The 54,788-nt window shown below is 60.7% G+C and carries 62 protein-coding genes, 3 tRNA genes and 1 other RNA gene (1 of these 66 running past the window's edge); 38 read left to right on the plus strand and 28 right to left on the minus strand.

Features of this window, described 5'->3' with window-relative positions:
- Window position 1: 1 nt before the first annotated feature.
- The 14 genes from CHB73_RS00005 to rimI form a co-directional block, all read right to left on the minus strand.
- Window positions 2-706: a glycosyltransferase family 2 protein gene (locus CHB73_RS00005; RefSeq protein ID WP_179216819.1), complete on the minus strand. Its 705-nt coding sequence runs from the start codon at window positions 704-706 to the stop codon at window positions 2-4.
- 46 nt (window positions 707-752) lie between these two features.
- Window positions 753-2,228 (minus strand): B12-binding domain-containing radical SAM protein, encoded by a 1,476-nt coding sequence (locus CHB73_RS00010; RefSeq protein WP_089270806.1) that lies wholly within the window; start codon window positions 2,226-2,228, stop codon window positions 753-755.
- A 15-nt stretch (window positions 2,229-2,243) separates the two neighbouring features.
- Window positions 2,244-3,419: a DegT/DnrJ/EryC1/StrS family aminotransferase gene (locus CHB73_RS00015; protein ID WP_089270808.1), complete on the minus strand. Its 1,176-nt coding sequence runs from the start codon at window positions 3,417-3,419 to the stop codon at window positions 2,244-2,246.
- 22 nt (window positions 3,420-3,441) lie between these two features.
- Window positions 3,442-4,365, minus strand: coding sequence for a GDP-L-fucose synthase family protein (locus CHB73_RS00020; protein ID WP_089270810.1), 924 nt, complete (start codon window positions 4,363-4,365; stop codon window positions 3,442-3,444).
- Window positions 4,362-5,414, minus strand: coding sequence for an alpha-ketoacid dehydrogenase subunit beta (locus tag CHB73_RS00025; protein ID WP_089270812.1), 1,053 nt, complete (start codon window positions 5,412-5,414; stop codon window positions 4,362-4,364). Before CHB73_RS00025 ends, CHB73_RS00020 begins: the two co-directional genes overlap by 4 nt.
- A 5-nt stretch (window positions 5,415-5,419) precedes the next feature.
- Entirely contained in the window at window positions 5,420-6,397 is a 978-nt protein-coding gene (locus CHB73_RS00030; RefSeq protein WP_089270814.1) for a thiamine pyrophosphate-dependent dehydrogenase E1 component subunit alpha, read from the minus strand.
- 4 nt (window positions 6,398-6,401) lie between these two features.
- Window positions 6,402-7,469, minus strand: coding sequence for a GHMP family kinase ATP-binding protein (locus CHB73_RS00035; protein WP_089270816.1), 1,068 nt, complete (start codon window positions 7,467-7,469; stop codon window positions 6,402-6,404).
- Complete coding sequence (locus CHB73_RS00040; RefSeq protein WP_089270818.1) at window positions 7,466-8,758, minus strand: HAD-IIIA family hydrolase; 1,293 nt, start codon at window positions 8,756-8,758, stop codon at window positions 7,466-7,468. Before CHB73_RS00040 ends, CHB73_RS00035 begins: the two co-directional genes overlap by 4 nt.
- 2 nt (window positions 8,759-8,760) lie before the next feature.
- Entirely contained in the window at window positions 8,761-9,699 is a 939-nt protein-coding gene (locus CHB73_RS00045; RefSeq protein WP_089270820.1) for an NAD-dependent epimerase/dehydratase family protein, read from the minus strand.
- Between the two features lie 43 nt (window positions 9,700-9,742).
- Window positions 9,743-10,843: an SGNH/GDSL hydrolase family protein gene (locus CHB73_RS00050; protein WP_089270822.1), complete on the minus strand. Its 1,101-nt coding sequence runs from the start codon at window positions 10,841-10,843 to the stop codon at window positions 9,743-9,745.
- A gap of 90 nt (window positions 10,844-10,933) precedes the next feature.
- Window positions 10,934-11,020 (minus strand) — tRNA-Leu (locus tag CHB73_RS00055).
- Window positions 11,021-11,027: 7 nt separating this feature from the next.
- Complete coding sequence (secG, locus tag CHB73_RS00060) at window positions 11,028-11,396, minus strand: preprotein translocase subunit SecG (RefSeq protein ID WP_089270824.1); 369 nt, start codon at window positions 11,394-11,396, stop codon at window positions 11,028-11,030.
- 32 nt (window positions 11,397-11,428) lie between these two features.
- Window positions 11,429-12,181, minus strand: coding sequence for a triose-phosphate isomerase (tpiA, locus tag CHB73_RS00065; protein WP_089270826.1), 753 nt, complete (start codon window positions 12,179-12,181; stop codon window positions 11,429-11,431).
- Window positions 12,182-12,217: 36 nt separating this feature from the next.
- Complete coding sequence (gene rimI, locus CHB73_RS00070; protein WP_089270828.1) at window positions 12,218-12,703, minus strand: ribosomal protein S18-alanine N-acetyltransferase; 486 nt, start codon at window positions 12,701-12,703, stop codon at window positions 12,218-12,220.
- A gap of 122 nt (window positions 12,704-12,825) precedes the next feature.
- On the opposite strand from rimI, the gene CHB73_RS00075 reads away from it, so the two are divergent.
- On the plus strand, window positions 12,826-13,314 hold the full coding sequence (locus tag CHB73_RS00075) for an NUDIX domain-containing protein (RefSeq protein ID WP_179216820.1): 489 nt from the start codon (window positions 12,826-12,828) through the stop codon (window positions 13,312-13,314).
- Here CHB73_RS00075 and CHB73_RS00080 read toward each other — a convergent pair.
- From CHB73_RS00080 to CHB73_RS17025, 3 genes are read right to left on the minus strand one after another with little or no spacing between them, the layout of a single operon-like run.
- Window positions 13,286-14,098, minus strand: a complete 813-nt coding sequence (locus CHB73_RS00080) for an inositol monophosphatase family protein (protein ID WP_235641444.1) — start codon at window positions 14,096-14,098, stop codon at window positions 13,286-13,288. The two genes, CHB73_RS00075 and CHB73_RS00080, sit on opposite strands and share 29 nt — an antisense overlap.
- Window positions 14,095-15,129: a rod shape-determining protein gene (locus tag CHB73_RS00085; RefSeq protein ID WP_089270834.1), complete on the minus strand. Its 1,035-nt coding sequence runs from the start codon at window positions 15,127-15,129 to the stop codon at window positions 14,095-14,097. The genes CHB73_RS00080 and CHB73_RS00085 overlap by 4 nt, the downstream gene beginning before the upstream one ends.
- Before the next feature lie 6 nt (window positions 15,130-15,135).
- On the minus strand, window positions 15,136-15,681 hold the full coding sequence (locus CHB73_RS17025) for a DUF6485 family protein (RefSeq protein WP_235641445.1): 546 nt from the start codon (window positions 15,679-15,681) through the stop codon (window positions 15,136-15,138).
- Here CHB73_RS17025 and gcvT point away from each other — a divergent pair.
- The gene (gcvT, locus tag CHB73_RS00095) at window positions 15,580-16,608 is read left to right on the plus strand and encodes a glycine cleavage system aminomethyltransferase GcvT (protein ID WP_235641446.1); all 1,029 of its coding nucleotides are present in this window, start codon (window positions 15,580-15,582) and stop codon (window positions 16,606-16,608) included. The genes CHB73_RS17025 and gcvT overlap by 102 nt on opposite strands.
- Before the next feature lie 167 nt (window positions 16,609-16,775).
- Here gcvT and CHB73_RS00100 read toward each other — a convergent pair whose 3' ends face one another.
- The 4 genes from CHB73_RS00100 to CHB73_RS00115 form a co-directional block, all read right to left on the minus strand.
- Window positions 16,776-17,309, minus strand: a complete 534-nt coding sequence (locus CHB73_RS00100) for a helix-turn-helix transcriptional regulator (RefSeq protein ID WP_089270840.1) — start codon at window positions 17,307-17,309, stop codon at window positions 16,776-16,778.
- Between the two features lie 142 nt (window positions 17,310-17,451).
- Entirely contained in the window at window positions 17,452-17,799 is a 348-nt protein-coding gene (locus tag CHB73_RS00105; RefSeq protein ID WP_089270842.1) for a tlde1 domain-containing protein, read from the minus strand.
- A gap of 288 nt (window positions 17,800-18,087) precedes the next feature.
- The gene (locus tag CHB73_RS00110; protein ID WP_089270844.1) at window positions 18,088-18,732 is read right to left on the minus strand and encodes a lysophospholipid acyltransferase family protein; all 645 of its coding nucleotides are present in this window, start codon (window positions 18,730-18,732) and stop codon (window positions 18,088-18,090) included.
- A 20-nt stretch (window positions 18,733-18,752) separates the two neighbouring features.
- Window positions 18,753-20,525 (minus strand): ABC transporter ATP-binding protein, encoded by a 1,773-nt coding sequence (locus tag CHB73_RS00115; protein WP_235641447.1) that lies wholly within the window; start codon window positions 20,523-20,525, stop codon window positions 18,753-18,755.
- A gap of 199 nt (window positions 20,526-20,724) precedes the next feature.
- Here CHB73_RS00115 and CHB73_RS00120 point away from each other — a divergent pair, with 199 nt between their 5' ends.
- The gene (locus tag CHB73_RS00120; protein ID WP_179216821.1) at window positions 20,725-21,489 is read left to right on the plus strand and encodes a pseudouridine synthase; all 765 of its coding nucleotides are present in this window, start codon (window positions 20,725-20,727) and stop codon (window positions 21,487-21,489) included.
- Between the two features lie 6 nt (window positions 21,490-21,495).
- On the opposite strand, the gene CHB73_RS00125 is transcribed toward CHB73_RS00120, so the two are convergent.
- On the minus strand, window positions 21,496-22,140 hold the full coding sequence (locus CHB73_RS00125) for a LolA family protein (protein WP_089270848.1): 645 nt from the start codon (window positions 22,138-22,140) through the stop codon (window positions 21,496-21,498).
- Window positions 22,141-22,224: 84 nt separating this feature from the next.
- On the opposite strand from CHB73_RS00125, the gene CHB73_RS00130 reads away from it, so the two are divergent.
- Window positions 22,225-22,707 (plus strand): L-2-amino-thiazoline-4-carboxylic acid hydrolase, encoded by a 483-nt coding sequence (locus CHB73_RS00130; protein ID WP_089270850.1) that lies wholly within the window; start codon window positions 22,225-22,227, stop codon window positions 22,705-22,707.
- Between the two features lie 165 nt (window positions 22,708-22,872).
- The gene (locus CHB73_RS00135; protein ID WP_179216822.1) at window positions 22,873-24,651 is read left to right on the plus strand and encodes an aldehyde dehydrogenase family protein; all 1,779 of its coding nucleotides are present in this window, start codon (window positions 22,873-22,875) and stop codon (window positions 24,649-24,651) included.
- Window positions 24,652-24,865: 214 nt separating this feature from the next.
- On the opposite strand, the gene CHB73_RS00140 is transcribed toward CHB73_RS00135, so the two are convergent.
- On the minus strand, window positions 24,866-25,168 hold the full coding sequence (locus CHB73_RS00140; protein WP_089270854.1) for a BON domain-containing protein: 303 nt from the start codon (window positions 25,166-25,168) through the stop codon (window positions 24,866-24,868).
- Window positions 25,169-25,514: 346 nt separating this feature from the next.
- A complete protein-coding gene (locus CHB73_RS00145; protein ID WP_089270856.1) occupies window positions 25,515-26,315 on the minus strand; it encodes a LexA family transcriptional regulator in 801 nt (266 codons plus the stop codon).
- 164 nt (window positions 26,316-26,479) lie between these two features.
- Here CHB73_RS00145 and CHB73_RS00150 point away from each other — a divergent pair, with 164 nt between their 5' ends.
- From CHB73_RS00150 to CHB73_RS00230, 18 genes are all read left to right on the plus strand, one after another.
- A complete protein-coding gene (locus CHB73_RS00150) occupies window positions 26,480-26,917 on the plus strand; it encodes a hypothetical protein (RefSeq protein WP_089270858.1) in 438 nt (145 codons plus the stop codon).
- Entirely contained in the window at window positions 26,914-27,150 is a 237-nt protein-coding gene (locus CHB73_RS00155; protein WP_089270860.1) for a hypothetical protein, read from the plus strand. The genes CHB73_RS00150 and CHB73_RS00155 overlap by 4 nt, the downstream gene beginning before the upstream one ends.
- A gap of 1 nt (window position 27,151) precedes the next feature.
- A complete protein-coding gene (locus tag CHB73_RS00160; RefSeq protein ID WP_089270862.1) occupies window positions 27,152-29,260 on the plus strand; it encodes a Mu transposase C-terminal domain-containing protein in 2,109 nt (702 codons plus the stop codon).
- A 12-nt stretch (window positions 29,261-29,272) separates the two neighbouring features.
- Entirely contained in the window at window positions 29,273-30,028 is a 756-nt protein-coding gene (locus tag CHB73_RS00165) for an AAA family ATPase (protein ID WP_089270864.1), read from the plus strand.
- The gene (locus CHB73_RS00170) at window positions 30,029-30,694 is read left to right on the plus strand and encodes a hypothetical protein (protein WP_089270866.1); all 666 of its coding nucleotides are present in this window, start codon (window positions 30,029-30,031) and stop codon (window positions 30,692-30,694) included.
- The gene (locus tag CHB73_RS00175; protein WP_089270868.1) at window positions 30,691-30,879 is read left to right on the plus strand and encodes a hypothetical protein; all 189 of its coding nucleotides are present in this window, start codon (window positions 30,691-30,693) and stop codon (window positions 30,877-30,879) included. The genes CHB73_RS00170 and CHB73_RS00175 overlap by 4 nt, the downstream gene beginning before the upstream one ends.
- A gap of 11 nt (window positions 30,880-30,890) precedes the next feature.
- Window positions 30,891-31,106, plus strand: a complete 216-nt coding sequence (locus tag CHB73_RS00180; RefSeq protein WP_089270870.1) for a hypothetical protein — start codon at window positions 30,891-30,893, stop codon at window positions 31,104-31,106.
- Window positions 31,107-31,127: 21 nt separating this feature from the next.
- Window positions 31,128-31,406 carry an HU family DNA-binding protein gene (locus CHB73_RS00185; RefSeq protein WP_089270872.1) on the plus strand — a complete coding sequence of 93 codons (279 nt, stop codon included), beginning with the start codon at window positions 31,128-31,130 and terminating at the stop codon, window positions 31,404-31,406.
- A gap of 5 nt (window positions 31,407-31,411) precedes the next feature.
- Window positions 31,412-31,597 (plus strand): hypothetical protein, encoded by a 186-nt coding sequence (locus tag CHB73_RS00190; RefSeq protein WP_089270874.1) that lies wholly within the window; start codon window positions 31,412-31,414, stop codon window positions 31,595-31,597.
- Between the two features lie 4 nt (window positions 31,598-31,601).
- Window positions 31,602-31,666: hammerhead ribozyme type II (locus CHB73_RS00195), an RNA gene on the plus strand.
- Between the two features lie 13 nt (window positions 31,667-31,679).
- A complete protein-coding gene (locus CHB73_RS00200) occupies window positions 31,680-32,138 on the plus strand; it encodes a gp16 family protein (RefSeq protein ID WP_089270876.1) in 459 nt (152 codons plus the stop codon).
- Between the two features lie 29 nt (window positions 32,139-32,167).
- Window positions 32,168-32,446, plus strand: coding sequence for a hypothetical protein (locus tag CHB73_RS00205; RefSeq protein ID WP_089270878.1), 279 nt, complete (start codon window positions 32,168-32,170; stop codon window positions 32,444-32,446).
- Window positions 32,447-32,526: 80 nt separating this feature from the next.
- Complete coding sequence (locus tag CHB73_RS00210; RefSeq protein WP_089270880.1) at window positions 32,527-32,841, plus strand: Mor transcription activator family protein; 315 nt, start codon at window positions 32,527-32,529, stop codon at window positions 32,839-32,841.
- Window positions 32,842-32,912: 71 nt separating this feature from the next.
- The gene (locus CHB73_RS16650) at window positions 32,913-33,491 is read left to right on the plus strand and encodes a hypothetical protein (protein WP_179216823.1); all 579 of its coding nucleotides are present in this window, start codon (window positions 32,913-32,915) and stop codon (window positions 33,489-33,491) included.
- Between the two features lie 13 nt (window positions 33,492-33,504).
- Entirely contained in the window at window positions 33,505-34,170 is a 666-nt protein-coding gene (locus CHB73_RS00215) for a phage protease (protein WP_179216824.1), read from the plus strand.
- A complete protein-coding gene (locus CHB73_RS00220; protein WP_089270884.1) occupies window positions 34,163-34,522 on the plus strand; it encodes a phage tail assembly protein in 360 nt (119 codons plus the stop codon). Before CHB73_RS00215 ends, CHB73_RS00220 begins: the two co-directional genes overlap by 8 nt.
- Before the next feature lie 154 nt (window positions 34,523-34,676).
- Window positions 34,677-36,566 (plus strand): phage tail tape measure protein, encoded by a 1,890-nt coding sequence (locus CHB73_RS00225; protein WP_089270886.1) that lies wholly within the window; start codon window positions 34,677-34,679, stop codon window positions 36,564-36,566.
- A gap of 221 nt (window positions 36,567-36,787) precedes the next feature.
- Complete coding sequence (locus CHB73_RS00230) at window positions 36,788-37,090, plus strand: hypothetical protein (RefSeq protein WP_089270888.1); 303 nt, start codon at window positions 36,788-36,790, stop codon at window positions 37,088-37,090.
- Between the two features lie 246 nt (window positions 37,091-37,336).
- Here the strand turns inward: CHB73_RS00230 and CHB73_RS00235 are convergent.
- Window positions 37,337-37,413: transfer RNA gene (locus CHB73_RS00235), tRNA-Arg, on the minus strand.
- A gap of 156 nt (window positions 37,414-37,569) precedes the next feature.
- Here CHB73_RS00235 and CHB73_RS00240 point away from each other — a divergent pair.
- The 14 genes from CHB73_RS00240 (at window position 37,570) to CHB73_RS00305 (ending at window position 50,242) form a co-directional block, all read left to right on the plus strand.
- Complete coding sequence (locus CHB73_RS00240; protein WP_089270890.1) at window positions 37,570-39,000, plus strand: Do family serine endopeptidase; 1,431 nt, start codon at window positions 37,570-37,572, stop codon at window positions 38,998-39,000.
- A gap of 61 nt (window positions 39,001-39,061) precedes the next feature.
- Entirely contained in the window at window positions 39,062-39,958 is an 897-nt protein-coding gene (ispE, locus tag CHB73_RS00245) for a 4-(cytidine 5'-diphospho)-2-C-methyl-D-erythritol kinase (RefSeq protein ID WP_089272203.1), read from the plus strand.
- Window positions 39,938-40,012: transfer RNA gene (locus CHB73_RS00250), tRNA-Gln, on the plus strand. Before ispE ends, CHB73_RS00250 begins: the two co-directional genes overlap by 21 nt.
- Window positions 40,013-40,034: 22 nt before the next feature.
- Window positions 40,035-40,979 carry a ribose-phosphate diphosphokinase gene (locus tag CHB73_RS00255; RefSeq protein ID WP_089270892.1) on the plus strand — a complete coding sequence of 315 codons (945 nt, stop codon included), beginning with the start codon at window positions 40,035-40,037 and terminating at the stop codon, window positions 40,977-40,979.
- A 51-nt stretch (window positions 40,980-41,030) separates the two neighbouring features.
- The gene (locus CHB73_RS00260) at window positions 41,031-41,630 is read left to right on the plus strand and encodes a 50S ribosomal protein L25/general stress protein Ctc (RefSeq protein ID WP_089270894.1); all 600 of its coding nucleotides are present in this window, start codon (window positions 41,031-41,033) and stop codon (window positions 41,628-41,630) included.
- 104 nt (window positions 41,631-41,734) lie between these two features.
- Window positions 41,735-42,382 (plus strand): aminoacyl-tRNA hydrolase, encoded by a 648-nt coding sequence (gene pth / locus CHB73_RS00265; RefSeq protein WP_089272205.1) that lies wholly within the window; start codon window positions 41,735-41,737, stop codon window positions 42,380-42,382.
- A 48-nt stretch (window positions 42,383-42,430) separates the two neighbouring features.
- A complete protein-coding gene (locus tag CHB73_RS00270; RefSeq protein ID WP_089270896.1) occupies window positions 42,431-42,958 on the plus strand; it encodes a CarD family transcriptional regulator in 528 nt (175 codons plus the stop codon).
- A gap of 408 nt (window positions 42,959-43,366) precedes the next feature.
- Entirely contained in the window at window positions 43,367-44,662 is a 1,296-nt protein-coding gene (rho, locus tag CHB73_RS00275) for a transcription termination factor Rho (RefSeq protein ID WP_218819319.1), read from the plus strand.
- Window positions 44,663-44,795: 133 nt separating this feature from the next.
- Window positions 44,796-46,280, plus strand: coding sequence for a beta-barrel assembly-enhancing protease (locus tag CHB73_RS00280; RefSeq protein ID WP_089270900.1), 1,485 nt, complete (start codon window positions 44,796-44,798; stop codon window positions 46,278-46,280).
- 40 nt (window positions 46,281-46,320) lie between these two features.
- Entirely contained in the window at window positions 46,321-47,295 is a 975-nt protein-coding gene (locus CHB73_RS00285; RefSeq protein ID WP_089270902.1) for a bifunctional riboflavin kinase/FAD synthetase, read from the plus strand.
- Window positions 47,249-47,869 carry a macro domain-containing protein gene (locus CHB73_RS00290; RefSeq protein WP_327438352.1) on the plus strand — a complete coding sequence of 207 codons (621 nt, stop codon included), beginning with the start codon at window positions 47,249-47,251 and terminating at the stop codon, window positions 47,867-47,869. The genes CHB73_RS00285 and CHB73_RS00290 overlap by 47 nt, the downstream gene beginning before the upstream one ends.
- A 17-nt stretch (window positions 47,870-47,886) precedes the next feature.
- The gene (gene hslV, locus CHB73_RS00295) at window positions 47,887-48,438 is read left to right on the plus strand and encodes an ATP-dependent protease subunit HslV (RefSeq protein ID WP_089270906.1); all 552 of its coding nucleotides are present in this window, start codon (window positions 47,887-47,889) and stop codon (window positions 48,436-48,438) included.
- On the plus strand, window positions 48,435-49,814 hold the full coding sequence (gene hslU / locus CHB73_RS00300) for an ATP-dependent protease ATPase subunit HslU (protein WP_089270908.1): 1,380 nt from the start codon (window positions 48,435-48,437) through the stop codon (window positions 49,812-49,814). Before hslV ends, hslU begins: the two co-directional genes overlap by 4 nt.
- An 8-nt stretch (window positions 49,815-49,822) precedes the next feature.
- Window positions 49,823-50,242: a PaaI family thioesterase gene (locus CHB73_RS00305; protein ID WP_089270910.1), complete on the plus strand. Its 420-nt coding sequence runs from the start codon at window positions 49,823-49,825 to the stop codon at window positions 50,240-50,242.
- A gap of 49 nt (window positions 50,243-50,291) precedes the next feature.
- Here CHB73_RS00305 and CHB73_RS00310 read toward each other — a convergent pair whose 3' ends face one another.
- The 3 genes from CHB73_RS00310 to CHB73_RS00320 all read right to left on the minus strand — a co-directional run bounded on the left by CHB73_RS00310 (window position 50,292) and on the right by CHB73_RS00320 (window position 54,071).
- A complete protein-coding gene (locus CHB73_RS00310) occupies window positions 50,292-50,759 on the minus strand; it encodes a cytochrome c3 family protein (protein WP_089270912.1) in 468 nt (155 codons plus the stop codon).
- Between the two features lie 95 nt (window positions 50,760-50,854).
- Window positions 50,855-51,922 carry a phosphotransacetylase family protein gene (locus CHB73_RS00315; protein ID WP_089270914.1) on the minus strand — a complete coding sequence of 356 codons (1,068 nt, stop codon included), beginning with the start codon at window positions 51,920-51,922 and terminating at the stop codon, window positions 50,855-50,857.
- Window positions 51,923-51,968: 46 nt separating this feature from the next.
- Window positions 51,969-54,071 (minus strand): acetate--CoA ligase family protein, encoded by a 2,103-nt coding sequence (locus tag CHB73_RS00320; RefSeq protein WP_089270916.1) that lies wholly within the window; start codon window positions 54,069-54,071, stop codon window positions 51,969-51,971.
- A gap of 192 nt (window positions 54,072-54,263) precedes the next feature.
- Here CHB73_RS00320 and mobA point away from each other — a divergent pair, with 192 nt between their 5' ends.
- Window positions 54,264-54,788: the 5' portion of a molybdenum cofactor guanylyltransferase gene (gene mobA / locus CHB73_RS00325; RefSeq protein WP_089270918.1), read on the plus strand. Its footprint extends 147 nt past the window's final position; 525 of the gene's 672 nt are visible here — the first part of the coding sequence; its start codon is at window positions 54,264-54,266; the stop codon falls past the right edge of the window.

A 54,788-nucleotide genomic window follows, 5' to 3' on the forward strand; every position in this document is an offset into this window, starting at 1 on the left:
CCTATTTCCACCACACCACTTCGCGCAGGAACTGGAAGTAGTATGCGGCGCCCCAGCGCAGGACCTGCAGCTTGCGCTCGCCGCCGATGCGTGGTGGCTCATCGCCGGGGATCTCCGCGATTTTGAGCTTGCGCTTGGCCGCCCGGCAGGAGAGCAGCGGCTCCCAGCTGATCTTGGTGCCGAAGAGTTTTTCCGGCAGGGCGAAAGCCGAATCGCCCATCAGCTCCAGGTCGTAGGCCAGCTGTTTCTTATAGGCGCGGTAGATGACCATGACATCGGTGTATTTGCCGCCGTGCAGCAGGTTGACCGTCTTGGTGAAGAGCCAGTTGCCGAAGCCGGTGACGATGTCGTCGTCCGCGCTCTTGGCCGGGCCAAGGTAGCGTGAGGCGATGACCATGTCGTAGCCTTCGCGCATCTTGGCGATGAGGTCGGGCAGGATTTCGGCCACGGAGTTGCCGTCCGGGCTGAAGGTGACGATCACGTCGCCTTCGATAAGCGGCATGACTTCCTCGTAGGCGTGGCGAAAACCGCGCTTCTTCTGCACGTACACCTGATAGCCCTGCTCCTTGGCCCACTCAATGGTGCCATCTGTGGAGCCGCCATCGACCACGATGATCTGGTCCACCCACTCGCGCTTGATGCGCGGCATGATGGCCTTCATGCCATCGATTTCATTAAGCGTCATGACCAGAAGCGTTGTCTTCATCTGTACTCGCCGGGCAGTGGTTGAGGGACGTCGAAGCGGTGGGAACCTAAATGACGGCGTTATCCCTGTCCAGTGTCTTTTCTGCCATTTGCCGTATATGTCGCATGGTTTCCTCGCCGAATTTGGCGCGGATCATGGAGAGGTAACGCGGGCTCTTGTAGTAGGCGTCGAAGGCATAGTCTCGGAAGGCCAGCACCTGCCCGCCGGTGAGATATTTCGTGGGCAGAGGCAGGCTGTCGCGGCTGTACTGGGAGTACCCGTTCCAGCTAGCCGGAAGCGGCAGCCCCTGGGCCACGGCGTCGTCGTACAGCTTGGAGCCGGGATAGGCCATGGCCGAATAGATGTTGGCCCACTCGGCGTTGATCTCCTGCATGAGGGCGTTGGTCTCCTGCATGGAGTCGTAGTCGTCCTCCGGTAGGCCGAAGATGAAGTTGGCGCAAATGTGCTGGTCCTGCGCATAGGTCATCTCCACCACGCGCATTACCTGATCCAGCTTGTAGCCTTTGGTCACGTCTTCGATGACCCGCTTGCTGCCGGACTCGAAGCCATAGGCGATCCAGTTGACCCCGGCGCGTTTCATGGCTTCAAGCATCCGCTCGTTTACGGTGTTCACACGGGCGTAGGCCCAGAAGTTCAGGTCGTAGCCTCGTCCGGCGATGGCGTCGCACATCTCAAGCACACGCTTTTCATTCACCCCGAAGAGTTCGTCCATGATCTTGATGTTGCGAACACCATAGTTCTGCACCAGAAAATCAATCTCCGCGACAACGGAATCGACACTGCGCGTACGCAGGCGGTGTTCACCGAACAATGCGTTGATGCAGCAGAATGAGCAGTGGTACGGGCAGCCAAGGCTGGTGTACAGCGTGGCGTAGGGTTGGCGGCGGGAGACATCGTCGAAGCAGTGCCAGTTGTGGGCGCGATAGCGTTCCATGGGGAGCAGATCCCAGGAGGGCATGGGCAGCGTGTCCAGGTCCTTCCACATCTCCGGCATTGTGCCTGGCACGATGCCACCGTCCGCGCGCCACCACAATCCGGGGATGCCTTGGAATGTGTCCGCCCCGGCCTTGAGCGCGTCCAGAAGCGGCGGCAGCGTGAGCAGGCCCTCGCCCTGAATGGCGAAGTCACAGGCTTCCTCGCGCATGGTCTGCTCGGGCAGGGCGCTTACGTGAAGCCCGTTGAGCGCCAGGGGCATTTGCGGGGCAAGTTCCTTGATGCGACGAGCTATGGCTCCCACGCCAACCATGTTCATGGTGGAAGCGGAGGGGTTGTGCCCAGAGGCCATGACCACTGTGAGCCGCGCGGCGCGGTCCACGGCCTCCCTGGCCGTCTCCTCCCAGCCAAGTCCTTGGGTCTCGGCATCCAGAATTTCGACAAGGTACCCCTGCTGGCGCAGGTATCCGCCCAGGATTGCGCCCCACAAGGGGGGCTCGATGGCCGTAAGGGAATAGTCGGAGAGTTCGCCGTAAAGCTGTCTTTGGCTTCCAGGCTTGATGAACAGGATATCTGGCGTACGGGTCATGCCCCTCTGCCCTCCCTAGCCCTGCACCGAGTTCAGCACTTGGCAGAGCTCGATGATGCGTTCGGCCGCAAGGCTCGGATAGTTGCCGATATAGTACCCAAAAAAGTGGATGTGCTCGACTTCCGGGTAGTTGGCCCATTCGCCGTCAGGCACGATGCCTTTCAAGTAGGGTTGGCGCAACTGGTTGCCCCCCCCGGCAGATCCCCGGCGGAACTCGATGCCCGCCTCGCGCATGGTCTTTTCCAGGCGTTCGCGCAGGGCGACATCAGGCGCGTTCAAGACCAGGTTGAAGGCATAATTGCAGCTGCCCTCAAGGTCGAAATCCGTGCGGTATTTGCCCGGATCGATATGCTTCAAGAACAACTCGAAGTTTTCCCGGCGGCGTTCGTTGCAGGAATCCAGGCGTTTCAACTGGCTTCTGCCCAGCACGGCGTTGATTTCGGTGGAACGCACGTTGAAAGCCGGGAAGGCGAAAATGAAGTCTGGGGACAGTTCAGGATTCTCGGCCGCAAAGCGCGTGCGCAGCTGGGCGCTTTCAGCCTCGCGCACCATGCCGTGGGACCGGTACATGCGGATGGCGTCATAAAAGGCGTCGTCGTTGGTGCAGACCATGCCGCCTTCCACCGTGCTCATGTGGTGGGCGAAATAGAAGGAGAAGTTCGACGCCAGACCATAAGAGCCGAGTTTCCTGCCCTTGAAGTTGGCCTCGTGGGACTCGCACACGTCCTCGATGAGCGGAATGCCTCGTTTCTCAAGCTCGGAAAGCAAACGCTCGGACAGGCCATTGAAGCCCTGCACGTAGGTCAAAAACACCGCGCGGGTCTTATCGGTAAGCTTGGCGATGACCTGGTCTTCATCCATGCAGAGGTTGCGTGGGTTGATGTCCACGAACACAGGCGTAAATCCGTGCAGCAACACGGAGGAGATGTCCGAAACCCAGGTGAGCGTGGGGACGATGACCTCTCCCCCACCGTAAAGCTGCTTGATGGCGCCCATGGTGATGAGGTTGGCCGAGGCGCCGGAGTTCACGAACACGCTGTGTTTAACGCCGAGCCACTGAGACCATTCCTGCTCAAGCGCCTGCACGTTTGCGGATTGGGTGAGCCGCGGCATTCCCTTCAGGAATTCGATGAGCGCGTCCAAATCCTGCCGGGTCACGTTGTCTTCCATCAAAGGCCACTTGAAGCCCATGTCAACCTCTCAAATCTGTTCGTTATTTTTGTTCAAGATACCAGTCGTAGGTGCGGCCCAGGCCCAAGCCGAAGTCCACCTTGGCCGACCAACCCAGGGCGGCCAGTTTGGAGGAGTCCAGCACCTTCACCGGCATTCCGTCAGGTTTGGTCGTATCGAAAGCAAGAGTTCCTGTGAACCCTGTGATCTCCTTGAGCATTTTGGCGAGCTCCGCGATGGAGACGGCCACGCCGGAGCCGATGTTCAGCGGCCCCTCCCAGCTGTGCCCACGCATGAGGAACACGGCCGCATCGGCCACATCGTCCACGTAGAGGAATTCGCGCCGGGCGCGGCCCGTGCCCCAGATGGCAAGCGAGGCGTCGCCCGCCGCCTTGGCGGCGCGCATCCGCGCCATGAGCGCTCCCACAACGTGGGAATTTTCGGGGCTGAAGTCGTCGCCAGGGCCGAAATAGTTGGTAGGCACCGCAATGTTGAAATCCAGCCCGAACTGCTGCCGCATGGCGCGGCACAATTCCAGGCCTGCCAGCTTGGCCGAGGCGTAGGCCAGATTGGTGGGCTCCAGCGGCCCGCTGTACAGACTGTCCTCTCGGATGGGCTGGGGGGCTTGCTTGGGGTACACGCAGGAACTGGCGAGGTACAGCAGCTTGGCGGCTCCGAAACGTTGCGCCGCGTGCAGCACATGGGTTGCACAAAGCAGGTTGTCCAGAATCAGGTCCGCCGGCGCACGGCGGTTCAGACCGATGCCCCCGGCCTTGCCAGCGGCGTACACCACCCAATCCGGACGCTCCGTCTCGAAGAATGCATCCACGGCGCGCTGGTCGCGCAGGTCCGGTTCGGCAGCGCCGCAGCCGATGCAATTCCCCTGCCCTGCCGCCTGGAACGCCCGGACAACAGCCGCGCCAAGCGCTTTGCCGCTTCCGGCGACGAATATCCTGCGAGAATTCATCCCCGCACCGCCTTCACGACGCCCGCCTTGATGTCGTCCTTGCCGATGTAGTAGGCGCGCTCAAGTGTATAGCCGCTGGGCGTGGGCAGGTCCGGTGCGCATACGCGGACAATGGGCGCCTTGAGGGAACGGAAGCCCTTTTCCGCGACCATGGCGGAGATTTCCGCCGCAGTTCCTCCGGTTTTCCAGCCGGTGTCCGTCACCACAAGTCGCCCGGTGCGCGAAACGGATTCAAGGATGAGTTCTTCATCCAAGGGGCGCAGGGTGCGCGGATCGATGACCTCGGCCTCGATGCCTTCCTCGGCAAGCTCCTGAGCGGCGGCGAAGGCCTCGACCATCAGGTGGGATATGGCCACAATGGTGACGTCGCGTCCTTTTCTGCGGATGACGCCCTTGCCGATTGGCAGGGTGTACGGCCCCTCCGGGACGATGCCTCTCTGCTTGAAGTTCATGCGGTGGTCGATGATGAGCACAGGGTTGTTGTCCGCGATGGCCGAAAGCATGAGTCCCTTGGCGTCGTAGCAGGTTGCGGGCATGATGAGCTTGAGGCCCGGAACATGATTGAACAGACCCTGCAACGCCTGGGAATGCTGTGCTGCCGATCCCCAGCCCCGGCCGATACAAGCCCAGAACACCAGCGGCACGCAGGCCGCGCCGCCAAACATGAAATGCCATTTGGCCGCGTGGTTTACCAACTGGTCCATGGCCAAAAGCAGGAAGTCCGGCCTGTTGTGGAAATAGACGGGGCGCATTCCGCCAAGGGCCGCGCCAACGGCCACGCCGGAGAGCGCGGTTTCGGCAAGCGGCGTGTCGAACACGCGGTCATGGCCGAAAGTGAGGTGCAGGCCGCGCGTCGCCCCGAACATGCCCTGTGGGTCGTCCACGCCCTGCCCCATGACGAAGACGCGGGGATCGAGGGAAAGCGCCTGGGAAAGGGCCTCGTTGGTGGCTTCGGCGTAGGTGATGCGGCGGCAGTCCGCGGCATCCTGCAGGGGGGCGGAGTGAAAAACGGGTTCGTTTGTGTCCGGTTTGATGCGTGACCAGGGCATGGCGTCTACTCGCAGAAAAGATTGTTGTGCAGATCCTCCGCCGTGGGCAGCGGGCTCCTGCGGGCGAAATCGAACGCCGCATCAATCTCGGCGGCGATGTCGGCCTCCATTGCGGCCAAGGACGTCTCGCTGACAAGTCCCTGCGCCTTCAGACGGTCACGGTAGCCGCACACGGGGCAGCGTTCCTGCCAGGCCTTGATCTCCTCCGCGTCTCGGTAGCCATTCGGATCCTGCTTCCAGCATCCCGCGTGGCCCAAAATGCGGTAGGTTACGGCTTCGATGAACGAGGGCCCTTTTCCCGCGCGCGCGCGCGCAACAGCTGTCTCCACGGCCGCGTACACCGCTTCGGGATCGTTGCCGTCCACCTTGGCGGTGAAGAGCAGTTCCGGGTCGGCGCCTTTGTGGAACACGTTGTCCCACTTCTGCCGGGTCGATGTGGGGGAGCACACCGCCCAGCCGTTGTTTTCCAGCATGTAGATTACGGGCAGGCGCTTGAGCATGGCGAAGTTGACCGACTCGTAGAGCGTGCCTTCATCCGCTGCTCCATCGCCGAAAAAGACCACACTCACGCGGTCCAGTCCCTGCATCTTGAAGGCCAACGCCTGTCCGGTGCCGATGGGAATGCCGCCGCCCACGATGGCGGAAGTGCCCATGTTGCCGTGGGACACGTCCACCAGATGCATGGAGCCGCCATAGCCCTTGGAGCAACCTGTGGATTTGCAGAACAGTTCGGCCATCATGGCCGACAAGTCCCCGCCCTTGGCAAGATAGTGCCCGTGACTCCTGTGGTTGCTGTTTACGGCGTCATCGTCGCGCAGGTGCGCACACACGGCTGTGGCGATGGCCTCTTGCCCGATGTACAGGTGCACCGGGGTTTTCATTTCATCTTGCATGTACTCGGACTCGATGCGTTCCTGCACGCGGCGAATGCGCAGCATGGAGCGGAACAGCGCAAGCTGTCTATCTGGTGTCAGGGGCGGCATAGGTCTAGTCCTTCAATGTTCCGAGTTCCCGGAATGACTGGATGGAACGGATCGTGCGGTCGCGTTCACTGTGACGGTAGTCCGTCTGCGGCGGCTCGTAGAAGATGATCTGGCTGCCATTGCGGCAGAAGGTGAACGGCACATGCAACAGTTCGGACAATTCCTCGCGCACACGTTCCCGTGCCGAGGGGGGAACGAAGAGCAGCAGGAAGCCGCCTCCGCCCGCGCCGATCAGCTTGCCGCCTATGGCGCCGTTCTCTCTTGCGCGCGCATACAGGTTGTCCACAACGCCGTTGGAGATGTTGGGGCTCAGCGAACGCTTGGCCAGCCAAGCCTCGTGCAGCAACTCTCCGAAGCCGCAAATGCAGCGGTTGCTCTGCACGATTCGAATCCCCTCGTCCACCATGCCGTGCATGGTGCGCAACAACGCTTCCTTGGCACCCAGGTTCTCCACGTAGGTTTCCGCCACTTCCGAAGCAGTGCGCATGATGCCGGTGTAGAAGAGCATCAAGTGGTCGGATAGTTCGCCCAGACGCGAGCGCGACAGGGTCAGCGGACGCACCTCAATCTCCCCGTCGCGATGGAAGATGATGTGGTTGAAGCCGCCGTAAGCCGCGGCGCACTGGTCTTGCGAACCGACGGTTTCCTTGATCATGTCCTGTTCGATGTGGATGGCCTCACGAGCGAGCTGTTCCTTGTTGGGCATCTTGCCGCGCAGGGCGTACAGGGCGTGCAGCAGCCCAACCGTGAACGAGGAACTGGAGCCCATGCCGCTGCGCGCGGGCAGATCGCCGTCGTGATGAATCTCCACGTTGCGCTCGAAGTTCATGAAGCGCAGGGTTTCGCGGATCGCCGGATGTTTGATTTCGTCGATTGTCAGGCACTGCTCTATCTTGGAGTACACCGCGCGGATCTTGTGCTCGAAGAATGGAGGCAAATAGCGCAGGGTGATGTAGCAGTACTTGTCTATGGCCGTGGAGAGCACCTGACCGCCGTGCTCCCGGTACCAGCCGGGGTAGTCGGTGCCGCCTCCGAAGAACGAAACGCGAAAAGGGGTTCTGCAGATGATCATGGGTTCTCCGCTCCGCCCGAAGCGCGGGCGGCCAGGATGGATTCGATGATGTCAGCGGCCTCGACAAGGCCGGAAACCACGTAATGGGGTCGGCAGTCACCGGCCGATGCATGCGCAGCACCGTAGCCCGTGGTCACCAGAAACGTCGTGGCGTTCACTACCAGCCCCAGATTGATATCGCAAGGTTTATCGCCGATGACAAAGCTTGTGCGTGGATCCAGAGCGAGTTCGGTCCGTGCCCGTTCGATCATTCCGGAAAAGGGTTTGCGGCAGGCGCATCCCTGGTCCGGTGCATGGGGGCAGACGTACATGGCGTCCAACCTTGCCCCCTGGGCTTCAAGCAGGTCAAGCAGGCGGCCATGCACGCGCTCCACATCGCCTCGGCCGAAATAGCCGCGCCCCACGCCGGATTGGTTGCTCACCAGCACCAGCGGCAGGCCAAGAAGCGCCATTCGGCGCAGTCCTTCGGCGACGCCGGGCAGCAGTTCAACCCCATCCGGTTCGTGCAGGTAATGTCTTTCTGCTATGAGCGTGCCGTCCCGGTCCAGGAATACGGCAGGCCGCTCTTCGACACCATTCGGCAGACCCAGCAGGAACCGTCCGGCGGCCGCGTATGATTCCGGTGTCCCAATGTCCAGAAAGCGGGCCTTGGCTCGATAGGCACACAGAACGCCTCGCTCTGCGAGTGCTGGGAACACATCGCGCTCCAGCGAGGCCCGTTGTCCCGCCTCAACGGTGTCGAGGCAGTCCGGTCGCAGCAGATACACTCCAGCGCTGATCCACCCGGCCCCTCCCTGCCCCTTTTCTGAAAAGCCGCGCACGACGCCATTGACATCCGTAGTCACGCTGCCATATCGGGCAGCGTCTTCCACCGGGACCAGCAAGAGTGTGGCGGCTTCAGTCCGTGACTGGAACCAGTCCAGATAATCGCTCAGGTCCGCATCCGTCAGGGAGTCACCGTTTATACACAGGGCGAGTTCGGCGGGGTGGCGGGAGAACGCAAGACGCAAGGCCCCGGCGGTGTCCAACGGAGCCTCTTCCCTCGAGTAAAGCAGCTCCACCCCACGGTATGAGGTGCCCAAAACGTCTTCAAGCACTTGCGCCATGTGGCCCGTGCACAAGACCGCGCGCCGGACGCCATGCCGAACCAGGACATCCAACAAATGGTATATGTACGGACGGCCCAGTATTTCAGCCAGCGCCTTGGGGCGGTCGGCGACAACCTGGCGAAGGCGGGTGCCGAACCCGCCCGCCAGGATGAATGCCGTCGCGTTCGTCAGGCCTGACATGCCTAGACGTTGGCGAAGCGGTTGGGCTTGAGGATCTTGTAGCCCTTCAAGAGCTCCACGATGCCGTCGTCCAGGCTGTGCGCTGGACGCCAGCCCATGCCTTCGATCTTGTCATTGCTCACCAAGTAGTCGCGCTTGTCCGGATCCTCGCCTATGGCGGCGGAGTGGATGTAGAACTCCGGCACGTACTGCTTGATCTTCTCCGCCAGCTGACGCTTGGTGAGATTCGCGGTGGACAGGCCCACATTGTACGGCTGTCCCTTCATTTTGTCATAGTTGTCCATGCCGAACATGAAGGCGCTGGCCACATCGCGCACATGGATGTAATTGCGACGGAAGTGGTCCTCGAACAGGATGACGCTGCGGTCCTTGAAGGCGCGATAGGTGAAGTCGTTCACCAGCAGGTCCATGCGCATACGCGGGCTCATGCCGAATACGGTGGCCAAACGGAAGGTGGTGGCGTTGCCCTTGTCCAGAAACGCCTTTTCAATCTCGACCTTGGTCACGCCGTAGGAGGAAATGGGCCTGAGCGGCGATTCCTCGGTGCAGTAGGCGTCCTTCTCACCGATGCCGTAGCCGGAGTTGGTGGTGGGGAAGATCACCAGTTGGTCGTGACTGGTGGCCTTGACCATGTTCAGGTGCGCCTCACGGTTCACCATGTCCGTCAGCGTGGGGTTCAGCTTGCACGCAGGGGCACCAACTATGGCCGCCAAAGGGATGATGATGTCGTGCTTGGCGATGAGGGAGTTGATAAGCGCATGGTCGCAGATATCGCCCTTGACGAACTCAAAGCCCTTGTTGGCGCAGCATTCCAGCAGCACATGCTGGCCGTGCATGAGGTTGTCCAGGGCGGTGACCTCGTAGCCCTTGTCCAGCAGCAGGGGGACCAGTGTGGAGCCAAGGTAGCCGGCCGCGCCGGTGACGAAAACTTTCTGTGCCATGTTCTCTCCGTTTGTGTTTTATGCCGTGGACGAGGCTCGACTGCTAGGAGCGCAGGGAGGCAGTGAGGGCCTTGGTCACGATGTCGGCCACCTGGCGCGAGCCTTCCGCATTCAGATGGACGACATCATACATGGTGAGACGGGTTTTGGGAACCATGCGGTCGAGATCGATGAGCAGGACGTCCTGCTCGGCAGCGACCTTGCGCACAGTCTCGTTCAGGGTGTCATAACAGACCTTGTATTGTTCATAGCTCAGTCCCCAACTTTGAAATATGGGCTGTATTTGGCGCTCAAGGTTCTCTGCCAGCTTTGGAGTAAAGCGGTTGCATTGGGTCATAAGCACGGGGGTGATGTCGTGCTGACGACACAGGAAGACGAACAGGTCAAGATTCTTCTTGTACTCTTTAGACATGCGTTCAGGAACCACATTGCGGGCCATGGTGCGCTGTCCAGCGAATTCGTCCTTGGCGTCAACTTTGCTCTGTTTGTGCCCAATGAGGTTGTCGATGATCCAGCGCTTGGCGAAGTTGTATTCCTTGTCCTGAATGATGCCCCGCGTGGCGTTTTGACTCCAGTAGTCACCAAGCATCGCCATGAATGTCAGGTCGTTGATGCATTCCATGAGCACAGCGAACTGCGGTCGCATAGGCAGCACTTTGGCTTGTAGAATCAGGTCGCAATGCAAGGTGTTGTTTCCGGCGTGCCCTGTGTTGTAGGCATTCACCTTTTTCCCGATGGCGGCCTCAAGGTTGCGCCCGACAAGATATGGGAAGCGCTCCTTCTCATCCATGAAGTGGCACTCCGTTGTGGAGCCGCCTAGAAAGACAATGGATATGTCGGGAGACTCGTGGATGCGCGACGGCAGAATGAACCCATTGTCATCCGTGCGCAGCCGATATGGCTTGTCCTCAAGACCGTCAGCCACTTGCAATAGTCCACGCGGCGGGGATTGTGACAGATCCGAACTGACCCGCGGCTCCCGAAGGATGATGCTGCGTTCGTAGCCTCGCTTGACCTCGTCACGCACGATCTTGACGGCAAAAAGCGCTGCGCCAAGCAGTACGAGACCAAGCAGGCTGTAGAACACTGCGAAGACGGTCCTGCCGCGACCTTCAAACCTGTTTTCGCGTGGCGCTTTCGTCATGCTGGATGGCCTTTTGCGTTTGGGAGCTGTCTTGAAAACGGAAGAACGTAAAAAGGAGATCGCTGGGGCCGATCTCCTTTTGATTGTTTTTGGTGCCGAAGGGGGGACTCGAACCCCCACAGGATTTCTCCCACTACCACCTCAAAGTAGCGTGTCTACCAGTTCCACCACCTCGGCAAAAAACCTATTTGCTCTCCCCCGTCGTCTGTTCAGACTTGGGCTGCGTCTTTTCCTCAAAAGAGACGCCGCCGGGGACAGGGGTTGGCGCTGGGGCTGGAGTGGCGATTCCAGCCGCCCCCTGCGTCATCAAAGTACTATCACCCAAAGCACTAGGCTTTGTCAAGACATTGTATGCAAGAGAAGTGACGAGAAAAACAGCGGCCAATCCGGCGGTGATGCGCACAAGGAGACCACCTGCGCCAGTGCTTCCGAACACGGAACCGGAACCGCCGCCGAAAATAACCCCCATCCCCTCTTGTCCGGACTGAAGCAGGACGAAGAGGATCAAAAAAACGCAGGCAAGAATATGGATCGTCAGCACAATTGTTTGCAACGCTTTCTCCTCTCATGGACCTGTGCGGCTGACTAGGCCAGAACAATGCGGCTGAAGTCGTCAGCCTTCAGGCTCGCGCCTCCTACCAGGACACCCTCGACATTGTCAAGGGCAATGATTTCCGAGGCGTTGTCCGGCTTCACGCTCCCGCCATAGAGAATGCGAACCGAGCGCGCTCCGCTCCCCAGAATCCCTTCGAGCAGACGGCGCACCAGCGCGTGCGCCTCGAGAATCTCTTCCGGTCCGGCGACCAGCCCGGTGCCGATGGCCCAGACCGGTTCATAGGCCAGGCAAAGGCGTTCCGGCGAAATATCCTGCGGAACATTCTGAAGTCCCTGCTCCATTTGCCGGATCAGCACATCCTTAAGCTGCCCGGCTTTCCGCTCTTCCATGGTCTCGCCGACGCACAGGATGACGCCAAGCCCCTGAGCCAGTCCAAAAGCCGTTTTTTGCCCAACGAAGGCGTCGCTTTCACCGATCACGTGCCTGCGCTCCGAATGCCCGGTCAAGGCCCAGCGGGCTCCGGCATCGAGCAGCATGGCCGGGGAAACCTCACCCGTAAAGGCGCCATGGGCGGCGGGATAGAAATCCTGAGCCCCGACTTGAAATCCAGACGCTCCTCCAAGGCCATGAAGTGTGGCGTCAATGGCGGTGAAGGGCGGGATGAGCAACGCCTCACGACCGGCAGGCAGGGCGGAAACCAGTCGGACAAGGTCGCGCGCGGTCTGGTTTGCCTCTGCGCGGGTTTTGTGCATTTTCCAATTGGCGGCGAAAAGCGTGTTCATGCTAGATGCTCCGGCGTCGGGGCGCGTGGCTCCGGCTCAAGTTGGCTGGTCGGCGCGGCTGGTCAAAGGCAAAAAATCCAGTCGAAACAGCAGCGCATCCTCGTGGTTGTCGGGGTAATAGTTCTTCCGGACGCCCACCTCGATAAACCCGAATTTACGGTAAAGGTCAATGGCCGGGATGTTTGAACGCCGGACCTCGAGAAAGCCTTCCCCGGCCCCGCGTCTTTGGCAACAGTCAATGGCCGCGCCAAGCAGGCGGGTCGCCAGGCCTTTCCGCCTATGAAAAGGGTGCGTGGCGATGTTCAGAATTTCCATTTCCCCGGCGATGAGCGAATATGCCACATAGCCCAGCAGGGCACCGCGTTCACGGGTTCCAAGGATCTGGAACGCCCCCCGTTCAAGCCCCAGGAGGAACTGCTCGCGCGTCCAGCGTGTGCGGAAGCACATGCGCTCCAAAGCCATGACATCCGCGATGTCGGCCACGCCGAGCGGCCAGCAGTTCCAGGCTTGCAACGTGTCCATGTCTTGCCCTATCCTTTGGGTGTCAGCGCCAAGCTGTCGGCAGCAGATCAATTCTCCACGAGGTCCCGATGCCCCAGGCCGTTTCCATGCCAACCTTCCCCCAATTGGTGGAGATTCTTGATATGGAACAACGTGTGGTGGCCGTTATGCCCGCCCAGGAGGCCGCCCGACAGAAATTGTGTCACCGCACCGTGGCCGTGCTGCTCTTCGATGAACAAGGGCGGGTGCTTTTGCGGCGCAACGACCTGGGGGCGCGCAGGCAACTCGGAACCTGGGATGTACCTGTCTGCGGCGCTGTTCTTGCGGGCGAGTCGGTGTTCGATGCCGCTGTTCGGTTCCTGCGGTCCGGCCTGGGCATCCATGCGGAACGCCTCCGCCCGTTGTTGGAACTCCCGCCCCTGCCAGAAAACAGCAACGAGGTTTTGCAGGTTTTCGGGCTTACCCGTTCCGACAACGCCACTTTTTCGTCGGGGCGCGAGGGCTCGGAATACAGTTTCACGCCCGAAGAACTGGCCTGCCTACTGCGCGATTTCCGCGAAATGGCCGCGCCACGCGTGCATCTGCTTGCCGAAGCCATGAGCCTCAAAGGGTTGTGGCGGAAGCGGCCTTGAGCATACGCTGCAGTGGTTCAAAAAGGTCGCCATTGGTGGCGAGAATGTCCGGTCCGCCAAGCCTGTACGGGAGGGAGCCCATCATTGTGCCGACGCGCCCCCCGGCCTCGGCGACAAGCAGCACGCCCGCCGCAGTGTCCCACGGGTTCAGCGCGAACTCAAAAAAGCCATCGTAGCGGCCACAGGCCACATAGGCCAAATCCAACGCGGCGGAACCAGCCCGGCGCACGCCCTGCGTCTCTGGCAGCGCCTTGGACAGCTGCCGCAAAATGGCTTCTTTGTGATCCTCTATGCGATAGGGAAACCCCGTGGACACAAGGGCCGCCTCCATGGCCGAAACTCCGGAGACGCGCATGGGACTGCCGTTCAGGCTGGCGCCCGCGTCTTTGACTGCGCTGAACAACTCGCCGAGCAGGGGCAGGTTCACCACACCCAGAAGAGGCCCGCCCTCAAGGCACAACGCCACTGATGTGGCGACGAACGGGACGCCATGGGCGAAATTCGTTGTCCCGTCAAGGGGGTCCACAACCCACGCAAGGCCGCCGAGCCCGGCGTCCGGACTGCCCTCCTCGCCAAGAAAGCGCGCCTCGGGCACAATGGAGGAAAGGCTTCTGCGCAACAGGGACTCAACCGCTCCGTCCGTCTCGGTGACGAGGTCTTTCATGCTCGATTTGCAACGGATGCGGCGAGGGCGCTTGTCGTGCTCGCGCACCAGTTCCCCGGCGGCGCGCACGGCCGATTCTACGGCAGGCAGGAGTGCATGGAGTGAGCTGTGCATCTTCATTTCCGCAACAGGATTTTGCGGAACCCCAAATCCGGCCGTAGAGCGGCGGCCGCGCCCTGTACGGCGGCGTATTGCGGTTCCTCGGCACGGGCAACGCGCAGGCCGAGCCGTTGCGACAGGCGTGACGTAAGCCCCGGCAGCCGCGCAGCTCCGCCGTACAGCACCAGGCCTGTTTCGCCGATGTCGGCCACGAGTTCGGCCGGTGCGCGCTCCATGACGCTGCGGACAAGCGCCTCTATTTCAGCTAACGGCTGGTCGAGTGCGCCATCGAGATCCTGATGCAGGAGCTCCAGGGAACACGGAGAGCCTGTGGTGACGTTTTTCCCCGTCAGGGTGGCGGCGCGTGTTTCGGAAGAGGGCGCAGCGCTGGCCAGGCCCAGCGTGGCTTGTTCGGCCATGTTTTCGCCTATGGCAACCTGCCTTGTTGCGGCCAAGTGCCGGGCCACGGCCGCGTGGAAGGCGTTGCCGCCGCATGGGATCGTCTCGCTGTGGACAATGTCTGAAAGGCTGACCATGGTGGCCTCGGTCACCCCTGCGCCGATTCCCAGGAGCAGACGGCCCTTGGGCTGCGTGATGTCCAGTCCCGCCGCAACCGCGGCGGCAAGAGGCGCGCTCACCATGTCGGCTTTGGCGATGCCGACGGCCTTGCAGCAATCGAGAATCGTGCGTTTTTCGAGTTCCGTAAGCCCGTGCGGCGTAACAACGCAGACCTTGATGCGTTTTCCGTCGTTCACAAAAACCTGGGACAACAGATTGCGGAGCAGCAGCTTCGCGGCATTGAAATGCACAATGGCGCCGGCTTCAAGCGGTTTGACTACCCGGATGCGGTCCGGGGTCTTGCCGAGGTAGCCCTTGGCCTGCACGCCGGTGACGATGACGGTGTCGTCGTACTGCTCCAAGGCGATGACGGTCGGCTCATCAAGGAGGATGCGCCCATCGGGGCTCGCTATGACAGTTTGGGCGGAACCGATGTCAAGGGCGATGGTATTGCTGCGCAGCATCGTGAGTGGATTGCGCAGACGCAGCGACATGGTGGACTACTTGCCTGTCCGGCGCTGGATGAAGAATTCAATGCTGCGATTGAATGTCTTCTCTTCTTCCGGAGTGAAATAACAGGCGGGAAGTTCGTTGCGAAGCCTATGGTAGTGCAGGCACTCGCAGCACAGACCGTGTTTGCTGCACGAAGTGTTTGTGCAGGTGCAGTATTTTGAGTTGATGGCCACCCGTGGACACTGATCAATCTTTCGCATGTAACCCCTCCAGGCGTTGCCGCCAGAGGGATTTCTAAAGAACTTCTCTCCTTGCGTCAACAATCCGCCCGCAGACATGCCGCGGCCGACGCAGAGTTCGAAAGACCATTGAGAATCCAGGCGTCTTGTGTCATGTTGGCACGGACCAGAAGACAGCACGACAAGGAGACGATCGTGGAGAACTTGAAGCAGACGCCGCTCACAGCTTGGCACCGGGCCAGAGGGGCAAAAATGGCCGCCTTTGCCGGTTTTGATATGCCAATCCAATACGAAGGCATCATCGCGGAACACGCCCACACACGCCAATTCGCCGGGATATTCGACATCTGCCACATGGGCGAGTTTTCGCTTCGGGGCACCGGGGCCAAGGACGCGTTGAACGCCGTTGTGACCCAAGACCTGGACACGCTCGCCCCTGGCAAATGCCGCTACGGCTTTCTGCTCAACGCCGATGGCGGCGTGCAGGACGACCTCATCATCTATTGCCTGGCCGATGACGAATACATGCTTGTGGTCAATGGCGCGTGCGAAGCCGGAGACTTTGCGCATATCAAGTCCCAGCTGCCCGCCGCACTCGCCTTCACCAACATTTCCGAAGAAACGGGCAAGATCGACCTGCAGGGCCCCAAGGCTTTCGACGTGCTCAAGCATCTTCTGGGACAGGATTGTGTTTCTCCAGGATACTTCAACTTCACGCGTACGCGCTGGCAGGGATGTGATCTCATCGTGAGCCGAACCGGGTATACCGGAGAGCTGGGCTACGAATTCTACATTGATGCGGCAAAGGCCGCAGCGCTTTGGGAGGCACTGATCGCCGATCCGCTGGTCAAGCCCGTGGGCCTTGGCGCGCGCGACACGTTGCGCCTGGAGATGGGCTACCCTCTTTACGGGCAAGATCTTGATACGGCGCACACCCCTGTCGAGGCAGGCTTTGGCGCGTTGATCACCAAGCAGAAGCCGTTCACGGGCAAGAACGCCCTCGACACGGTGCGGGAGCGGCTGACCCCCCTCGTCCTTGAGGGACGCCGCAGCGCGCGCCATTACGATGCCGTGCATCTGCCCGATGGAACCAAGGTCGGCATGGTCACCAGCGGTTCCTTCGCGCCCTCCCTCGGCCATTGCGTCGCCTTGGCCTATGTGGAAGCGAACTATGCCGAGGCTGACGAATTTCTTGTGCGCACCCAGCGCGGAGATTTGGCGGCCAGGCGCTCTGCCCTCCCCTTCAACCCCAACGGAACGGCACGCAGGAAGCTGGCCTAGGGGATGCGGGAAGCAGACAGGAAGGAAGGGGAGCTTCGGCTCCCCTTTTTTATTGCATCGTCGGCGGTCTTATTTAGGAAACTCAATACTATTTTATTTCAGACTATTATAGTACTGCGTCCGTGAGGTCGCAACCGTATCGGCGTCAGCTTGTTTGCCCTGCGGCTCTAGTCAATATCGTTGGCCAGAATGAAAAAACCGTTCACACGGCCATCCTCACCGAGATATATCTCAATCCAGCGCTGGACCCGGCTGACGACAAAGCCCGGCGGGAACTCCCCCGGCCGCACGAGACGGTACGAGGCGTAGCCGATGGTACGCCGACCGATCACCCGGTGTGGCTCACCGAACATGGCCACCACCTCCTCGCGGGTCATGCCTAGGCGCAGGCCACCCGGAGTGCGCACGGCTGAACTCACCCCAGGCGTCGCCCGGCAGCGTTTACCGGCTTGGATGATGGCGGATTTGTCCGCGTGTACAGACACGCCCCAAAGGGCGTCCGGGTCGAGCGTGAATATCACGGCGGTTCTGTCCCCTGGACGGGAGGAGACGTAGCAGTACATCACATTGTGCTCATTGAAGACCGTGCGCGGAGCAGGGCCGAACAGCGCCAGCATGTCCTTGGCCGCCTTGTGTAACTGGAAACGCTGGTCCTGGCGTTCGTCCAATCCGTCAAGAACGTAGTTGGCGTCGTCGAGCACGGGCGAATATGGCGGCGTTTCAAGCCGTGGCTCCAGAAAGCACGACTCGTTTTCACCCACGAGCACGAGAGAACTGCCGCGCTTCGCATCCACCTGGGCGGGAAGCACGAGGACTATGCGCAGAGCGAGAGCAGCCGTCAGTTTACTTCGTGACACGGATCAATCTCCCCTCGTAGTATCTGAGTTGTTCCCTGGTCGGCCTATTCAGGATGATGCAGCCTTTGGAGGCGTCGTTCTCTTTATTGTTGCCATGAATGAGGAAGGTGTTCGGTTTGCGCTCCATGCCGTCTTTGCCAACCCGGTTCTTGGTGTCGTCGTCGGGCTCCAAACGAAAGACAGGGGGCGTCAGGTGGTGCTTTATGCAATAATCCTGGTCCGTGACTTCCTCCACCCGCCAGTTGCCTTCTGGAATTGGCCCGAAGTCCTCGACATCCTGGCTCGCCGCTTTGTTCCTGTGCTGGCCCTTTCCACTGTAGGCTTCGTCTGTCATGACCCCGCCTTCGAAATTGCGCAGGGTGTGGCTCTCGATGCCGTAAACCAGGTGGGGCTCCTTGGGTGCAGGCGGCGGTGGCGGACACTTCGGTTTCTGCGGCGGCGCTTTTATGCACAGGACAAAAATCACCTGTCTTTGGCCGCTAAAATGACAAAAATACCCACTTGACAGGGGTGCGCGGGACTCCCCGGCCGCAGGAAAGCAAACAGGTGGACGCCGTGCTGGCAACCACCTGTTTCGATTCGGTTTTGAGTTTCTTACATAAGGGCTTCGTCGGCGTAAGGCTTAGATTGGCGGCAAGGTGTCGTGCAGGGCCTGCTCCAGCCTGCGCCTTCCGCTGACGAGCAGGTCCGCATCGGGCCTGTCTCCTTCAAATTCGAGCGGCGGTCCGAAAAAGACCGGACAACGGCTGAAAGGCATGGGCAGTTCGAAACGGTCCCAGGAACGCTGAAACACATGCTTGCGCGCCGGACGGCAGCGCACCGGAACAAGCAGCGCCCCGGTCTTGTGGGCCAGGTACACGGCACCGTCCTTTGCCTTGTGGCGCGGCCCGCGCGGGCCATCCACGGTGATGACGCCGATGCGCCCCTGGTCCATATGGCGTTTGAGTGCGATGATGGCCTTGAGTCCGCCGCGTGTGCTGGAGCCCCGAGCGGTCCCGTAGCCAATGCTCGTGAGCACCTGGGCGATGATCTCTCCGTCGCGGCTGTCGCTGACGACGGTCGCCAGGCGTCCGTCCAGCTTGGTCATGCCGTATCCGGTCAGCGTGAACAGCTCGGAATGCCAGATGGCGAGCAGCACCGGGCGGCCTGCGTCTGCCGGATTCTTGATGACGCCCAGTGCGCCGCCGTCCTCGAAGCGCAGGCTCGCGATCCAGGCCCTGTAAAGGAGTGTGAGGGCGGGGCTGATGAGGCTTGGCGAAATGCGCATGGGCCGTTCCTTACGCGGCCTTAAGCCACGCTGGTGCCGTCGGCGAACTGCATCTGGTACAGCCTGGCGTACAGCGGGCAGGTTTCCAACAGCTTGGCGTGCTTGCCCTGAGCAACGACCCTGCCCTCCTCCATCACCACGATGAGATGGGCCGAAAGGATGGTGGACAGCCTGTGGGCGATGACGATGCTGGTGCGTTCGCGCATGAGATTTTCCAGCGCCAATTGCACAATGCGTTCGCTTTCGGTGTCCAGGGCGCTTGTGGCTTCGTCGAGGATGAGCAGGGGCGGATTCTTCAACAGCGCGCGCGCGATGGTGAGCCGCTGTTTCTGGCCTCCTGAAAGCCGCGCCCCGCGTTCGCCGATGACGGTGTCGTAGCCATCGGGCAGTTCCATGATGAAGTCATGGGCGAACGCGGCCTTGGCCGCGGACTCAATCTGTTCCTGGCTGTAGCCGTCTTGGCCGTAGCAGATGTTGTCACGCACGGAAGCGTTGAACAGGAACGCATCCTGGGAGACGATGCCCTGGGTGAGGCGCAGGCTCTTCAGCGAATAATCCTGCACCGGCGCGCCGTTCAAGAGCACCTGTCCGGAGTCCGCGTCGTAAAAGCGGGGAATCAAATGCACCAGCGTCGTCTTGCCGGAGCCGCTCGGCCCGACGATGGCCACGCGCTCTCCCGCGCGCACCACAAGGTTGATGCCGTCCAGAGCCGGGCGGCCGGCTGTGGGATATTGGAAGCGCACATCGCGGAATTCGACGCTCTTGAAGGGCGCCTCCACGTCCCGTGTCCCCCCGCTCTCGCGGTTGATGTTTGGGGAATCGAGGATGTCGAACACGCGCTCGGCCCCGGCCAGGGCGCGCTGGATGTCGATGTTGCAGGCGTCGATCTTTTTGATCGGCTCATATAGCATGATGAGCGAAGCCATGAAGGAGAAAAAGGTGCCTGCGGTGGTGGTGCCGTCAATGACGCGCATACCGCCGTAGAAGATGACCAGGCCGATACCCACCGAACTCAGCATGTCGATGACGCGTGAGGACAGCTCGCTGTTGAGCACCTGCTTGATGGCTAGGCCCATGAGCTTGTGGTTTTCCACGGCGAAACGGCCGGACTCCTGCTTTTCGGTCGCAAAGGCCTTGATCACCTTGATGCCGCTGAAGCTTTCCTGCAAGTGGACGTTGATGTTCGCCACCCCCGCCTGGGACTTGCGGCCAAGATTGCGCAGTTTCTTTCCGAAATAGACCAGAGGGTAGCCCGCAATGGGCACTACGATGACAGCGTAGAAGGCCAGTTCCGCGTCCTGGTAGAACACCACGCCGATGAGCCCCATAATCTCAAAAATTTCTCGTATGAGCATGACCATTGAGGGCACGCTGTTGCGTATCTCGACGACATCGTTGAGGATGCGCGACATAAGCATTCCGACTTGGCTTTCCTCGAAAAAACGCATGGGCAAGACGACGATTTTTTTGTAGAGATCGTTTCGCAGCGCCTCGATGACGCGCATTCCCACGCTGTTCATGTAATAGGTCTGAATGAAGCGGAAGCTGCATTTCGTCACCATGACGCCCATTATCAAGAAGGGCAGCAACTTGAGGGCATTCATGTCCTTGTTCACAAATATCTGGTCTATGGCCGGCTTGACCAGATAGGCCATAGCGGCCGAGCAGCCTGCCACCACGAACATGGACAGAAACGCGATCACCACCTTGAACTTGTAGGGCAAGAAATAGCTCAGGCAGCGCGTAATGAGGTGGCGATTGCCGAAATAGTAAAGCGATTTGTCTCTGGCCAATACTGTGCTCCTGATTCGTTTGGAAGGCTCCGTGCCCGACCAGACGTTTACTGACTGCAGGGCTGACTGGCAATGGAAATCCGTCCAGATGCCGTTCGCGTGCTCCTGATTTTCGCCCGTTACTTGTATCGAAGGCCAGGGAACAGCACTCTAAATATTTCCTCGATATTGTCTAGACTTTTAACAACTGGTCGGAATAATGGCTCAAAACGAAAAGCTGTTGCGGATAAACAAGTTTCTGTCAGAGTGCGGCGTGGCATCGCGCCGTGGGGCGGACGAACTGGTTTTGGCAGGCCGCGTGCGCCTGAATGGGCAAGTTGTGTGCGAGCCCGGCGTGCGCGTGGACCTGTTTTCGGACCAGGTCCAGGTGGATGGCAGTCCTGTGTCGCATCCCGCGGCTGGAGGAAGCCCCGGCCTCGACCTCACCGTTGTGCTCCACAAACCCGTACAGGTGGTGACCACTCGCAGCGATCCTCAGGGAAGGCAGACGGTGTTCGATCTCTTGCCCGAGGAGTATCGCCACGAGCGGCTGCTGCATGTGGGGAGGTTGGACTACTTTTCCGAAGGGCTGTTGTTGCTCACCACGGACGGCAGCCTCATGAATCGGCTCATCCACCCTCGCTGGCACTTGCCCAAAGTCTATCATGTGCTTGTGCGGGGCCAGGTTTCGGAGATCAAGCTCGGCATCATGCGTGACGGCATGGTGCTCAAGGAGGGGGAGAGGCTGGCCCCGGTGCAGACCTCGATTCTTCGGCGGGACCCAGGCGGCGTCTGGCTCGAGATGACCCTGCTGCAGGGGCTCAATCGTCAGATACGGCGCATGTGCCGCGATCTGGGGCTGACCGTGTTGCGGCTCATCCGCGTGCGGCAAGGCCCAATAGCGCTGGGAACGCTGAACCCCGGCCAGTGCAGACCGCTCACCCCGGATGAAGCGCGCGGTCTGCGCCGGGCCGTTGGGCTCTAACCTGGCCTACTGTTTTGAATTGTCCTTCACTTGCGTCCCTTGGGGCGGCGTGAATTCGAAGAGTTTGCTTTCGGCACGCTTGTTCAGTTGCAGGTTCTGCATGTTCACCATGTTGCCATTGCCGTAGAAGTCCACAATGAGCACGCGCCCGAGCATGTTGGTTTTGGTGTTCACCCAAATATAGGCCAGCACCATGGTGGGTTCGGGCTCCTTGGGGATGAGCCGCAGCTTGACCATGCCATTTTCCGTGCCCTGCTCTTCAACCTTGAAGTCTTCCTTGAGGTTCGCCTTGCCGCTCAAAAAGCGGATCATGGTCTTGGAGTTGAAGACTTGGCTTGGCCGGTATTTAATCGCCAGCTTCTCGGCCTCGAAGTAGTTCCACACGGCGCTCTGTCCCACAACCAGCAATTCTTTTTCCGGCTTGTGGGTCTCCCATCGCACCAGGGACTGCTTGAACCAGATTTTTCCGCTGCGCTTTTCAACGCTGCCGCTTGCCGCGTTGGTCAGCTCCTGCTGGAAATCCGTATGGAAGGAGTGTAAGGATTCGTACCGTTTCTGAATGGCGTCGGTAATGCTTTCGGCCCGGGCCACGCCAGCCAGCAGGATTGAAAGCATGACCGTGAACAAAATGAGACTTTTGCCAATGCGCATTGGATTCTCCATGATTGTACGGCGTTGGGCTTTGCGCCCGGAGCGAAGATAGGTGAAGACGACTGCAAATGCAACGGAGGCCGCATGGGAGTTGACTTGGCTTCAATACCACTGAGAAGCCGCAGGGCTATCGAAGCGGAGATGCTTGCCCGCGTGTACAGGAGCACTGCCGCCCGCTACGGCGAGGAGTCTGCGCTTTCGGTTCTGAGCGCAGCCATCGACGAGGCGGCTTTTGAGTCCGGACGCGCCTTTGCAGCCAGCTCCACGGACGGAATGCCGAGTCTGGACCACTTCGCCCAGGTGCTGGAGCTCTGGAAATCTGGCGGCGCGCTCGACATTACGGACATCCAATGTGATGCGCAGGCGCTGTCCTTCCGGGTCACGCGCTGCGGCTATATGGAACTGTACCGCGAAATGGAGCTTCCTGTTGAATTGCATGCCACGCTCTCCTGTCGGCGCGATGCCGCCTTTGCCCGCGGGTATTCGTCCTGTCTCACGATGCAGCGGCCACAGACGATCTCCCAGGGCGCGGACTGCTGTCTGTTCCTGTTCCGCTGGATTCCATGATCGGCCGCTTTCGCTTCCATCGGATTTCTGGCACAAGCCTTTGTGCGGCGTTGTGATTGCCACCATGGAACATGGGCATTTGTGGAATCGCTTTGTCGCATCGGAGCGTTGCGGGAAGTCAGTGGCTGATATGTCGAGCCCTGAGCGCAGCGGCGATGCCCCACAGTGTTTCATGGCTGCTGGACGTGCCTGGATTGGAGCAAAGAGAGCCGCTCCGAGTGGCCGTGTTCCCGTTCCTCTGCGGTCGCAAATGGGCGACCAGTGCGTATCGTCCACCTGAAGAACAAAGGGTTCCAGGATCCAGGAACCACATCAAAAATAAGGATTTTTGAGAGAATGGCGTCTCTGTCACCCAGCCTCTTGGTCCGCCCCGAGGACATCCCACAGGAAATTGCGCTGCCGAGCCCTCTGCATACGCGCGAATACTTGTTCGACGGGGAGCTCCGCGTCTGGGACGGCCCCACGCAGGAGGTCCTCTCGCCCTTGTCCACCTCCGGTCCCGCAGGTCCGGAGCGGATTGTGTTGGGTTCCTGCCCGGTCCACGACGCAGTTGCCGGGATGGCTGCGTTGCACGCGGCCTGCGCCGCCTGGGACAACGGGCTTGGCCAGTGGCCCAATCTGGATGTTGAGGCCCGCATGGCCTGCGTGGAGGACTTTTGCCGCCGCATGCGTTCCCGTCGCGCTGAAATCGTACGCCTTATGGTCTGGGAAATATGCAAGCCCACCAAGGAGTCCGAGCAGGAGTTCGATCGCACCATTGAATACATCGAGGCTACCCTTGCCGCGATGCGGGAAATGGCGGCCGAAGCTGGGCGAGTGATCGCGGCCTCTGGGCTGCGCGCTCTGTGCGGACGGTCAGCCCGTGGCGTCACCTTGTGCCTGGGCCCCTTCAATTTTCCCCTCAACGAGACCTTGGCCACGTTGATTCCGGCCCTGCTCATGGGCAACACTGCCGTGGTGAAGCTGCCGCGCATCGGACGTCTTCTGTTCACTCCCCTTCTCGACTGTTTCCACAAGGCCTTTCCGCGTGGGGTCGTGAATAGTGTTTCCGGTGGAGTTGAGGCCGTAACGCCGATGATGCGTTCCGGGCTCGTCGATGTGCTTGCGTTTATCGGGTCAAGCAAGTCGGCGGAGGCGTTACGTGCCCTGCATCCGCGCCCGACGCGCCTGCATTGCGTGTTTGGCCTGGAAGCCAAGAACGCCGCAATAATTTTGCCAGATGCCGACCTTGACGTGACCGTGGCCGAGGTGCTCCGCGGGGCGTACGGTTTCAACGGACAGCGTTGCACGGCGCTGAAGCTGGTGTTGGCATCGCGCCTTGTGGCCGATGCATTCTTGGAGCGGCTGCGCGCCTCTGCCGAGCATCTGAAGATCGGCCTGCCCTGGGAACCGGGCGTAGGCATCACGCCCCTTCCCGAACCCGGCAAGCCTCGTTTTCTTGAGTCCTTGCGCAAGGATGCACTGTCGCGCGGGGCGCGCGAACTGTTGCCCGGCGCCGGAATGCTGGACGAAACCCTGTTTGCGCCGTCCTTGCTGGCTCCCGTGACACCGGACATGCGCCTGTATCATGAAGAGCAGTTCGGCCCGGTGCTGCCCGTGGGGCTGTTCGACGATCCAGAGGAGGCGCTGCGGGCTGTGGCCGCCTCGAACTATGGGCAACAGGCGAGCCTCTTCGGAAGCGACGTGCAGGTTTTGGCCCGGTTGTCCGGACGGTTGCGCAACCTCGTGAGCCGCGTGAACATCAATTGCAAATGTCAGCGAGGTCCTGATGAACTGCCCTTCACGGCACGGAAGGATTCCGCTGTGGGGACGCTTTCGGTGGGGGAAGGCTTGGCCGCCTTTTCGCTGCCCACGTTGACCGTGCTGCGCCATTCCAGCGCTGATGGGGGTGTGTTGTCGGCCCTTGGCGCGGTGGCGCCCAACTCGTCACCACCAAGGTCATGAAAGCGGTTTCCACGCAGTCCGTGCGTTGGCATGGCCTGTTCAGTGTTTGCGGTACATGGATGCTGCCGAAGACAGCCATGGTCGCAGGGGGGCACTTGGCGCCAGCCGATGGCGCGTCAACATGCGCGTCGTGCCGTGTGCGCCTTGTGGTCAGCGTTGTCCAAGGCGGCAACGGGGTCGCGGGCATTGAGGCGCTGGGCTCGTCCGCTCCCTCCTACCCGCCGCTGCGGACAGTGATGCGGTTGTCCACGGAGTGAACTCCCGCCACACCTACAGCGATTGCTTCGGCCCCTCTGGCCTGATCAGCTTCCCGCACCGTCCCGCCAAGTATCACATGCCCGTCAAACGTCTTCACATCAATGAATGTTCCTGCGAGGGGGAATTCCCGGTTCAGGGCAGAGACGATTCTCGCGTTTATGTCTCGGTCCTGCCTGCTCCGTCTGCTCCTGCCTGCGGCCAACGCGACAGCGATCAACACCACAAGTCCGAAGATGATGAATGCCGTTTGGACGGACATAGGCACACTCCTGGCGACACGCTGAGGGGAAGCGGAACGAGGGACTCGTCCCGCCTGCTGGCCAACTGTGGCGTTTGATAATTATCCGGTCAAGAAGGAAACCGGTGCGTCAATCCGTGCCGAATCGCGCGCCGGTTTAGTAAAGCTGCGTTTGATTTGGCACTAACATGCAACCGCAGCAGGTGTGAGTAACGCGCTGAAATATTAGCTGATTCGTGCAAGTGAGGCCTAGTCTCTCTGTGTGGCTTTGCGGGTGATTTGGCACTGATCTTCTGAGGTTGTTGCGCTTGATTTGGCACTGGTCCGCTGGCTGTGCCGTTTTTACGACAATCACGGAACATGAAAGCTATGTCAGTTCCCTGCCGATCCAAACCACACGACCTAATATCCGCATTTCCCGAGATTGGCCCGTGTCAGCCCGTATCTCTAGCGGAGGGTATGCCTTGTTTTGGCTTTTCAGTATCATACCCCCAGGGACTGCATCTATCATTTTGACATACACTAAGCTGCCGACCGCTACCGCAAATAACTTGCCAGCCAAAGGCGTTGTTTGACACATATCAATCAGCGTAACGTCATTATCAAGAATTATAGGTTCCATGCTGTCGCCAGACACTCGCATTAATACCATGCGTGATGGATCACCTTTGCGCCAAAGAAAGTCTTTATTAAACGCATACTGCTCTTTGTCAAAAAGAGGCGATAATGCATCAGAGAATGATTCCGTAAGTGGTTCTACCATTGGAATACAGATGAATCGATCCATTTTTTTGGATTTGTATTCTTCGATTACAGCCAGCTCTTCTTCTGAAAATGATCTTACAGCGTCTGCGCTGTAGCGTTCCTCACCGTTTCCGGTGAGCAACCATTCAGGTCTCACGCCTGCTATGTCGGAAACCGCATGAACCCAGTGCAGCGGGATCTTCGACTTTCTTTTTGCGTTATATATCGCCTGGGAAGAGACGCCAAGCAACCGGGCCAGCGCAGACGCGCTCTTGCCATCAGTGGCCTGGATAAGGCGTGCCAACACCTCCTGGGCCGTTGCACCTTCTGTCGGCGAACCTGCAACCAAGGCGTAAACCTCCAAATTTAGACAAACCAAATAAAACCATTTGGTTACAATCTTTGCGCCAAAATCAACCTGCAACCAAACTTTTTGGTTGACTAGGCAACACCAAAAGTTTTATGTACGGCTGCGGGCAGTGGAAAACACCCCTCACAAAAGCACTACCAGCCCGCAAGTCTAGGGTCAACGTCCGGTCGTCAACCAAGATTGGACGTTGACCCCCACCTAAAGCGGACGGTCTTGCTATGCAGAGACAACTCTCCCTGTTCCACGGCGACACACAGGACTTCGGCCACTTGGCTGGACTGGTGCCTACCATCAGAGCTGCCATGAACAGGGCTGCTGGTGCCGATGAAGCAGGTCGGAAACTCCTCGTTGACAGGATCAATTCCATCGCCGCCTCTGCTGGCATCCGCCTCACCTCAGGAAACGTAAAAGCCATCAGCAAGGACACGCTGGATAAGTGGTTGGCCCCTGGCGACCGCGATCACACCCCGTCCATTCTGGCTATTGTCGTGTTTTGCGCCGCCACCGGGAGCCACGAGCCCTTGCAGGTTCTGCTCAAGGCGCTGGGGTTCGACGTAATGACCACCGAAGACCGCAGGCTTCGTGACTATGGACGCGCATGTCTAACGGAACGCGCAGCCAGGAAACGCAAGAAGGCACTTGAGGAGTCTATATGAAGCCACTCGAATGCCGCTCCGAGCGACATAAGATGCGCTTTCGCATTCGTGAACGCCTGGATCGCCAGGGACTGAATATGCTTGAGATTGCTAGGCGGATTGGTGTGAACAAGAATCTTGTCCGCGACACGATCTCCGGGTTTCGCAACAACAATCGTGTTCTGATCGCCTTACGCGATGACTTTGGAATTCCGGAAGAACTGCTGTTCATGCCGAGTAAAGATAAGGCCTAAAATGGACACGCGGAACTCCTTCACCGCAAACGGGCTTGCTACGTTGCTAGGGGTCTCGCGGCAAGCTGTTCGCAAGCGTGCCGATCGTGAAGGTTGGAAGTCTCACCAGCGTGAAGGACGCGGCGGGGGCAACGACTGGCTTTTGGCGTCCATGCCGAAGGCGACACGCGACCAGGTGCTTGCCGCCGTGCTCTCCCAGGAGCCCGCCGAAGAGCCGAACCTTCCCGTTCCTTCGCAGTCAACCGCCCCGGCCATACCCGCTGAATCCTCCCTCGTCATTGCCCAGCTCACGGAGCGCCAGCGCCGGACCATGGAAGCGCGCCTGGTGTTCGTGCGCGAAGTGGAGAGGCTGACTGCCGCCGCTGGCAAGGAAACGGCGGTACGCGGCCTGGTCGAAGCGGCGCGGGGGCATCGGCTGGCCAAGCACCTGCAAGCCCTGGTCAACGTGGCCAATGACCGGCCCGGCAAGGGCGAGGAACGGGGACTTTCCCGCCGTCGGCTGTATGGCTGGTGCGCCGTGTACGCCATTGCTGGAGCCGCTGCCCTGGCCCCCCAGCACAAGCAGCGGGACATGAGTGTGCCGCCCTGGGCGAACGAATTTCTTGCGCTCTACCAGACCCCGCAGCATCCCTCCGTGGCGGACTGCCTGCGCCGGCTCGAATGGCCGGGCCAGAAGCCCACCATCCACGCGGTCTACCGGTTCCTGAAGAAGATCGGCGTGCCCGCCCTCATGACGGGCCGGGCCACGGGCAACGCGCTGACCAAGCTGCGACCGCACAAGCTTCGCACGACAGAGAGCTTGTTGCCGGGCGACGTGTACACGGCGGACGGCACGACGTTTGACGCGGAAATCCAGAATCCCTTGAACGGCCAGCCCTTCAAGCCGGAAATCACGCTGGTTATCGACGTGGCCACGCGGAAGTGCGTGGGCGTGTCCGTGGGGCTGGGCGAAAGCGGCCTGACCATCCTGGACGCTCTGCGCATGGCCTGCTGTTACGGCGGCCTGCCGTTGATGCTCTACACGGACAACGGCTCCGGGTACAAGAACAAGCTCCTCCTGGGCGAGGGACAGGGCATGTTGGCCAGGCTGGACATCCAGATGGTGAACTCCATCCCTACCCGCCCGCAGGGCAAGGGCCTCATGGAGCGGGCAGTGCAGACCATCTGCACGCCGCTGTCCAAGCGCCTGCCCTCCTGCACTCACAAGGACATGGACCGTGACGCGGCGCTCAAAGTCTTCCGGCTCAGCCGCAAGGACATCAAGGAAAAGGGCCGGTCGGACCTTCTTCCCACGTGGCCGGAGTTCCTGAAGCAACTGCTGGCCCGCGTGGAAGAGTACAACGCCACACCGCATTCGTCCCTGCCGCTCACCGTGACGGCAGAGGGCAAGCGCCGCCGCATGAGCCCGGATGAATACTGGCAGGATTTCGAGGCGCGCGGGTGGCAGCCGTTCAGCGTGCCCGCCCAGGAGCGCGAGGATTTGTTCATGCCCGGTTGCCGCCGCACGGTGCGCAACGGCGTGGTCCGGCTCTTCAACGGTGAATATTTCGCCTCCGACCTGGAGGAGTTCCACGGCTCCATCGTGGAAGTGCGCTACGACATTTGGGATTCCTCCCGCGTCCATGTCTGGACCACCAAGGGCGAGAAGGTCTGCACGGCAGAGCTGAACGCCCACGCCCTGCCTTACTTCCCGCCCAGCCAGGTGGAGGCCCTGCGCGAGAAGCGCAAGGCTGGCCAGGTGCTTCGCTTGGCCAAGAAGCTGGAGGCCATCGAGCCCGGCGCGCGCATCGAGGTGCCGGAGCCAGTCACGCACGAGCCGTTGTTCGTGGCGGACAGCATCCAGCCCGAGGCTGAAGCCGAGGTGGCCGAGGTCATGGAGCGGACGCGGGCCGAGCAGAAGGCGGCCCCTGTCGAGGCGCGGCCCAACTTCCAGTTCCCCTACGAGAAGTACGAGTGGCTCATGCGGAATCGTGGCCAGTGGACGGACACGGATGTGGCCTGGCTGAACCGCTACACGCAAGGCGAGGACTACGCGGACCTGCATGACCACTACAAGTCAATGGGCATCGCCTGGTCCGGGGACATCCTGGCCAGAGCTGGCGAATTCTAACCGGAGGGACACATGCGCAAGCTGTTCGTGAAGACGGAGAACTACAAGCGGTTCACCTCGGCTGTAAACGCCGTGGAGCAGCGCGGGGCGGCGGAAGCCGGAATGCTTCTGGTGCACGGCGAGCCGGGCTTCGGCAAGACGCAGGTCGTCAGCCGCTGGGCCGCTGAGGTGGGCGCGGTGCACCTGCGCGCCAACGTGGATTGGACGCCCCGCTATTTCCTGGTGGAGCTGCACAAGGCGCTGGGCATCGAGGCCCAGGGCCGCGCTGAGGAAATGTTTCAGTCCGCCCTCAAGGTCATTACGGCCTCGAATCTGCCGCTGGTCATCGATGAGGCGGAGTTCACCCTGCACAACAAGGCGCAGGTTCTGGAAAAGGTCCGCGACTTCTCGGACCGGGCCGAGGTGACGGTGATCCTGGTGGGCATGGAGCGCATCCAGTCCTCCATCTCCAAGCACAAGCAGATCAGCGGGCGCATCGCCCAGGTTGTGGAGTTCAAGGCCGCCCCCTTGGCGGACGTGGCCCAGGCCTGCGAGCTGCTGTCGGAAGTGGCCATTGCCCCGGACCTTGTGTCCGAGGTGCACCGGCTCTCCGGCGGCAGGATGCGCGAGGTGTTGAACATCATCGCAGCCGTGGAGCGCGTGGCCAAGCTCAACGGGCATGAGCGCGTGGGCCTGGAGCACGTGCAGGGCGTGCCGCTCTCGCACGACTGGCGCACCCGCACGCCCCTCACCGCCAAGCCCGGCAAGGGCAAGGGGGAGGGCCGCTAGATGACCTGGCACGGACTGCCCGCCCTTCGCGCCCTTTCTTCCGGGCCGCTTCTGACTGCCGAGTTGTCCAGAGCCGTAGGTATCAGCCTGGATTCCACGCGGGCCGTATGCCGCTGCCTGCGGGCGCGCGGTCTGATGCGGACCGTCGAGGGCATCCACGAACTGACCGAGGCCGGGCACCAGGCCGTGGCTTGCGGCCAGGAGATTACTTGCGGCCCGAACAAGGGCGGCGTCAGACGGGCGGAGAGTCTGCGGGCCAAGGCTTGGCGGGCCATGCGCATCAAGATGAAGTTCTCGCTGGACGAACTGCTCTCCCTGCTGTGCGACGGGGAGGAGAAGGACGCGGAAGGCAACCTGCGCCGCTACCTTCGGACTCTGGAGCTGGCTGGCTACCTGGTGGAAATGAAGCGCACCGGAGCGGACGGCTCTCGTCGCTGGTGGCTAGCTAAGGATACCGGGCTCCATGCTCCGGCCTGGAACAAGAAGGCATGGACATTGACCGACGCCAACACAGGAGAAAGCCACGACCTTAGGCAGTTCAAAGAGAAGCGGCCCAAGGCGGCCAAGTCGCACGCACCTTGCCGCGTGTTGAGGGAATCAGGGCGGACGGCCAGGGCAAGGCTGGTGACTCCGCGCGCAACCCGGAACCGGAAGGAGGAAGCATGATTGCCAGGAAGATCAACAGCGCCATCGCCCGCCTGCACGAGATGAGCGGCGAGATGAGCCCGGAACAGCGGGCGGTGATCCGCCAGGCCACGGCGGTGCTCACGGACGCGGCCAACTCCGCCACGCATCTGGAGGCGGCCACCCTGCCGCTCACCGTGCCGACCCCGACAAACTATCTGCAATAGGGAGGCGGGTCATGAGCCAATACAGGCTGAATCAACAGGGCGAACAGGTTCTCGTCCGGCAGTGCGAGCACCCGCAGGAAACTTGCCTTCAGTGCCACTTCTGGGCGGATTGCATTCTCTTGGCGATCTTCAAAGGCAAGCACGCGGACAAGAGGGCCAAGGCCTTTTTGAAGAAGCGAAACCCGAATGGACAGCTGGCCCGGATGCGTGCCGGGCGCACCGCCTAACCTGAAAGAAGGAGCAGAATCATGAAAAAGAGTGAACTCATCTCCTGGATTTCGAAGCTGGAAGAAATGCCTCAGGGCGATGTGGAACGTGTTTTGGACAGGCTGGGAGCCGTTGTGGTTACGGAGTTGAGCGGAGGGCCGGGTGAAGTCTCTTTACCTGGCATCGGCAAGCTGAAGGCCAACCAGCGAAACGAACGCGCTGGCTACAACCCCAAGACCGGCAAGCCCATCCGCATTCCGGCGCGCATCACCGTGAAGCTCACTCTCTCCCAGTCCTTTAAGAACTCCCTGCGGGGATAGCCACCATGGGACACACCATCACAACAATTCCAGAGAAGGAGATTCTCGGCGCGGCGCTTGAGGTGTGCCTGAACCACCGTGACGAATTTGAGGCGCTCCTGGGGAACGAAGACAAGGCCGAGGTCGCGTTGGAGTGCTTGTCCTGGATGGTGGAGGAGGCCGAGGAGACCGAGAAGACGGCCAAGCGTTGACTGTATGCGAAACCGCCCTGCGGGGCGGTCGTCCAGGCGTGGCGGCCTGGGCCTGATGAGCAGCCAACAAGGGGAGACCGTCATGAGGACAGAAAGCAGACGCAGCCTGCTGGCCAAGGTGCATATCGCGGCCAAGGATTTGGGCCTGCAAGAGGATGCCTACCGGGACATGCTGGAAGGCCTCACCGGACAGCGCTCGGCTGCCAAGCTCACGGACAAGCAGCTCGCCTTCGTGGTGGGCAGCCTCCAGCGCAAGGGCGGCTGGGGTGCCGCCCCGGTTGAGCACGCGGCCAAGCGCCACGGGGCGAAGCCGAAGCCGCGAGCGTCATCCAGCTGCGACGCCATGCTGAAGAAGATTGAGGCGTTGCTTGCCGACGCCGGGCGGCCCTGGGCCTATGCCGAGAGCATGGCCCGGCGCATGTACCAGGTCGAGAGGCTGGAGTGGGCCACGGCGGAGCATCTGCGCGGGATCATCGCCGCGCTGGTGAAGGACGCCGGACGGCAGGCCCGCAAGATGCGCGAAGCCAGCGCGCACATGTAACCACGCACCAAAGTAGGAGAAGCGCGCCCATGTTCATCGAAAAGAATAGCGCGGGCCGTGTCAGCGTAGTCGACACCCTCACGAGTGTCTCCAGTGTGCTGACCTACCTTCAGCAGACGGCGGAGCATGACTTGAGCGGCAAGGGTAAGGAAGGCTTGGCCCTCATTCTCATGAGTGCTGTCGATGCCGTGGATGCTTCTTTGGCTGCTCTTGAGGGTGAGCGTGGGACCAGCGGCGCAGAAGCTCCAGAAGACCTCCCCGGACTTCGTACGGCGCTTCGGGCACCTGCCCCTGCCCAAGGTCAGTAGCAGGGCCGCAAGGGCATTTACGAACGTTTTTAAACGGCCCTGGGACAAGCACAAAACAGGAACCGGAGAAGGGGAGACATATGGGCGTGGATGTCGCCGAACTGATTCGGGACATGGCTGACAAGGTGGCCATGCGTTGCACTCAAGAAGTCCAGCTCCAGGACGAAGCGGCCAAACAGGTTGGAGAGATAGTCTCCAACCTGATCATTGAGGAATGGGGTGGCCAGAACATCTATGTGCCGATCAGCCTTGCAAGCAAAAGGGCGAAGCGGAACGCCATGATTTTGGAGGAGTTCACCGGGGACAACGTGTCGGAACTAGCTCGCAAGTACAATCTTTCCGTCCAGGCGGTTTACCGGATCATCAAGAAGGAGCGGGAGCGCTGCATGCAGTAGCGCGCAGTTCCGCGCGTCGTAAAACCCAAGCAGGCTTGGCCAGGAGCGGCCAAACCGAAGAGGAGCACCAGATGGATTTGAAGAAAGAGTTTGAAGGGATGCTGGAGAAGCTGAGAGCCCATGTCGAGCCAGCCATTGTGGCGCCACGCGCCCGGCTGGCGGATTGTGAGGCCAAGCTCGCCAGGCTGAAGGGGCACGAAAAGGACATCGCCGCAAGGCTGGAGAAGCTGCCGCGCGAGAAGGAATCGCTCCTGTCGCAGATTTCCAGGGGAATGGCCGCCGGAGAGGACGTCGGCCAGCTTCGCCGCAAGATCAAAGACACGGAGTCGGAGTTTGCCGAGCTGAAGGACATCGAAGGCGTGCTCCGCCGCGAGGGGCTGCCCAGGGCCAACGGCGACTGCGAAAGCGCCAAAGCGGTGCTCCGGGATGCGGTTCGAGAAGCGGTTCGGGAGGTTCGCGCCGAGTATGTGAATAGCGCCCGTGGCTTCTTCGCCGAACTGGCCGCAGCCGATGAGCAGTGGCGTGCTGCGCTTATCGCAGTGCTCCACGAGGTCGGCTCGGTATCCTCGCGGGAGTTCTCCGGAGAAGACTATCTCGTGCCCTACCCTTTGTCCCACCAGCTGCGTGTGCAGTCGGACGACTTCAAGTAGCTGGAGGCAGAGCATGGACAAGGAATTCGCCTGCTGCGTTGACCTCGGGAGCACAGCCCCGGTCTTTGTGCAATTGCTTCCCGCCGGACCACAGATCAACGGAGTCGACGGACGGCGCTGGGTCTTTGATCAGGCCGCTGTTGACCAGGTGCTTGCAGCCTTTGCCCGGCGTAATCGTTCCCTGGTCATCGACTGGGAGCACTCCAGCCAGGTGCGCGCGGAGAAGGGGCTTGAGGCTCCGGCGGCGGGTTGGATCGTACGCCTGGAAGCTCGCAACGGCGAGCTGTGGGGTCAGGTGGAATGGACGCCGCGCGGCGCTGGCCAGATCACCCGGCGGGAGTACCGCTTCCTTTCTCCGGTCTTCCTCTTCGACAAGAACACCGGTCGCATTCAGGAGCTGAGCGGGGCCGGGCTGACCAATTCCCCAAACCTCAACCTCGTGGCCCTCAACAGGGCGGAGCACACCATACAGGCAACATCTCTCACCGAACCGGAGCTGGCCATCTGCCGCGCCCTGGACATCCAGCAGGGAGACTACGCCAAGACCCAACTCGCACAGAACAGAGAAAGGACCGGCACGAACACCACCGGCCTCTCCGAGATCGAGCTGGCCGTATGCCGCAACCTGGGCATTTCGCCCGAACAGTACATCACCGGAAAGGAGCATCCCAATGGCTAATCTCACGTTCTCCCTGCATTACGGATTGAAGATCGGAGAGGATGTTCTCAAGGAAGTCGTCTTACGCGAGATGACGGCGGGCGACATCCTGGACGCGAAAGAGGACGCCGAGAAGATGGTCCTGGCCCCGGAGGGACCGGTGCTTGTGACCAGCCCCACCCGGTTCGGCACGGAGCTGCTGCGCCGCCAGATCGTGAAGATCGGCAACCTCTCCGGACCGATTGCCCTGAGTGAGCTGAAGAGGTTGCACCCCGCAGACCTCAACATGATCCAGGCCAAGGCGGATGAAATTGATATCGCCCTGGGCCTGGAGCTGGAGCGCTTGAGCAAGGGGATTGACGGGGGGCGATAGGATCGGGTGGGCCGTGCAGTTTGAACGGCTCACCCTGCTCATCGCCGGACGCACCGGCTGGAATGAGGGAGACATTCACAGCCTCACGGTCAAGAGGCTCGCGCGTTATCTGGTGCACCTCCAGGCGAGCGCAAAACAGTAGCAAGGAGGCCGCATGGCGGCGATGAAAGCGTCAATCATTCTGGACCTGGGCGGCAATCTGGCTGCCCAGGCCAGGCGCAACGAGGCCGCCCTGGGCGGCCTTGCTCGTTCGGGTCAACGGGACATGGGACTGCTCTCCCGCTCGGCGCAGGCGGCAGGGCGCGGGCTGGATGCCTTGGGAAACAGGTATACGGCTGCCTTGGCCGGGGCGGGCGCTGCGTACAAGTCCGCCCGTGCGGTCATGGACTCCGCGCAGCTCGACAAGAGCCTGATCCGCGTCACGCAGACCGCCGGGGCAACGCGCCAAGCTGCTGCCGCCCTGCGCCGGGAACTGCTTGAAATGGCCAAAGAGACAGGCCAGTCCGTAGACGACCTGCTCGTGGGCTTCAACGCCTTGGTCGCATCGGGCATGGAATGGGACAAGGCCCTGGCCACCATCGGGCCGATCAACAAAGCCATGGCCGTCACGGGAGCCAACGCAAAGGTCTTGTCCGACGGACTCACCGTAGCCGCCGAGGCCTTCCAGTTCGATTTGAGCAAGCCAGACCTAGCGGCGCGAATGCTGGACAAGATGACCGTTGCGGGCCGACTGGGCAAAGTCGAGCTGGAAAACCTTTCCGGCGTATTTGCGGGCATCGGCCAAAATGCCAAGGCGGCGGGTATGTCCTTTGAGCAGACCCTGGGGTTTGCCGAAAAGCTCTCCATAATTGAGCAGAATCCCGACAGGCTGCGCACGCTAGCCGACTCGACCTTACGGCTATTCACCAATCTGAACTACCAAAAGAAGGCGAGTCAGGCCACGGGAGTAAGTTTCTACAATGCCAAGGGTGAACGGCGGGCAGCCATTGATGTCCTTGAGGACATCTCCGCGAAATACAAGAAAGCGACGACCGACGCCCAGCGCGATCGGTTCATTGATGCCGCATTTGGGGACGCGGACCTGGATACTAAAAAGGGCTTGGGCTCGCTGCTCAAGGGTGACGCACTCGCAGAAATGCGAGTGATGATCGGCAAAATTGAGCAGGCGAGCGGCGCCATCGCCAAAGACCTTCCCGACGCGCTGGCCAACTCCGTTGACCAGGTTGCGCGCCTGAAGGCTGCGCTTCGGCAGGCTGCTGACGGCTTCGCCAAGCCCGTAAACGAGACCATCCAGAACGCCATCAAGCACCTGTTGGATGAGCGTAAGCTCAGCGGTGAGCAATTGCTGGCGGGCGGAGCGGCGGCGGCGGGGATTGGCTTCGGCCTGGTCAAGGGCGGCGGCAAGTTGCTTCAGAAGGTCGGAGGCATGGGCGCTGGCGTGGCCACGGGCAAGGCGCTCCAGGAGTTCGCCGGGGTGACGCCTGTCTACGTGGTGAACATGCCCGCAGGAGGCCTTGGCGCGGGCGGCAACGCCGCAAACATTGGCGACGCTGTTGCGAAAGGCGGCGGCAAGTACGCCAAGCTGGGGACGGCTGCGAAATACGCCGGGCGCATCGGCATGGCCGTAGCCGTGGCGGATACAGGCTATGAACTCTACAAGGCCTGGACCGGGGACGGGACAACCGGAGAGAAGGTGAAGGCCACAACCAAGGGCGTGGGCGGCCTGGGCGGTGCCTGGCTTGGGGCGAAGGCAGGGGCGGCGGCTGGCGCGGGCATAGGCTCGCTGTTCGCTGGCGTGGGCGCTGCTCCTGGCGCGGCCATCGGCGGCCTGCTGGGCGGGATTGGTGGCTTTTTCGCAGGTCGGCTCGGTGGCGAAGCCCTTGGGGAGAAGCTCACGGCAGAAGACATTGGCAACGCAGTGGGCCGGAGCGTGAGCGAAAAGGAGGCACGCCTGCGCATCGATGTCACCGGTCCGGGCACCGTACGCGACCTGCACGCAAAGGGCTTTGAGCCTGATGTGTACACCGGGCTGTACATGTACTAGCCGCCGTAACATCAGGGGAGAAGGATGTATGGGCCGGGAAATGAAGTGTAGCCCCTGGCGGGACGCCATCCCGGATCAAAAGTCCGGCACCCCCGCATGGAAGCTCGAAAGCAACCACTGGCCCGGCGTTTTTCCAGTCTTCAGGGGCTACAGCTTCCCACTAGATTCTAAGGTGCAAGGCGTCAAGCCGCAAGGTGAATGACACGACGACAGGAGAGCCGATGATGATCAACAGCGACAATACCCAAATCCAACTGACTGATGTCGCCGACTTTGAGCGGATCGCAGCACTTGAAAAGCGTTTCGCCAAGCTTATGCAGGAAGCTCGTGAAGTGCTTCAGGAGTGGCATTTTGAGCGGTCGGGCCAGCTTGTCCTTGCGACAAATCCGACTGTGACGATGCGGGCTCTTGCTCGCCTTGTCTTGGCCAGCGGCGTGGAGCCTGGCCAGCCTCAAGCCTTGTTTGCAGAGGTCAGGGGCAAGGCTGCCAAGCTCCCTGTTTTTCGCGCTTACGCCAAAGGGTAAGAGGAACGCCTAGCCTTGCTCGTTGACGCTGTAGGCGGGTAAGGCTAGAGAAACCGCCAAGGCTGTCCCGATATGTCCCGCCTCATCCCGGCTAGTCCCAGGTGCCAAGTCACCTGCAACGCAGTGCCAATTCAAATGCAAGGTCAGTGGTTTACTCAGTGGTTTTCACCTGGAAACAGAATGGAGGCAATACACGCGAAAAAAGGCAGTCAACGCCAGGAATGACGCTAACTGCCTGTAATTACGTGGTGCCCTCGGCAGGAATCGAACCTGCGGCACCAGGATTAGGAATCCTGTGCTCTATCCGACTGAGCTACGAGGGCGTACGGGATACGCCGGAGATGGAGTCCTACACAATTCCACCGCCGCCTTCAAGGGCAATATTCCGCTCCGGAGAACGGCCCTGCGCGTCTTTACAAAAACAAACCCGCGCCTATAGTCACACAAACGCCGTCGGGGTGGCGGCGAGACATGGAGGTATGTGCATGAAAAAAATTCTGGCCCTGGCCGCTGTCCTCACCCTGCTCGCCCTGCCGGGCCTTGCCCAGGCAAAGGCTGGACTGCCGGATTTTACGGATCTTGCTGATCGCGCAGGCAAGGCGGTGGTCAACATCAGCACGTCAAAGAATGTCGCCAGCAGGGGCTCGCAATTGCAGGAGATGTTCAAAAACGCCCCCCAAAATCATCCTCTGCGCGATTTTTTTGAACAGTTCGAGCGCCATTTCGGCGTTCCGGATGCTCAACCCCGCAAGCTCAGTTCGCTTGGGTCCGGCTTCATCATCACCAATGATGGCTACATCGTCACCAACAATCATGTGGTGGCCGAGGCCGACGAGATCAAGGTCAAGCTTCTTGGCCGCGACAAAGCCTACGACGCCAAGATCATTGGACGGGATCCCGAAACCGACCTCGCGCTGCTCAAAATCGAGGCAGGCAACACGCTTCCCGTGCTCGAGTTCGGCAATTCCGATGCGACGAAAGTTGGCGAATGGGTGCTTGCCATCGGCAACCCTTTCGGCCTTGGCCATACCGTAACCGCGGGCATAGTGAGCGCCAAGGGACGCCACATCGGCGCCGGCCCCTTTGACAGCTTCCTTCAGACCGATGCCAGCATCAATCCCGGCAATTCCGGCGGTCCGCTTATCGACATGGACGGCAAGGTGGTCGGCATCAATACGGCCATCGTGCCCAATGGACAGGGAATCGGCTTCGCCACGCCCGCCAGCATGGCCGACAAGATCATCGCCCAGCTCAAGCACGGCAAAAGAATCAGCAGGGGCTGGCTTGGTATAACCATGCAGGACCTTGACGAGAATACCGCCAAGGCCGTGGGCCTCAAAGAGCCCAAAGGCATCCTGGTTTCCCACGTCATTCCCGGTGACCCTGCCGACAAAGGCGGTCTCAAGATCGGTGACGTCATCTTGCGGGTGAACGGCCAGAGCCTCGACGGCCCCAGCGCGCTGCTTTCACGCGTTGCTGCAATGCGCCCGGGCGAACGCATCCAACTCGGGGTTTGGCGCCAGAATCGTCTGACCGAACTCGCCGTCGTCCTTGGTGAACGCAAGTCGGCTCTTGTTGCGGAACAGCAGGACAAAGGACACGCCGAAAAGGCCCAGGCCGCCGTCCTTGGCCTTTTCATCAGGCCGGTTGACGGTGGTGAGGAGGCCCAGGCCCTTGGGCTGCAAAGGCCTCAAGGGTTGGTCGTCCTGGAGGTCAAGGCCGACGCGCCAGCATCACAAATTGACATCCAGCCTGGCGATGTCATCATTGAAGCCAACCAGCGCCCCACCAACACGGTGGCGCAACTGGCGAGCGTTGTCGGCGAATCCAGGCAAAAGGGCCTGGTGATGCTCCTCTTGAAGCGCCAGGGCCAAAACCTGCTGCGGGCCATTCCTCTGGACAAGAAGTAGCGTTCCGTGCAGAGGTGGGGGAGACATGCTCCCCCACCCCTGCAACCTTCCCCCCATCACTATGGCAGACATCCTCAAGGCTCCGGCCAAGATCAACCTGAGCCTCATGATCACCAACCGTCGCGAGGACGGCTATCATGAGATTGAGAGCCTGTTTGTTCCCGTGCCCGGTCTCGCCGACATTCTTGACGTGACTTCCGGAGCCCTCGGTTCGGAATGCGTGGTGGAATCGGATCTGCCGGACTGTCCACTTGAGCGTAACCTCGTCTGGCGCGCGTGGCGCGCCTACGCGTCCGCAACCGGTTATGCGCCTGACCTGCGGGTGCGCCTGACCAAACGCATTCCCACCGGTGCTGGGCTGGGCGGGGGAAGTTCGGATGCTGCGGCCATGCTGCACTGGCTCCAGGCGCGCGCCGGGGAGAAGGCGCTTGATGCGGAAGCCTTGAACACCCTCGCTGCGGGTCTAGGCGCTGATGTGCCTTTCTTCCTTCTGGGGCGGCCGGCCGTTGCACAAGGCATTGGCGAGAGGCTTACCCCCGCGGCCCTTGATCTTTCCGCTTTTACCTTGGTTTTGGCCATGCCTCTGGTGCATGTGTCCACCCCGTGGGCCTACGGCGCGTACGACGAGTTCGAAGCTGAAAAAAAACGCACGCGCCCTGAAGCTGAACCCTTGACAACCCTGGCGCGCGCTACTAAGAAGCGTGTTTCCCTTTCGCCTGTTGTGGCCCGGAACGACTTTGAACCCGTTGTCTTCCAGGCCAAGGCAGCGTTGCGCGCGATCAAGGAACGGTGTTTACACCTTGGTGCGTCTTGCGCGGTCATGAGCGGAAGCGGTGCGGCCATATCCGCCCTGTTTCGGAACGCCGATGCGGCCCGGAGCGCCGCACATGCGTTGAGGCAAGATGGTTTTCCCGTCCATGTGGAGACCCTGACCAACTGGGGTGTTGCCAAGTGGTAAGGCGACGGGTTTTGGTCCCGTTATTCGAGGGTTCGAGTCCTTCCACCCCAGCCATAGCACGCGAAGGAAGCGAGAAATGACCGGCACCTGCGACTTGAAGATCCTGAGCGGTTCGGCCAACGTCGACTTGGCCGAGGCGATCTGCGGCCATATCGGCTGCCGCCTGACCCCTGTTCTGCGCGAACAATTCAGCGATGGCGAAATTCGTATTGAGATCGGCGACAATGTCCGTGGCGATGATGTGTTCGTCGTGCAGCCGACATGCTCTCCGGTGAATTACCACCTGATGGAGCTGTGCCTGATGATCGACGCGCTCAAGCGAGCCAGCGCCCGTCGCATCACCGCCGTTGTCCCCTACTACGGCTATGCCCGCCAGGACCGCAAGGTCGTGCCCCGGGTGCCCATCAGCGCAAAACTTGTTGCGGACTTCCTGTCCGTGGCCGGAATGCACAGGCTCATGACCATTGACCTGCACGCCGGCCAGATTCAGGGATTCTTCAACTGCCCGGTGGACAACCTCTTTGCCGCTCCGGTTTTCCTTGATTACTTCCGAGACCTTGGCGACGAACTGGTCGTTGTCTCGCCTGATGCTGGCGGCGTGGAGCGCGCGCGCGCCTACGCCAAGCGCATGGACGCCGGACTGGCCATTGTGGACAAGCGCCGCGATGCCCCCAATCAGGCCAAGGCCATGAACCTCATCGGCAACGTTCGCGGCAAAACCGCCATCGTCCTTGACGACATGGTCGACACAGCCGGGACCATGTGCGCCGCCGGACAGGTGCTGGCCGAAAACGGCGCCAACAAGGTGTTTGCCTGCGCCACGCACCCTGTCTTGTCGGGACCGGCCATCGAACGTCTGGACAAATCCGTGTTTTCCCAGATACTGGTGACGGACACCATTCCACTGGACGTGCGCAAGCGCACCTGCCAAAAGATCAAGGTGCTGTCCGTGGCCGAGCTGCTATCCAGAGCAATCATGAACGTGCACGGCGAAACGTCCGTCAGCGTTCTTTTCGTGTAAAACAAGATTTCTTGCGGTACGCTAAGCCCGCTTGAGAAAGGAGACGACGACATGGCTGAACTGATGACCCTCACTGTGCGCCCCCGCGCTGAAAAAGGCAAAGGCCCCTGCCGCCGCATCCGCACCAGCTCCCTGGTGCCCGGCATCTACTATAACAAGCAGGGACAGAACCTGCCCGTGCAGGTTGAGATGCTGCCGCTGACCAAGCTGTATTCCAAGCTTGGCGCCTCCCGCGTGTTTAATCTGCAGGTCGAACAGGACGGCAAGGTCGAGACTCTCCCCGTGCTCTTCAAGAACGTTCAGTACGACCCCATCAAGTCCAGCCCCATCCATGTCGATTTCTACGGTGTCGATCTTGACCGCGACATCAAGGTCGAGGTCCGCGTGGTGGTCGAAGGCAAGGCCAAGGGCATCATCCTGGGCGGCCAGCTGGAGATCTTCCGCAACAGCCTTGAGGTTGTGTGCAAGCCGCTTGATGTTCCGCAGAAAATCGTCATCGACGTGACCGACCTTGACATCGGCGTCAACCTGCATGTCGCGGACGTGAAGCTGCCGGAGGGCGTTCGCGCCGTCTATGATGACAACTACGCGGTTGTCGGCGTTGTGGCTGTCGAATCCGATGAGCCCAAGGCCGAGGCCGAAAGCAAGTAGCGCCACGTCTTCCGACGAGCCTATCTGACGGCGGGGGGGCCCCATGCTCCTCCGCCGTTTTGTCCTTCAACATCCGCCTTGATTGTGTGGATTCCCCGGTCGCCATGGATTCAATCTCCCTCATTCTCGCCCTCGGCAATCCCGGATCGCAATACGAACGAACCCGTCACAACTTCGGGTTCCTGCTCGCAGACGCCCTGCTCGCCCAGGCCGCCGAGCGCAAAAGCATGGCTTTGAAGACCTTGCGCACAGGGGGAGACTTCGACCTCTATTCGCTGGTGTTCGGCGGCAAAAGCTGTCTCTTGGCCAAGCCGCTTACCTACATGAATCTTTCCGGCAAGGCGGCAGCGAGAATTTTGGGGCAGCACGGTATCGACCCGATGGAAATGCTTGTGCTGCACGATGAACTGGACCTTCCGCTTGGCCGCATGAAGCTCAAGCGCGGTGGTGGAGCGAACGGGCACAAAGGCATCGATTCCATCGTCGAGCATGTTGGCGCCATTGATTTTTTGCGGCTGCGCCTCGGCATCGGCCGTCCGCGCTTTTCTGCCGATGTCGTCCGTTTTGTGCTGGAGGAATTCTCTCCAGACGAAATGCGGACCGTTGACCATGTGCGCCAGGCAGCGCTCAAGGGGCTTGCCCTTCTGTTCCGCCGCGGCCAGGCAGAGGCGGTGCAAATGCTCAATGCGTTCCGCCCGCCCGAGGGAAGCGACACGCTTCCAAAGATGGACACTCCCGGCGCAATGGGATAGAGTTCACATTCACCGGTAGTGTTTTCCCCCCGCGTGGAAGGAGCAGGAGTGTTTCAGATCAATGAGTTGGTGGTCTACCCCGCACAGGGGGTCGGCCGCATTGAGCGCATCGACAGCCAGGAGATAGGCGGAGTTCGTGCGGACTATTACATCGTCCGCATTTTGAGCAATTCCGTCACGCTCATGGTCCCGGTCAAGAACGCTCGCAACGTCGGGCTGCGCCATGTGTGCAGCCTGCGCAGCGGTCAGGAGGTGTTCGAATCCCTCAGAGACCGCTCGGATTTCACCGGCTACACCGGGCAAAATTGGAACCGGCGCTACCGCGAGTACTCCGAAAAGCTGAAGAGCGTGAACTTGGCCGATGTGGCCTATGTACTCAAGGAATTGTTTCTTATCGGGATGGACAAGGAACTTTCCTTTGGAGAAAGGCGCCTGCTTGAGCAGGCCATGACCTTGGTGACCATGGAACTGGCCTATTCCCTTGGCCGCGATCAGGCGGACGTCAAGGCGGACATCAACGAAATGTTCGCAGATGTCATCATGAAACAACAGGAAAAGTTGCAAAAGACCAAATAGCCCCCTTGTCAACGCCTTTTCTTTGATGTAGGCGCTAGTTTCAGCGCATTCGCGCGGCATATTCCCCACCGAAGCAGGCACACACCACTCGAATACCCTTTCGCATTGGTACGGCACACGGAATATGACCCGCCATGTCCAGCAATGATGCTGGGATCTGGATGCACAACTCCAGCTGCGCATGTCCCTGATACTGCTGTTTGCCGAATGCTCTCCTCATTGAAGGTGAGCGTCACATCCTTAAACCTCATCCAACGGAGCGTGAGGCGTTCGATGCCCCGCGAAAAACACCCCAATCAAGCTCATAAAAGTCGTTCCCAGGACCGTTCGCATGACCGTTCGCACGATCGCTCGCAAGATCGAGCCGAACGCTCCCAGGAGCGGGTGCAGGACCGCCAGCAGGATCGCATGGCGGACTTTGTCGAGGAGGAGTACGTCACCACCTCCGAAAACAAATTGAATCTAACCGAGCTCAAGCAGAAAAGCATGCCGGAGCTCATGGAGTTGGCGAACAGCTTCAAGATTGAGAACCCAAGCAATCTGCGCAAGCAGGAGTTGATTTTCGCCCTCTTGCAGGAATGCGCTTCGCAGAACGGCCAGATTTTCGGCGAGGGCGTCCTTGAAATCCTGCCCGACGGGTTCGGGTTCCTGCGCTCCCCGCTGTATTCCTACATGCCGGGCCCAGACGACATTTACATTTCCCCCTCGCAAATTCGCCGCTTCGGCCTGCGCAAGGGCGACATCATCTCCGGCCAGATACGTCCTCCGAAGGAAGGCGAACGGTACTTCGCTCTTTTGAAGGTCAGCGAAATCGGACTGGAGCCGCCAGAGGCCAGCAAACACTTGGTTCTTTTCGACAACCTGACGCCGCTCTATCCGGACAAGCGCTTTGTGATGGAAAACGGAGCGGAAAATTACGCATCGCGCGTCATTGATCTGCTCGCCCCCATCGGCCGTGGACAACGTGGCCTCATCGTGGCCCCGCCGCGCACCGGCAAGACCATGATGCTCCAGACCATCGCCAACTCCATCAACGCCAATCATCCGGAAGTCTACCTCATCGTGCTGCTTATTGACGAGCGGCCCGAAGAGGTGACCGACATGGAACGCACCGTTCGCGCGGAGGTCATCAGCTCCACCTTTGATGAACCGCCCACCCGGCATGTGCAGGTTACGGAAATGGTCCTGGAGAAGGCCAAGCGTCTGGTGGAGCGCAAGCGCGACGTGGTCATCCTGCTCGACTCCATCACGCGCCTGGGCCGTGCGTACAACGCTGTCACGCCGTCATCTGGTCGCGTTCTTTCCGGCGGCCTGGACGCCAACGCCATGCAGCGTCCAAAGCGCTTCTTCGGCGCGGCGCGCAACATCGAGTCCGGCGGCAGCCTGACCATCATCGCCACTGCCCTCATCGACACCGGCTCCCGCATGGACGAAGTGATTTTCGAGGAATTCAAGGGCACAGGAAACATGGAGATATACCTGGACCGCCACCTTTCCGAAAAGCGTGTGTTCCCGGCTATCGACATCAACCGCTCCGGCACCCGCAAGGAGGAACTGCTCCTGGACGAAGAGGTGCTGAACCGCATGTGGATCCTGCGCAAGGTGCTTTCTCCCATGAACTCCATAGATTCCATGGAGTTCTTGCTGGACAAGATGCGCAAAACCAAGAACAACAACGAATTCCTCAATATCATGAACAAGTAACATACCGTAATCTCAAGGTTACTCTAAAGAAGGGTGCGTCTGGTGCGCATCCTTTTTTCTTTTCCGGACCTGTGGTAGGAATCCCCTCACATGGTCATCCGCTTTTTGGACGGCCGAAACGCTGGATGCGCGCATGAACCACCGCCTTCCGATTCCGAATCCAATCCGTGTTGCCCTGCTTGCGGCCTTGATCTTTTTCCTGTCCTGCCGTGGGGTTGCGTTTGCATCCGTATCCATCGCTGACGAAATTGAAATGGGCCGAAAGTTCGACGAAACCATCCATGCGCAAATGGCATTTGTCGAGGACCCTGAAGTCATATTCTATGTGACGGGCGTGGTTGATCGGGTTGCCTCGGCCCTGCCGCCCCAGGCCTACCCCATCCGAAGCGCAGTGGTCGCCAACAACAGCATGAACGCCTTCGCCATCCCGGGCGGGTATATTTATATTTTTACGGGTCTTATTCTTGGTGTCGAATCCGAGGACCAACTGGCCGCGGTCATTGGCCATGAACTTGGACACGTGACGGAACGGCATGTGGCCAAGCGCATGGAGCAGATGAAGTATCTGAATATCGCCTCGCTTACCGGCATGGTGGCCGGGGTGCTGCTTGGCGCTTCCGGTGCAGGCGGCAATATCGCCAACCTGGGCGGCGCCCTTACCCTAGGCAGTGCGGCGGGAGCCCAGTCGGCCTTTCTCATGTATACGCGCGAAAACGAGCGCGAGGCGGACCATGTAGGCCTGAACTATCTCGTCAAGTCAGGCTACAATCCGAATGCAATGCCGCAGACTTTCGAAATAATGAACAAAAAAAGTTGGTTCATGAGTGGTGACAACATCCCCTCCTACCTCTCCACGCACCCAGGCCTCGATGAACGCATCGTGTACCTGCGTGACCGCATCAAGCACATGCCTGCCGACGTGCTGACCAGAGACTTCAAGCGTGACCGCTTTCAGCGCGTGCAGACGATTCTGCGCGCCAGGATGGTCAGCCCGGAGACCGCCCTCGCCTATTGGGACAGCAAACCCCAGACCCAGCTGACCTGCCTGGACCAGGCCGGACGAGGCATTGTGCTGGACCGCCTGAAGCGCCAGCAGCAGGCCGAGCAGGCGTTCGCAAAGGCTCTGGGGTGCGGTCCGGATGATCCGCTTGTGCTGCGCGAGGCAGGCATCTTTTATTTCAATCAAGGCAACGCCAACAAGGCTGCGCCGCTTTTGCAAAAAGCAGCGATTCTGAACCCACGCGATGCAATGAGCATGTTCTTCACCGCGCGCATCATGGCCGAGCGAAAGGACTACGCTGGCGCCATCAGCCTTATGGAACGCGTCGCCCGCGAGGTTCCCAAGGATTCCGAAGTGCGCTACCACCTTGGCCGCATTAAGGGGGAAAGCGGGGACATTTTTGGCGCACACATCCAGTTAAGCTATTCGTCGCATTTCGGACGTGACAAGCAAAAGGCTCGTTTCCATTTAGACAAGGCGCGCTCACTGGCCCAGACCGATGCGCAGAAGCGCCAGCTTGAAGAACTTGAGCGCACAATTTCCGGTCCAGGCGAGGACAAAAAAAACAATGGCAAAGCAGAAGGCGCGAAACTCAACCGTATGCGCCTCTTTCGCTAGTTCCGCGCACGCACAGTGAACAAGGATACCTTCACTCCTCATGATCGCCGCACGCACTTTGGATGAACTCCGTGATACGATAACCGGTTCTTGCGTCACCATCGGCAACTTCGACGGCGTCCATCTTGGGCACCAGCGTCTCATCGCCCGCACCTGCGCCAAGGCGCGCGCTCGCGGACTCGTCTCCGTTGTAGTCACGTTCGATCCGCACCCAATGACTGTGCTCATGCAGCACAAGACTCCGCCATTTCTTACCAGCACCAGCCAAAGGCTTCGGCACCTTGAACGCCAAGGCCCCAATGTGGCCCTGGTGCTCGAGTTCACGCGGGAAATGGCCTCGCTTGAGCCAGAGGAATTCGTCCAGCGGTATTTGCTGGATGGCTTGTCCATGCGTGAACTCGTGATTGGATACGACTACGCCATGGGTAAGGGCAGGCGCGGGGACCATGATTTTCTCGCAAAGCTCGGCCAGGAAATCGGCTTCGGGGTGGAGCGCCTTGATCCGGTCATTGTGGGGGGGGCTGTCGTCAGCTCAACCCGCATTCGCGATCTCATCCAGTCGGGCAACGTGTGGGATGCCCGCCCCCTGCTTGGGCGTTTCTTTGAGGTGGAAGGCGAGGTGGTGGACGGCATGAAGCGCGGCGCGGCAACGCTTGGCTTCCCCACGGCGAACTTGAAGCTTGAGGGAACGCTTCTGCCAAGGCCTGGGGTATACGCCGTATGGGCCGAACTGGATGGTGAGATCCATCAGGCTGTGGCCAACGTAGGCGACAACCCTACCTTTGGCGATACGGGCCTGACGCTTGAAGCGCATGTTCTGGATTTCAATCGCCGCATCTACGGCGAGCGGCTGCGTTTGCATTTCGTGCAGCGTCTGCGTGGGGAACGCAAGTTCGAGAGCATTGCAGCCCTCAAAAATCGCATCGCCGACGACGTGCGTCTGGGCAGAGTCATTCTCGACACGCCGGATGCGCAATTATCAGCCGAGCCTGGGCTGGCCGCTTCCAACGATTGACCGGCAGGCCGCCATGTCCGTCTGGAGATTATCGTCAGGATATCTGGAACTTGTCCAGGGCGATTTGACACAGGCTCCAGTTGACGCCATCGTCAATGCCGCCAACCCAGGCCTGCTTGGCGGCGGCGGCGTGGATGGCGCCATTCACGCCGCTGCAGGGCCGGAACTGCTTGGGGCCTGCCGAGAACTTCTTGGGGGAATGGGCTGCCTCGCTACTGGGCAGGCGGTGATTACGCCCGGATTCCGGCTCCGCGCGCGCTTTGTCATCCACACTGTCGGGCCCATATGGTACGGCGGGGGACGGAACGAAGAGGGATTGTTGCGCTCCGCCTATCTGGAAAGCCTGCGCCTGGCCCGAGCAAACGATCTTGAAAACATCGCATTTCCGGCCATAAGCTGTGGCGCTTACGGCTATCCGCTCCACCTCGCCGCGCCGACGGCGCTTGGCGCGTTGCGTCACGGGCTTGAGCTTGGCCTCGCCAAACATGCTGGGCTGTGGCTGCATGGACCGCAGGACTTTGATTTCTGGAGCGGCAAGGCCAGGGAACTCCTTGGACCGCCGCAGACGTTCTAGAGATGCAAGGAGAACATATGGACATCCACGGGACCACAATCCTTGCCGTGCGCGGCCCGGAAGGCACGGCCATGGCAGGAGACGGACAGGTCACTCTTGGTCAGAGCGTGGCCATGAAGCATACGGCAAAAAAAGTCCGAACCATCTACAAGGGACGGGTAATGGTCGGTTTTGCCGGAGCCACAGCAGATGCCTTCACCTTGTTTGAGCGCTTTGAAAAAAAGCTCGAATCGCATTCAGGCAACCTTACCCGCGCCGCTGTGGAACTGGCCAAGGACTGGCGGACGGACAAGTATCTGCGCAGACTCGAAGCCATGATCCTCGCAGCAGACGCTGAGACCATCCTGCTCATCACGGGAACCGGCGACGTCATCGAACCGGACGACGCCGTGGCCGCCATCGGCTCCGGCGGCTCCTACGCGCTGGCTGCGGCCCGGGCACTCAAGCGCCACACCCAGATGGACGCCAAGGACATCGCCATGGCCGCCATGCGGATCGCCGCGGAGCTGTGCGTCTTCACCAACGACAACATCACCCTGGAGACCAGGGAGCGCGAGGTCGCCAAATGAGCTCCCTCACCCCACGCGAGATTGTGTCCGAACTGGACAGATATGTGGTGGGCCAAGCCGAGGCCAAACGCATGGTGGCCATCGCCATGCGCAACCGTTGGCGCAGGCAGCGGCTCGATTCGGAGTTGCGCGATGAAATTGCCCCGAAAAACATCATCATGATGGGGCCCACCGGGGTTGGCAAGACCGAGATCGCCCGCAGGCTCGCCAAGCTTGCCAAAAGCCCGTTCCACAAGGTCGAGGCCACAAAATTCACAGAGGTTGGCTACGTAGGCCGCGATGTGGAATCCATGATTCGTGATCTCATGGAGATAGGCATCAACATGGTGCGCGCGGAGGAACGCGAGAAGGTGCGCGTCCGGGCCGAAAAGCACGCCGAGGATCGCTTGCTGGACCTGCTTTTGCCCGGCAGCATCCCCAGTCCTGGCGGGTACTCGTTCACTCCGCTGGGCGAATCCGCTGCTTCCCCGTCCGGACCAGGAGTCCCTACGGCCAACGAATCGACGCGGGAGAAATTCCGCCAGCTGTGGCGCGAGGGAAAACTCGACGAACGGCTCGTCGAGCTGGAGGTTGCCGATCAGCACGCTCCGGGGGTGTCCATCCTGGGCATGCCTGGCATGGAAGACATGGGCGGCCAGATGCAGGATATGCTTGGGCGCTTTTTCCCCCAGAAGAAGCGCCTGCGCAAGATGAAGGTCAAGGATGCCTTTGGCGCGCTGGTGCAAGAAGAGTCGGACAAGCTTATCGACATGGACAAGGTGCAGGACACCGCACGCGAGCGCGTGGAGCAGTCCGGAATCATTTTTCTCGATGAGATAGACAAGATCGCGAGCCGTCAGGACCATGGAGGTCCGGACGTGTCGCGGGAAGGCGTGCAGCGTGACCTGCTGCCCGTTGTCGAGGGCTGCGTGGTGAACACCAAATACGGCATGGTCAGAACCGACCACATCCTGTTTATCGCAGCCGGAGCCTTTCACTATGCCAAGCCGAGCGACCTCATCCCCGAACTGCAGGGGCGTTTCCCGCTTAGGGTGGAGCTCTCGCCCCTTGGAGCCGAAGAATTCCACCGCATCCTCACCGAGCCGCAGAACGCCCTGACTGTGCAGTACTCTGCCCTGCTCGCCACCGAAGGCCTTGCGTTGAGTTTTACGGACGACGCCTTGAGGGAAATCGCCGCCACCGCCCAGCGCATCAACGACGAGACGGAGAACATCGGCGCGCGCAGGCTGTACACCATAATGGAGAAACTGCTCGCCGAGCTCTCCTTTGACGCGTCCGACCGGGGGGGACAAACCATGGTCGTCGATCGCGATTACGTGCGCGGCCAACTCGCGGACATCGTCGAGAATCGGGACCTGTCCCGCTACATTCTCTAGGAGGCGAGATGGATTTCTCCCGGCTCACCGAGATCATTGAGGATGGGCTTCCCTTCAACAAATGGCTGGGCATCAAGGTGGTGGAGCTGGGCGAGGGGGCGGTAAAGCTCAGGATCCCTTTCAAGCCCGAGCTTGTCGGGGATCCCAGGCGCCCGGCGCTGCACGGCGGGGTGCTCTCCACCCTTGTGGATGTCACCGGCGGCTTCGCCGTGTGGACTTGCTGCCGCCTGGAAGACCGCATCGCCACCATCGACCTGTCCATCGACTACCTGCGCCCTGCCGCGGCGGAGGATCTCTGCTCCGAGGCAACCGTGCGGCTTATGGGCAACCGCGTTGGCAACGCCAGCGTCACCCTCTGGAACGCGGGCGATCCGGGCAGGCTGGTCGCGGCGGGCCGCGCCGTGTACAACATCCGACGCGGCAAATGAAACAGGCCGGGGCGTTCCCGGCCTGTTTCAGCGCATCGCCACCGGCGCTTCAGCTTCCGTGGCATCCCGCGCAGTCGAGCGGCCCCTTCTTCTTCGCCTTATGGCAGCCCTGGCACGTGGCGTGCGAGACGAGCATCTGCGAAGGCAATGGGCTGTTGGCCTCGGGCCGAGCCAGATGGCAGTCGGTGCAGCGGCGCAAGGGCCCTGCCCGCTTCACGGAGCGCCTGCCTCGTTCCAGGCTGTGGTGGCACGCGGCGCAGCGTTTCTGGAGCTTGGCCTTGGCGTTGTGTTCGTCATGACGAAAACGCATGGACTCGACCGTCGCCGAAGGGGCGGCGTCTTGAGCGGCGAGGCCGTCCGGCAGCGCTCCGGGCTGCTGCGAGGGGGATGCCTGCTCAGCACTGGCGGCGTCTGCCGCCTCCTGTTGCTGGGCAGGACTTGTCGCCGCGACGCCAAGGGCGAACAGCAAGCAAAAAACAGATGTGATGATCTTCTTGTACCTTGAGAATCCGGGCATTGCGTCTCCTTGGATGGGACTGTGTTCCAGGCGGCGCCCCAACTGGGGCGGGCTGACGCGCGAGCCTTGCGTCGAATGGGCCGTTGCGAATGGGATTAATCCAGGCCCAACCGTTCCCGCAGCCGTTCGAAATCCAGGGCGCTCGCCACAAGGTTGACGCCGTGGTTGACCTTGATCATGTCGCGCAGCTTGTGCCGGGACAGGATATTCTCCATTTTCTTGGCTACGGAGAAGGTGTCCTCGCGAACCATGATGATCGGCGTCTGGAGCACCTCGGACCGGGTGAGAATGATGTCGTTGGGGTGCAGATTTCCGGTAAGGATGAGACAAGGACAGCTGCCCTCAAGGGCCACGAGTTGCACGTCGGACCTGTCGCCGCCGACGATGATGGCGGAATTCTTGTGGCGTACGAAATGCGCCAGGAAGTTTTCCACCTGCATGGTGCCGATAAGGAAATTCTCCACCACGCGATCGGCCTTGTGGTGGGCGCTGATGACCTTGCCGCCAAGGCGCTCGGCCAAGTCGCTGACCTTGATGGCGCTCATGATGGGATCTGATGCGATGACACCGAGCACGGGAACATTCTTGCGGCGCAGGAACGGAACGAGCAACTCGTCCACCTCTGCCCGGTAATGCTCAGGAATGTCGTTTAGGACCACACCAGCCAGATCCTGGCCGAGGGCCTCTCTGCAGCGCAGCAGATAATCGTATTTGAGCTCGTCGCGGTAGCGATCGACGATCAGCGCCCTGGCTCCCAGCGCACGGCACACGCTGACGCCATCAAGCCCGCAGTAGGTGCCGGAGCCCAGGAAATTTCCCGACCCGGCGACGATCATGACGTCCTTTCCCTGGGAGAGTTCGGCATACGCCTCGGCGATGCCGGGCATGAGGTCGCCGATGTCCTCGCTGAAGGCGCGCCGGGTGAACTCGCGTGTCACCACAACCGGGGTCACCAGGGATGGGTTTTGCTTGAGGCCCAGCACTTCCTGAAGAAACATGGCGTCTTCGTCGCCGGGCTGTCCATCCTCGCGGCGTGGAACGGCGCCAACGGGCTTCATGTAGCCGACCTTGAGCCCAAGCTTCTTGAACCGCAGGCCAAGGGTCATGGCCATGAGGTTCTTGCCCGAATAGCCCGTGGTTGAGCCTATGTACACGCCGACCATGAAATCCTCCTCGTGCTGAAAGCGGCGTGGCCGCGGCTGGGGACGGTCATGTGCGGAAGGTGAACCGGGCCTCCGCAACCAGGGCCCCTTCATGGTTCACAAGCACAGGGTTCAACTCCGCCTCGAAGACCTGCGGAAAATCCTGGGCCATGGCGGCCAAGGCGAGCAACACGTCCTCAAGGGCGCGCAGATTCGCGGCAGGGTGGCCCCCAACGCCTTTCAACAGCAGGTACGAGCGGATCGAGCGGATCATGCCAAAAGCCTCGTCGCGACTCAAGGGGGTCAGGTGGTGGGAAACATCATGCAAAATTTCGGTGTGTATGCCGCCAAGACCGAACATGAGCAGCGGGCCGAACTGTTCGTCACGCCGCATGGAAACGACGGCTTCCACCGAATCCGCAGGGGCCATGGCCTGTACGAGACAGCCGGTGATTGGCGTTTCCGGGCTGATGCGCCCCAGATGGGCCGTCAACCGGCTGAACGCGAGACGGACTGCGTCATCGCCTTCGAGGTTCAAGGCGACGGCGCCCAGGTCGCGCCGGTGGGACATTTGCGGCGAATAGGCTTTCAAAGCGACAGGACCGCCGATGCTGCGCGCGAATCCAATGGCCTCAGCTCCGCATCTGGCCAAGTGCGTCAGTGGGACGCGTACGCCATAGGCCGAAACCAGGGCGCGGGCCTCGAAGTCCGCAAGCTCCACCCTGCCCTGCTTCTCCGCCAACTCAACCAGGGTGCGCGCCTGGGCCAGTTCCCGCCTGGGGGGTTCGTACACGGGAACAGGTTTTTGCCGCCACTGGGAATAGGCGTACATGGCCTCGATGCTGCGCAGCGCTGGTTCCGGAAACGCGTAGCACGGCAAACCGGCCTGGCGCAGTATCTCGCGTCCGACGCTGCCGTGTGCGCGCCCAAGCAGACAGGTGAGCACCGGCTTTGGCGAACGATGAGCCACCTGGGCAATGGCTGTGGCCGTCGCCTCAATCTCCACCATGGCTGTTGGGGCGATAAGCAGCAGCACAGCATGGGTAAGCGGATCGTCCAAAACGGCCTCAAGACTTTTCCGATACCGCTCCGCCCCGGCGTCCCCGATGATGTCCACGGGATTATAGACCGAAGCATAGGGCGGCAGGCAGCCTTGCAGGCGCTGCACGGTTTCCGGCGAAAGCCGCGCCATGTGCAGGCTGGTGCGTTCGCAGGCATCGGCCGCAAGAATGCCGGGCCCGCCAGCGTTGGACAGGACCGCGACGTTGGGCCCCCGCGGCAGGGGAAGAGTGGCGAAGGCCTCGGCAAGAAGGAAAAGCGATTCCAGGTCCGGCGCACGAACAATGCCACTTTGCCGGAACGCCGCGGCGCAGGCATCATCCGAACCGGCAATCGCCCCGGTATGCGAACTGGCCGCCTTGGCCCCGGCATTGGTGGAACCCGCCTTAAGCATGATGACCGGTTTTTTTCGGCTTACCTCACGAGCGGTGCGGACAAATTCCTCCCCACCGTCGATATTCTCCATGTACCCGACGATGACCTTGGACGACTGGTCGGATCCCAAATGAGGAAGCAACGAGGTTTCGTTCAACACGGCCTTGTTGCCCAGGCTGATGAACTTGGAAAACCCGAAGCCTTCATCGGCGGCCCAATCGAGAATCGCCTGGCACAAGGCCCCGGACTGTGAGCAAAAGGCGACGGCCCCGGCATTGGGTCGAGAGGCGGAAAAGCTCGCGTTGACACCGTGGGATGCGTTCATCATGCCAAGGCTGTTCGGGCCGAGCAGCGCAATGCCATGATTGTGCGCCAGCAAGGCCAGCTTGCGCTCTAGAACATGCCCTTCGCGCCCGGCTTCGCGGAAGCCCGCGCTGATGACGATGGCCGACTTGAGACCCCGCTCGGCTAGCGTTTCAAAAGCCGGAAGCACAATATCGCGCGGCACGGCGAAAATGGCGAGATCGATGCCGCCGGGCAACTCCTCAACGGAGCGGACAGCCGGAAGTCCGAGTATGGTTCCCCCCTTGGGATTGACCGGGTACAATCGGCCTTTGAAACCGGACGCGACCATGTTGGCGACAACGGCGTTGCCGACCTTTCCGGACGATGCCGAAGCCCCGATGACCGCAACGGTTTTGGGAGAAAAAAACGCCTGCAGGGCTTTTGAGTCCACACCTAGCTCCACGTTAAGGCCGGAACGGAAGTTCGCGCGCTTCGACAGCCGATGGGACGCGGTTCTTCTTACGCCTGGATACACGTCTCCGCGTCCGGCCTCAAGGGTTCGCAAGCCCGCAAGGCGATCTTTGTACGCAAAAATTGCGCTGCATGTGTTGCCCAAACGCGCGGCATCACATATGGAACCAAAATGAAATGTTCAGAACGCGCTCCTCGCCCAGCCCAGCTCAGCGCCGCCATTCTGGTTGGAGGCGCCGCCACGCGTATGGGCGGCGCGGCCAAGGCCCTGCTCACGGTCCAGGGACGGCCCATACTGGACTGGCTCATTGACGTTCTGGCTCCCAGGTTTTGCGAGTTGCTCCTGGTCGCCAAGGAAGCCGGACCTTATCGGACGCTCTGCGACCGGCCCGGCTCCGGTTTGCGATTGGCGCTGGACGTCCTGCCGGGCCGCAGCTCGCTTACAGGCATCCATGCAGCCCTGGAACATGCTTCGTGCAGCCATGTGTTTCTCACGGCGGGCGACACGCCGTTGTTGCGGCCGCAGCTCGTGGATGCGCTGCTGGAGCACCTGCGTCCCGAGGACGACGTTGTGCTTCCCCTGAAGCCGGACGGCTACTTCGAACCTCTGTGCGCCCTGTATTCCCGCCGTTGCCTGCCGCATATCGCCGCGCAACTCGCCTGCGGAGACCACAAAATCATCCGTTTTTTCGACAAG

Origin of the sequence: Humidesulfovibrio mexicanus (assembly GCF_900188225.1) — a bacterium.
Taxonomy (GTDB): Bacteria; Desulfobacterota; Desulfovibrionia; order Desulfovibrionales; family Desulfovibrionaceae; genus Humidesulfovibrio; species Humidesulfovibrio mexicanus.

Coding starts and splice junctions, on each gene's coding strand:
- CHB73_RS00005 (WP_179216819.1), bottom strand. CDS start 706: ATGAAGACAACGCTTCTGGTCATGACGCTTAATGAAATCGATGGCATG.
- CHB73_RS00010 (WP_089270806.1), bottom strand. CDS start 2,228: ATGACCCGTACGCCAGATATCCTGTTCATCAAGCCTGGAAGCCAAAGA.
- CHB73_RS00015 (WP_089270808.1), bottom strand. CDS start 3,419: ATGGGCTTCAAGTGGCCTTTGATGGAAGACAACGTGACCCGGCAGGAT.
- CHB73_RS00020 (WP_089270810.1), bottom strand. CDS start 4,365: ATGAATTCTCGCAGGATATTCGTCGCCGGAAGCGGCAAAGCGCTTGGC.
- CHB73_RS00025 (WP_089270812.1), bottom strand. CDS start 5,414: ATGCCCTGGTCACGCATCAAACCGGACACAAACGAACCCGTTTTTCAC.
- CHB73_RS00030 (WP_089270814.1), bottom strand. CDS start 6,397: ATGCCGCCCCTGACACCAGATAGACAGCTTGCGCTGTTCCGCTCCATG.
- CHB73_RS00035 (WP_089270816.1), bottom strand. CDS start 7,469: ATGATCATCTGCAGAACCCCTTTTCGCGTTTCGTTCTTCGGAGGCGGC.
- CHB73_RS00040 (WP_089270818.1), bottom strand. CDS start 8,758: ATGTCAGGCCTGACGAACGCGACGGCATTCATCCTGGCGGGCGGGTTC.
- CHB73_RS00045 (WP_089270820.1), bottom strand. CDS start 9,699: ATGGCACAGAAAGTTTTCGTCACCGGCGCGGCCGGCTACCTTGGCTCC.
- CHB73_RS00050 (WP_089270822.1), bottom strand. CDS start 10,843: ATGACGAAAGCGCCACGCGAAAACAGGTTTGAAGGTCGCGGCAGGACC.
- tpiA (WP_089270826.1), bottom strand. CDS start 12,181: ATGAACACGCTTTTCGCCGCCAATTGGAAAATGCACAAAACCCGCGCA.
- rimI (WP_089270828.1), bottom strand. CDS start 12,703: ATGGACACGTTGCAAGCCTGGAACTGCTGGCCGCTCGGCGTGGCCGAC.
- CHB73_RS00075 (WP_179216820.1), top strand. CDS start 12,826: ATGGAACAACGTGTGGTGGCCGTTATGCCCGCCCAGGAGGCCGCCCGA.
- CHB73_RS00080 (WP_235641444.1), bottom strand. CDS start 14,098: ATGAAGATGCACAGCTCACTCCATGCACTCCTGCCTGCCGTAGAATCG.
- CHB73_RS00085 (WP_089270834.1), bottom strand. CDS start 15,129: ATGTCGCTGCGTCTGCGCAATCCACTCACGATGCTGCGCAGCAATACC.
- gcvT (WP_235641446.1), top strand. CDS start 15,580: ATGGCCGCCTTTGCCGGTTTTGATATGCCAATCCAATACGAAGGCATC.
- CHB73_RS00105 (WP_089270842.1), bottom strand. CDS start 17,799: ATGACAGACGAAGCCTACAGTGGAAAGGGCCAGCACAGGAACAAAGCG.
- CHB73_RS00110 (WP_089270844.1), bottom strand. CDS start 18,732: ATGCGCATTTCGCCAAGCCTCATCAGCCCCGCCCTCACACTCCTTTAC.
- CHB73_RS00120 (WP_179216821.1), top strand. CDS start 20,725: ATGGCTCAAAACGAAAAGCTGTTGCGGATAAACAAGTTTCTGTCAGAG.
- CHB73_RS00125 (WP_089270848.1), bottom strand. CDS start 22,140: ATGCGCATTGGCAAAAGTCTCATTTTGTTCACGGTCATGCTTTCAATC.
- CHB73_RS00130 (WP_089270850.1), top strand. CDS start 22,225: ATGGGAGTTGACTTGGCTTCAATACCACTGAGAAGCCGCAGGGCTATC.
- CHB73_RS00140 (WP_089270854.1), bottom strand. CDS start 25,168: ATGTCCGTCCAAACGGCATTCATCATCTTCGGACTTGTGGTGTTGATC.
- CHB73_RS00150 (WP_089270858.1), top strand. CDS start 26,480: ATGCAGAGACAACTCTCCCTGTTCCACGGCGACACACAGGACTTCGGC.
- CHB73_RS00155 (WP_089270860.1), top strand. CDS start 26,914: ATGAAGCCACTCGAATGCCGCTCCGAGCGACATAAGATGCGCTTTCGC.
- CHB73_RS00160 (WP_089270862.1), top strand. CDS start 27,152: ATGGACACGCGGAACTCCTTCACCGCAAACGGGCTTGCTACGTTGCTA.
- CHB73_RS00165 (WP_089270864.1), top strand. CDS start 29,273: ATGCGCAAGCTGTTCGTGAAGACGGAGAACTACAAGCGGTTCACCTCG.
- CHB73_RS00170 (WP_089270866.1), top strand. CDS start 30,029: ATGACCTGGCACGGACTGCCCGCCCTTCGCGCCCTTTCTTCCGGGCCG.
- CHB73_RS00175 (WP_089270868.1), top strand. CDS start 30,691: ATGATTGCCAGGAAGATCAACAGCGCCATCGCCCGCCTGCACGAGATG.
- CHB73_RS00180 (WP_089270870.1), top strand. CDS start 30,891: ATGAGCCAATACAGGCTGAATCAACAGGGCGAACAGGTTCTCGTCCGG.
- CHB73_RS00185 (WP_089270872.1), top strand. CDS start 31,128: ATGAAAAAGAGTGAACTCATCTCCTGGATTTCGAAGCTGGAAGAAATG.
- CHB73_RS00190 (WP_089270874.1), top strand. CDS start 31,412: ATGGGACACACCATCACAACAATTCCAGAGAAGGAGATTCTCGGCGCG.
- CHB73_RS00200 (WP_089270876.1), top strand. CDS start 31,680: ATGAGGACAGAAAGCAGACGCAGCCTGCTGGCCAAGGTGCATATCGCG.
- CHB73_RS00205 (WP_089270878.1), top strand. CDS start 32,168: ATGTTCATCGAAAAGAATAGCGCGGGCCGTGTCAGCGTAGTCGACACC.
- CHB73_RS00210 (WP_089270880.1), top strand. CDS start 32,527: ATGGGCGTGGATGTCGCCGAACTGATTCGGGACATGGCTGACAAGGTG.
- CHB73_RS16650 (WP_179216823.1), top strand. CDS start 32,913: ATGGATTTGAAGAAAGAGTTTGAAGGGATGCTGGAGAAGCTGAGAGCC.
- CHB73_RS00215 (WP_179216824.1), top strand. CDS start 33,505: ATGGACAAGGAATTCGCCTGCTGCGTTGACCTCGGGAGCACAGCCCCG.
- CHB73_RS00220 (WP_089270884.1), top strand. CDS start 34,163: ATGGCTAATCTCACGTTCTCCCTGCATTACGGATTGAAGATCGGAGAG.
- CHB73_RS00225 (WP_089270886.1), top strand. CDS start 34,677: ATGGCGGCGATGAAAGCGTCAATCATTCTGGACCTGGGCGGCAATCTG.
- CHB73_RS00230 (WP_089270888.1), top strand. CDS start 36,788: ATGATGATCAACAGCGACAATACCCAAATCCAACTGACTGATGTCGCC.
- CHB73_RS00240 (WP_089270890.1), top strand. CDS start 37,570: ATGTGCATGAAAAAAATTCTGGCCCTGGCCGCTGTCCTCACCCTGCTC.
- ispE (WP_089272203.1), top strand. CDS start 39,062: ATGGCAGACATCCTCAAGGCTCCGGCCAAGATCAACCTGAGCCTCATG.
- CHB73_RS00255 (WP_089270892.1), top strand. CDS start 40,035: ATGACCGGCACCTGCGACTTGAAGATCCTGAGCGGTTCGGCCAACGTC.
- CHB73_RS00260 (WP_089270894.1), top strand. CDS start 41,031: ATGGCTGAACTGATGACCCTCACTGTGCGCCCCCGCGCTGAAAAAGGC.
- pth (WP_089272205.1), top strand. CDS start 41,735: ATGGATTCAATCTCCCTCATTCTCGCCCTCGGCAATCCCGGATCGCAA.
- rho (WP_218819319.1), top strand. CDS start 43,367: ATGGCGGACTTTGTCGAGGAGGAGTACGTCACCACCTCCGAAAACAAA.
- CHB73_RS00280 (WP_089270900.1), top strand. CDS start 44,796: ATGAACCACCGCCTTCCGATTCCGAATCCAATCCGTGTTGCCCTGCTT.
- CHB73_RS00285 (WP_089270902.1), top strand. CDS start 46,321: ATGATCGCCGCACGCACTTTGGATGAACTCCGTGATACGATAACCGGT.
- CHB73_RS00290 (WP_327438352.1), top strand. CDS start 47,249: ATGCGCAATTATCAGCCGAGCCTGGGCTGGCCGCTTCCAACGATTGAC.
- hslV (WP_089270906.1), top strand. CDS start 47,887: ATGGACATCCACGGGACCACAATCCTTGCCGTGCGCGGCCCGGAAGGC.
- hslU (WP_089270908.1), top strand. CDS start 48,435: ATGAGCTCCCTCACCCCACGCGAGATTGTGTCCGAACTGGACAGATAT.
- CHB73_RS00305 (WP_089270910.1), top strand. CDS start 49,823: ATGGATTTCTCCCGGCTCACCGAGATCATTGAGGATGGGCTTCCCTTC.
- CHB73_RS00310 (WP_089270912.1), bottom strand. CDS start 50,759: ATGCCCGGATTCTCAAGGTACAAGAAGATCATCACATCTGTTTTTTGC.
- CHB73_RS00315 (WP_089270914.1), bottom strand. CDS start 51,922: ATGGTCGGCGTGTACATAGGCTCAACCACGGGCTATTCGGGCAAGAAC.